A 57,671-nucleotide genomic window follows, 5' to 3' on the forward strand; every position below is an offset into this window, starting at 1 on the left:
GCGATACCGGACCGACTGGCGATACCGGACCGACTGGCGATACCGGACCGACTGGCGATACCGGACCGACTGGTGCTACTGGGCCATCTGGATTAGGACTTCCAGCAGGATTGTACGCATTTAACTCCGCTGCGAGTAGCATCAACATTGAGATTAACACGCCTGTACCATTTAATACCGTTGAGTCACAGCTCGGTACAGCGATTACTCAATTAGATAGCGATACTTTCACCATACACCAAAATGGATTATATAAAATTACTGTTATCGCATATACTGCAACATCAGGTTTACTGGGTGGCATTGAAATTCAAGTGAATGGCGTAACAGTACCAGGTGCTGGAAGAAACTTAGTTTCACTTGGAACACCTATCGTTATCCAAGCGATTACACAAATTACAACAGCTCCAGTATCAGTTGAAGTAATTGGTATAGAGGCGGTATTATCACTAGCTGTTGGTACGGGGGCATCAATTGTTATTGAAAAAATTGCGTAATTATTTCCTTAGCAGTAAAACTGGACCAGTTTTACTGCTAAGGAATTTTATAGGTAACATCCCAACCTCCCTCATTCTAAATACGGATGTACATCTTCCCTATAACTTGAATATAATTACAAAAGAGATATTCCTTCCTATTATGTATGACTTTCCATAAATAGTGGAATAAATGTATGAACAGTCTACTTGCATATTATTTTTTGCAATCACGTCATCATCACACTTACTAGGCGATAGAAAGGAATACATACCTTGAAAGATAAGAATTCTCAATATCAAATAGACTACACACTAATCTTTATTTTATTTGCCATTGGGACTGTTAGTTGCTTTGCTATTGCAAGTGCACAAGCTTCTTTACCACCATTTTTACAAAACATAAATTTTGTATTCAAACAAATCCAATGGTATGTTATTGGATTTACGGCCATTGGTGTTATTATGATTATCGATTTCGATCGATATAAACAAATTGCTTGGTATTTATATAGCTTTGCTCTCATACTTCTTATTGGTCTAGAACTTCAAGTTCCGGGTGCCGTTACGATTAAAGGTGCTACCGCATGGTATAGACTCCCAGGTATCGGAAATTTTCAACCTTCTGAAATTATGAAATTATTTTTAATTATCATCATTGGACGAATTATAGCAAATCATAATGAAAAGTACTTTTTCCGGACAACCCGTGAAGATTTTATTTTACTTGGAAAAATATTCGCAGCTAGTTTACCCCCACTACTTTTAATCGCAAAAGAACCTGATTTAGGAAACACTATGGTAATATCAGCGATGCTTGCAGCAATGATTTTAGTTTCTGGTATACGTTGGCGCCTTATCCTCGGATTAGCCTCTGTCATTTTTGTCATAGGCTCTACCTTAATATATATTTATTTCACTCATACAGAGTTCTTTAAAGAGTATATTCTAAAAGAGTATCAATTAAACCGCTTCTATGGCTGGCTATCCCCTTACGAGTATGACGCACAAGGATACCAATTAAGACAGGCATTCTTAGCTACTGGATCAGGAGAAATGCAAGGAAAAGGATGGGAAAATGGACAAGTATATTTTCCAGAGCCACATACAGATTTTATTTTTACAAATATCGCTGAACAATTCGGTTTTTTAGGAGCAAGTGTTATTATTTCACTTTTTTTCTTACTCATTTACCGAATGATCCATATCGCTTTAGAAAGTAATGAACCTTTCGGTAGTTATATTTGCGCTGGTACAATCGGAATGTTCACCTTCCAAGTATTCCAAAATATCGGGATGACAATCGGTTTACTCCCTATTACAGGAATAACATTACCTCTTATGAGCTATGGCGGGAGTTCACTACTCACATACATGATTGCTATTGGATTTATTTTAAACGTACGTTCAAGAACGCAAATCTTTATGTTTAAATGAACCATATCGGAAAACGGTATGGTTTTTTCTATATTCATTTTAGATATACTAATGAAAAAATGAACTGGAGGTTTACATATGAAATATGACATTATAGGTGATATTCACGGATGCTTCCAAGAGTTTCAAGATTTAACAACGAAACTAGGATACAACTGGGCTAGTGGTCTCCCTATACATAACGCCAAACGAAAGCTGGCATTCGTTGGTGATATTACAGACCGCGGCCCTCATTCATTACGTATGATTGAAATTGTATGGGAGCTCGTAATAAATAGAAAAGAAGCTTATTATGCGCCTGGGAATCACTGTAATAAACTGTATCGTTTTTTCCTTGGGCGTAATGTTTCAATCGCCCATGGGCTCGAAACAACTGTTGCCGAATATGAAGCATTACCTTCTAATAAACAACAAATCATAAAAGAAAAGTTCATTACGCTTTACGAGCTGTCCCCACTGTATCACATACTAGATAATAAAAAATTAATCGTATGCCATGCTGGCATTCGTCAGGATTACATAGGAAGAAATGATAAAAAAGTTCAAACATTTGTATTATATGGTGATATTACAGGAGAAAAGCATCCTGACGGCTCACCTGTACGCCGAGATTGGGCGAAAGAATATAAGGGGGAAACATGGATTATATATGGACATACCCCTGTCAACGAGCCTCGCTTTGTGAATCATACAATCAATATTGATACCGGTGCTGTATTCGGCGGCAAACTAACTGGACTTCGTTATCCTGAAATGGAGACCATTTCGGTCCCTTCTTCCCTACCTTTTGTCACTGAGAAGTTTCGCCCAATTTCATAATTACATTTACCTTTGTACAATTCATTCCCAGTACGTATAAAGGATGATTTCTAGGCGAATTCCTCTTTAAAAATCGGTAATACAGTAAAAAAAGATGCTATGAAGGGCATCTTTTTTTTACTATGCGGCATATACTGTCGCAGGAGGTGACGGAATGAAGAAAAAACGATCTAAACAAAAAAGAAATTTCTCTCCTTTATATAATCCCGTGTATGGAATTAACAACTGGTGTTGCATACGAGCTGCGGCTATTGAAGAGATAGAAGAACGAGAGGAAATAAAAACAGGCAAAACGAGAGGAACATATATTTCTTTAGAAAATGCTGTTATGAGACAAATTATAGATAAAAGAGAAATAAAGGCACTACAAAAAAAGAAACGCCTTTCTCATAACAACGAGCCTATACTTGAGTCAAAGAGTTTACAAGAGAATATAAACAAAGAAATTCCTACAGCGACTAAAGAAAAAATCCAGGCTGAAATTCCTAAAGCAATTAAAGAAAAAGTCCAAGCTGAAATTCCTAAAACAATTAAAGAAAAGGTCCAAACTGAAATTCCTAAAGCAATTAAAGAAAACATCCAAGCTGAAATTCCCTCCAATATTATACAGCAAGCAACAAAAATAAAAGAGGGATTAACTTTAACCAATGGCATAAAAAAAGAGGATTCTACTATCACTCAAACCCCTATCCTTTCACCTACTCCTGCTGAGAATGAAAGAGTAGCCAGATACGCATATAAGGAGGGCCTTCACTCTACAGCTTACGGGATAGCCTCACATGCAGAAGGATTTCTTACTCATACAGAGGGTGCCTTTTCTCATGCAGAAGGATCAAAAACAAAAGCAACTGGACATAGTTCGCATAGTGAAGGAAGTGAAACGACAGCAGGCGGCTCTTATTCTCATGCGGAAGGAAAACATACAATTGCTTTAGGTGAAGCAGCACATGCAGAAGGAACCGCAACTATCGCTAACGGATTCTCTTCTCATGCGGAAGGTATGCATACATCAACAGCTCATTTTGCAGGCAGCCATATTATGGGGCGCTTCGGTACGGCAGAAGAATCTTATTCTTGGTTTATTGCAAATGGTACAAATGAAACCGACCATAATATCGGTGCAAAATGGCTTGCTCACAATGGAGAAATGTATATCGATGGTGCTTCTTACAATGCAAGTGGAACGGATTTTGCACAAATGTTTGAGACAGCAGATCATAATTCTATTGATGTCGGTTATTTCGTTACATTTAGTAGCGAAGAAAAAATTCGAAAAGCTACTTCAAATGATTTATTCATATTAGGAATATCTAGTGCTACTCCTGCTCTCATAGGAAATAGCGGTTCTTTAAGTTGGCAAAAACGCTATAAAACAGATAGCTTTGGAAAACGTCAATATGCGCGTACGGACACGCAAGACACACAACCTCTTTTAAATACAGAATGGGATCCAGCTTGTAAATATATATCAAGAAGAGACCGTACTGAGTGGCTTCCTGTCGGACTAATTGGACAAATGTTAGTACGTGATGACGGTACTTGTGAAACACACGGATACTGTCTTCCAAATGATGACGGCATTGCTACAAAAGCTGAAAGTGGCTTTTTCGTTATTAAACGTACTGGTAAAAATCAAATTTTAATATTATTCCGCTAAAAAAAGGGAACAAAATTCTTCGTTCAGTAAGAATTTTGTTCCCTTTTAATTGTTATGTAAAGCGGATTTCATGTCATCTGGGATACATACGGTAAAAATCATTTCCTTTTCTAAAATAGGGTGATAAAACGTCAAAGACGTACTATGAAGCGCTTGGCGTTTCATCACATCTCTTCGACCGCCGTATAAATCATCCCCGAGTAGCGGATGTCCTATATGCGCCATATGTACACGAATTTGATGCGTTCTTCCTGTTTCAAGCTCAAGTGCTACATGCGTCTTATTAGAAGAACTTTCCATCACTCTAAAATGAGTAACAGCTCTTTGACCATCTTCACAGACAGTTCGCTCAATAATACTATCCGCTTTTCGTCCGATCGGTGCGTCAATCGTCCCTATCTCTTCTAGGATCATCCCATGAACGAGCGCCTCATACGTTCGTTTCACTCCTTTTTGTTGATGCTGCTTTGATAAAAGGTTGTGAACGAATCGATTTTTTGCAATTAACATAAGTCCTGAAGTATCACGATCGAGTCTCGTTACAATGTGCACTGTACTTGCAAGGTTCTGTTTATCATAATGATATAACAGAGCATTTGCAACACTTCCTGACGGATGCTCCCTAGACGGAATTGTCGACATATATGCTTCTTTATTTACAACAAGCACTGCGTCATCTTCATATACAATATTTAAAGGAATATCTTCTACTTCCATCCCTTCACTTCTTTCCTCGAATGGAAAGAAGACTTGTAACTCTTCACCGGCTTGTAACTTGTGGCGAACACTCGCATGTTGACCGTTTACTTCAATAGCTCCGCCGTGAAACTTTATATCGGTTAAAGCAGCTTTCGAAATTCCTTTCGTTTTCAAAAACTCTCTAACTAAAGTCCCCTCATCTGCAAGCTTTATATCCCATTTCAATGTAAATCTGTTCAAATATATAAACCCTCTCTATTTATCTGCAACAAACGAGTCACGGACACGTTTCCAGAACGGGAACGGACGGAAACGAACAAATCGTACTTTCTCGTTTGCAACGCGATACTGAATTGATTTCACATCTTGATGAACCATCGTCAAATGATCCACCGTAATTTGCAAGTTCATTCCTGCAGCCGGCTTCAAAACGCATGTATGATGTTTCGGCAGTACGAGCGGGGAACCTACCGTACGAAATACACGATTGTTAATTGATGCCATTTCTGCAATTTGAATCGCTTCAATAGAAGGGTGAATAATCGCTCCGCCAAGTGCCTTATTATACGCAGTACTTCCTGAAGGAGTAGAAATACAAAGACCATCTCCACGGAACGTTTCAAAATACTCTCCGCGTATTTCCACTTCTGTTACTAATGTTCCTTCTGCACTTTTTACAGTCGCTTCATTCATCGCCAAATACTGTGACTCTTTACTACCATTCACATAGCGAATAATCACCTCTAAAAGTGGGTATTCAACTACTTGGAACGGTGTTTTAGCAATCGCAATCACTAACTTCTCTACTTCCGTCGGTAACCAATCTGCATAGAAACCTAAATGCCCTGTATGTACACCAACAAATGCGGTTTCATCTAATCGATTATAGTAACGATGAAACGCATATAAAAGCGTTCCATCTCCCCCAACAGAAATTACAATATCAGGTTCCTTTTCATCCATAGTAAAACCAAAATCTAACAAGTATTCTTTCATCGTACTTGCTAATGTATCTGATGATTGATCGCCCTTTGACATAATTGTAAATTTCATCGCCCAACACCCTTTAGTTTATGATTCAGAATCTTTCGTTTCCTGCTTTCGTGAAAAGACCTTTTGCGCTTCTTGAATTTCAAGACGAATGGAAGACATTTCTTCATCTAATAAAAATGCCGCTTCCGCTGCACGTTGTAAGCGTATTTTAATATCTTCAGGAAAACGTCCACTATATTTGTAATTTAAAGAATGCTCAATCGTTGCCCAAAAATTCATCGCTAACGTGCGAATTTGAATTTCCACTAACACTTTTTTTTCTCCCTGTATCGTTTGAACAGGATAACTAATGACAACGTGGTAAGAGCGATAGCCGCTATCTTTCTTTTGCGTTACATAATCACGTTCTTCCACAATTTCAAAATCATTTCGTTTTCGAAGATATTCTACAACAGGCTTAATCTCATCAACAAATTGACACATCATTCGAAGGCCCGCGATGTCCTGCATATCTTCTCTGAGCCGGTCTAGCGGTACATTTCTCTTCTCCGCTTTATCAATAATACTTGCAACCGACTTTACCCTTCCTGTTACAAACTCAATTGGAGAATGCTCCGTTAACATTGCAAATTGAGTACGCATTCCTTTTAGTTTCACTTTCAGCTCCGCCACCGCTTGGTGATAAGGTGCTAAAAATTCTTCCCAATTACGATTCATTTCAACCACCACCAAAATCAATCCATTTGCTTATAGAAACACTTTTTCTACAGCAGTTACTAGTTCTTCTCCGTAATTTGCATTACCTTCAATATTTTCAACTAAATATTCTACTTCTTCTTTTAATCCTTCTAATTCTATTTCAACATCATTCACGTGAATAAACATCGCAGTATCTTTATTCATCGCTTCATGCATTACTTCCCAGCATGTATGCGGAATACTTACATAAATGAAAGATGATTCGTTTTCTAAGATATATAAAAATGATAAATTGTCTGAGTCTACAAGTACGTGATTACGCGCACTTAGCTCCTTTACCTCTATTTCAGTATTTTCCGCACAAAAAATAAGCGCATTCTCTCTCGTTTCTACGCTCTTAACTTGAATTTTATTTTGCATGCTCGAACTCCTCCATCTCAACTTTCCTGTCTTACTTAACAGTATTATTGTATCATAACATGGACGCAAACAAATAAAACATTGAACCAAATTTGCGAAAAAGCGATAATGTGTAAAGAATTATTTTTCAAAAGGAGCGCATACAATGACACAAGAAATTGAAATTGAATTTAAAAACATGGTTACAGAGGAAGAATTCCAAAGATTATGCACATCATTTTCTATTGAAGAATTCACAAAACAAGTAAATCATTACTTTGAAACACCTCAATTTTCTTTGAAAAATACGGGCTCTGCACTTCGTATTCGTCATAAAGATGGAACTTATACATTCACATTAAAACAACCTGCTGAAATTGGTTTATTAGAAACTCATCAATCTATAACTGAAAAAGAAGCAAAACTTATGATGGAAACAAACGTAATCATTCAAGGCATTGTAATGGATCAACTTCAGAAACTACAAATTCCAGTTTCCTCTTTAACTTATATGGGAAGTTTAACAACAGAAAGAGCTGAAACATTATTTGAAGGCGGAACACTTGTCTTTGATCATAGTTTCTATTACAATCACGATGATTATGAAATCGAATATGAAGTACAAGATGAGGAAGCTGGTAAAGCCGCATTTATGAGTTTACTAAAGCAACATAACGTACCAGTTCGTCATACAAATAACAAAGTAAAACGCTTTTTCCTTGCCAAACAAAACAAAGAGCGCTAAAGTGAAATTTCCATCAGTGGAGAAGTGATTTACTGGTGGTTATGTTTCACCTTTTTGGAAAGTAAAGATTTATTAGCAACACATAAAATAAGCAAAGAATGTTATGAAGGCTGTTTAGTTGCTCTTCATAACATTCCATTGCTACAATAGATATACATTTCATGGAAAAAGGAGTTTATAAAGGATGAGCAAGCAACCGATGACACCATTTGAAGCAATTGGCGGTGAACAATGCATTGCAACATTAGTGGATACATTTTATTCCTATGTCAGTGAACACCCTGACTTATCTCCGATCTTCCCGGATGATTTAACAGAAACCGCTAGGAAGCAGAAACAATTTTTAACACAATATTTAGGTGGTCCTAATTTATACACTGAAGAACATGGGCATCCTATGCTAAGAGCACGCCATCTTCCGTTTGAGATTACTCCAAAACGCGCAGAAGCTTGGCTATCATGTATGGAGCAAGCAATGGATGATACAGGAGTGCACGGTCATATAAGAGAGTTTGTTTTTGAACGTTTAGCATTAACTGCTCAACATATGGTCAATACTCCAAATGAAACAGGTGAAGTGTAATGGATAAGCAGGAAGCAAAGCATATGAATATGCCTTCTCCTTCCACATGCGAGCATAAGTCTGTAGAAGCATATTTATTTATTGATCCACTTTGTAAAGATTGCTGGGATATCGAGCCATTTATTATTAAACTATGGCTTGAATATGGGAAATACTTCTCTATTCGTCATATAGTAACTGGAAAAGTGGACGGGACAAACGCTTCCTCACACAAATGGAATAAACCTGCTAATATTCGATTTGTGTGGGAAAAGACAACAAGTTTACAAGGTTTTTCATGTGATGGAAAAGTACATATGCAAGAGGCATCGTCAACGCCGTATCTAGTTTCGATGGCAATTAAAGCGGCGGAGTTGCAAGGCCGAAAAGCAGGTTCGAAGTTTTTGCGAAAACTCCAGGAATACATTCTTCTTAAAAATGTATCAAACCCAGATGGTGAACTATTGCTTACATGTGCAAAAGATAGCGGCATTGATGTAGAGGAATTTAAAAAAGACCTACACTCAGTTAGCGCAAAAAAAGCTTTCCAATGCGACCTGAAATTCACAAATGAGATGCATATTACAGAAATACCTTCCCTCCTATTTTTCCATGCAAATTCAGATGAGGAAGGTATTAAAATCGCAGGAATTTATTCCTATGATGTATACGTACAATTATTAAAAGAACTTGTAAAATGCGAGATTGAGCCAGATCCATTACCTCCTTTAGAGGTATTACTAGAAGCAACACAATTTATTTCTTCAAAGGAAATCTCATTTATATATGACTGCCCGCAGCAAGAAATAGAGCGCGAACTAAAAAAATTACAACTAAAACGAAAAGTACAAATGATTGAAGTGAAGTGCGAGCGTTATTGGAAATGGATAGCAAAAGAAAAAGACCTGGTGTAAACACCAGGTCTTTTTCTTTACGGCTTATAAAAATATTAAAGGGGATGGGAGAAATTTTCACGTTCAAACAAAGGGGTATATGTTTGTATGTGAATTCGTTCACGCTTATTATATTACAAGATTCGACGTCAGATGACAACCCCTTTTGTCGAATTTCACACTTTTGTCACATTCTAAACGTTTTCATTCTTGAATAAGCTATAAAAAAAGCAATTTAGGAGGTTTCCTTATGAAAAAGTCTCATATTTTTCTTATCTTTCTATGTGTTATTGTTTCTTTTTTCTTGTATATCCTCTCTCTATTACAAGCTTTTCCTAAAATTATTGCCTTCCCTCTTTTATTCGGAGTTATCGTCATCGCTGTCTCTTATTTCAACTATAGAAAACGATTTAAAGGATTTTAATTACAAAAATAAGCCGTAAAAATTCCTTCAAATATAAAAAAAGCACCGAAAATCACCTTAATCATTCGACAAATATCGACATAATTTACTTTTGAGCAAATGTTCCAAACAAAAAAGACGAGGATAAAATCCCTCGTCTTTTCTCATTACTTCTCTTCAAACAATAGCGCTTCTAATTCATTTAATTTCTCTTCAAACACTTGTAATGCTTCTTTTACAGGTTCTGGTGATGCCATATCTACCCCTGCTTTTTTCAACACTTCAATTGGGTAATCAGAACTTCCTGCTTTTAAGAATTCGTTAATGTAACGTTCTACTGCTGGTTGTCCCTCTTCTAAAATTTGTTTTGATAGAGCTGTCGCTGCACTAAATCCTGTTGCGTATTGATATACGTAATAGTTGTAATAGAAGTGCGGAATACGAGACCACTCTAAACCGATTTCTTCATCGATCACTAACGCGTCACCGAAATATTTCTTATTTAAATCATAGTAGATTTCCGTTAACATGTCCGGCGTAACAGCATGCCCTTCTTGTACTTTCTTATGAATAATATGCTCGAACTCTGCAAACATCGTTTGACGGAATACAGTACCACGGAATCCTTCTAAATAGTGATTTAATAAATATAGACGCTCTTTCTTATCTTCTGTCGTCTTCAATAAGTAATCATTTAGAAGTGCTTCATTACAAGTTGATGCTACTTCTGCAACGAAGATTGAATAATCACCATATACGTGCGGTTGTGTCTTCCTTGTATAGTAACTATGCACGGAATGACCAAACTCATGAGCAAGTGTAAATAAATTATTTACATTATCATGCCAGTTCATTAAAATATACGGATTTGTTCCGTATGCACCAGATGAATATGCTCCGCTTCGTTTTCCTTTATTCTCATATACATCTACCCAGCGATTCTCATATGCTTCTTTTAAAATTTCAACATATTCATCACCAAGTACATTTAAAGATTTCAATAACATTTCTTGTGCTTCTTCATACTTCACATTCATTTTCACTTCTGGTACAAGCGGTGTATATAAATCATACATATGAAGCTCATCAAGACCTAGGGCACGCTTACGAATATCAATGTAGCGATGTAGTAAGTGTAAATTATCATTTACCGATTCAACAAGTTGATCATACACCGCTTCAGGAATATTATTATTACTTAATGCAGCTTGACGTGCAGAATCGTATTTACGAACGCGTGCATTGAAATTATTACGTTTCACAGCCCCACTTAACGTACTTGCAAATGTGTTCTTATATTTTCCGTACGTTTCATATACAGCTTTGAATGCATCTTCGCGCACACGACGATCATCACTTTCTAAAAATTGAATATAACGACCATGTGTTATTTCTACTTCTTCTCCATCTTCACCTTTAATAGATGGGAATTTTAAATCTGCATTATTCAACATACCAAATGTATTACTTGATGCACTCATCACTTCAGATGCTTCTGCTAATAACGCTTCTTCAGCTTCCGATAATACATGCGGGCGTTGACGTGTAATTTCTTCTAATGCATGCTCATATACACTTAGTTCTCGATTTTGTTGTAAGAATGTTTGCAATGTATCTTCTGAAATAGCTAAAATTTCAGGCACGATATAAGCTGTGCTACTAGATACTTGTGAGTATAAATTTGTTGCGCGATCATTTAATGCTTGATACACAGAGTTTGTTGTATCTTGATCGTAACGCATATGTGCATATGTATATAGCTTACCTAATCGCATTGAAATTTCATCTTCATATTGCAATGCCTCAAGCAAATTGTCTGCAGAGTCACCAAGCTTACCTTTAAATTCAGTTAACTTTGGCAATAGCTCTTTAATAGCTTGGAATTCTTTTTCCCATTCTGCATCAGTTTGGAAAATATCTTCTAATCGCCATGTGTTTGCTTCTTCAATCTCATTGCGATCTGGTAATGATTTTACTGTGTTTTGTTCAGCCATTCTTTAAGCCCTCCTTTAAATATCTCTACTTAAGTACAATTCGATTTTTCTTATGTAATTCCTTCACGATCAGTCTTTATTATATCCTCTTTTCCCTCTCTCATGTTGTACTTTGTCTCAAATAGAGATAGTGCATGCGCTAAGCAAATGTCATCATATTTCATAATTTCCTCCTCTGTTTTTACCAAAACAACATCTCTTATTTTTCGATACTTATTCGTACCTACTTTATTTAACACACCTATATAACATAAAAATGTCATATACTCTGCAACTGCTATCTTCCATATATGTTGTGCAAAATACGGAAGTAGACGCCTCTTTGTATATTTTGCTACATAATTACATGCGTACTGAAGGGAAATATACTCCCCTACCTTAAGCATACCTATACACTTCATATAAAGGAAAGCTTGCCATATAAATGGATTTGTTTGAAAAGCAAATGAGGACGGAAGCGGAACACCGATTTCAGAAGGAAAACTCGCTGGGGTACATTTATATTGATATAAGAGGCGTAGTAGTGACTTATGATTATAATTCCAGATAGGTAAAGCGTTTTGCCGAAAATAGTTCTTTTTTCTCTTCCATTCTTGTCCTAATACCTCTTTCCGGAAAGGAACGGGGGAAAAGAGCATTTCAACAGTAGTCGTATCGGTTGGTAAATAAATAATATGTGAGAAAGAGACATTTGTAGAAAACGGAGTGATAAACGCACATTTCATAAACGATTTTTGTTTCGGGCAAAAGAAAATAAGAAATGGCTGAGGATAAGGTTGTAAGGCGAAAGCCATAAAAGAGGAAAATGTCATCCAATGGGCGGATTGCTTTTTCAACTGATTTCCACCGATTATCCAGATGACTTGTATACTAGCTTGCCAATACGAATATGTTCGCTTATAAAGCTGCTCTATGGAGAGATTTGCACATTGATATTCAATCGCAATTTTTCTATCCGCTCTCTCTACGTAAATATCTGGTCGTTGCTGGATTACCGGCAGATAATGCTCTATATCTACATGGAAATCTTGACGTTTTAACCATCTATATAACAATTCTTTACCTTGCATATGATACATAGATTCTGCCTCATAAAACGCAAGACATGAATCTACTTTCTTATGAGCAAAATGCCAACTCTTTTGTGTCCCTAACTTCATTTGCACTTCCTTTCCGCAAGCTGTGCAAAAGAATTTTTCTCGTTTACGCATATCGCGTAAACACTCTTCATCCCGGTTATATAATAGATGAATTTTCTCTCCCTGCAATAAACATCACAATCACACCCTTTCAACTCCTTGTATTCTACAATTTACTACAAATTCCTCTCAAAAAAAGAGATGCCCTAAATTAGGACATCTCTTTTTATAATAAAGGTGATAATAACCGATACGTCGATTCAACAATCCGCCTATGAAGACGTCTCTTATGAAATCGATCAACATGAATTTCACTGGATTCTTCTAAATCGTCTTTAAAATCTTGAACGAGCTTTCGAATGCTATCTGTATCATACAAAAAGGCATTTACTTCAAAGTTTAAATGAAAACTTCTCATATCCATATTAGCTGTCCCAATTGAAGCGAGATCCGAATCAACGATAACAACTTTACTATGAAGAAAACCTTTTTCATATTCATATATTTTTACTCCTGCATCTAATAACTCCGGAAAGTACGATCTTGATGCATAAAAGACAGTGCGCTTATCTGGCTTACTTGGCATTAACAAACGAACATCGATACCAGCAAGTGCAGCTACTTTTAATGCAGATAAAATATCATCGTCTGGAATAAAGTATGGTGTTGCAATCCAAATCGATTTCCTTGCTGAAGCAATCATTGCAAAATATAAATGTTTAATTGTTTCCCATTTATTATCTGGTCCACCTCCAACAAGTTGGACTCCGCCCCAATGATCACCCTCAACTGCTTTCGCTTGTAAATATTCAGGTGCTAATACTGCCTCACCAGTCATATAAAACCAATCTTGAAGGAAAATTAGCTGTAAACTTTGAACTGCTTCACCGCGCAAATATAAATGCGTATCTCGCCAAAAACCGAAGTATTTATCTTTCCCTAAATATTCATCTCCAATATTTAATCCGCCTACAAACCCTTCATTTCCATCTATAATAACGATTTTGCGGTGGTTTCGATAATTAATTTTATCGTTTAAAATCGGAAAGCGCACAGGGAAAAATGGAATCATTTCTACTCCTGCATCATTCAATTCTTCAATATATGAATTTGATAATTTAAAACTTCCAACCGCATCATATAAAAAACGGACGACAACGCCTTCTTTTGCTTTTTTCATTAAAATATCTTTAATTTCTGTACCGAGCTTGTCATCACGCACAATGTAATACTCCATATGAATGTGGTGTTTCGCTCGATTTAATCCATCTAAAATTGCCTGAAACGTTTCATCTCCATTTGTTAATGTCCTCGTTTCAGTTTGAAATGAAATATTTAAAGCACCCAATCGATCAGCTAAACGAAATAACAATTCTTGATGCTTATGGTCTCGTAAAATTCGTTCTTCGTAATCTTCGTGCCCCTTATATTGTAAAAACGCCTGTTCATCGAGTAACGCCTTCTTTTGGAACATTCTTTTTCTGCGAAAGTTTTGTCCAAATAATAAATAAGCAAAGAAACCGAACACTGGAAAAATTCCTAGTACGATTAACCATGTAAGCGTTTTCGAAGGATGTCTGTTTTCTAAGAAAATAACACATCCAATTAAAAATGCGGAAACCGTAAATAAAATACTAATAATACCTAAAATTGAAACGTCTTTTATACCAATGACATCCGAATAAAATGCTACATCAATAAACATGCGTAATGAAACAAATAATGCGAACAATAGTAGAAAAAAGAAAAGTAATTTTAACGTGTTTTTCATCTCTTACCTCCTTACTAAGAAAACTTTCCTATTCTTCATAAAAAAAGCCGATTTCATACTATAGAAATCGGCCTACGTTTTAGAAGGAAAATGGTTACGAATTGTCTCAAGCGCATGCTCTTTCACAACTTGTTTTCCATACTCACTTACACGATGAATCGTTAAAGTAGATTCTTCCCCATATTCTAAAACAATACTTAAAATACGATCAATCTCTTCCTCATCATGTAGCACTTCATCGAATTCCACATATACATAATAGCGGTCCTCAAATGAATACAGTTCATCTTTTATATCTTCAAAAATTAGACGATGACTTAATGAAATTACATCTTCAAAATCATTAAACTTAATTAAAAAGCCAAACGTACCATCTTCATTAAAGTTTGTACCTGTCGGTTCTATTTCCTCTTCCTCTAATTCTTGCTGGAATAATGATTCGATTCCTTCATCTAAAGGAATATCTATAATTTTGTCTACACCTATTGGTAGTTCTAATTTTTGTCCATCCTTTGAAAGTTCTGCTTTCGTTACAAGTACTTCAATCCCTTTGTCGACTGCTTGCACTTGAATCCATAACGGTCCATCAATAAAGAAGTCATCATGATCGCGAGCTTCATCCATCATTTCCCAAAAGAGTTCTTCACTCCGTTCGCGGTCATACCAAATCTCTTCACGGTTAAACCCTCTGTCCTCTATATCAACGTACGTAATAAAAAATTTCATCGTATGATCGTTAATTCTTTCAATTTCCAAAATACAACTCTCCCTTCCTGTTTAGAATTGTTATGAAGGGATTCCCCACTCATATGACAAGTCAATAGATTCTCGTACTCTCATTTTATGATAAGATTCTCCAGAATGGAAATAAAATCGATTTATTTTACAAAAATAGTTATATACCTATCTGCATTCGGCTACTTACATAAACTGAAACTTTAATTAATGGGGTCTTTGCTCATCCACGTTGATTATTAGCCACACTAATCGGGCATTTACGGACAGGAAAGCTCAAAACTAACTCCTTTGCTTTATAGCCGGATTTTGTGACGGAGTCTTACTACCCGCAGATAGTCGGCTAAATATCATTATTCCAATTCTCTGTTCACAAAAAATTTGGACATACATTTACGTATTGCCCCGTACACTGTAATAAAGTGAAACTTCTATAAGAGAAGATTATTTAATCCCAAGGGCGCGGGATAAAAGCTAAACAAACTTTCTTCATCACATACATATCGCTTATTAAAACATCATAAACGGAGGCAGACGAATGGACTTAGAGTTTTTAACATCTGTACTAATGATCGTCGGTATCGATGTTGTACTAGGTGGTGATAACGCAATTGTTATCGCATTAGCTAGCCGAAATTTACCTGAATCAAAACGAAATAAAGCAATTTTGATTGGTACTATTTTAGCAATTGTGCTGCGAATTCTCCTCACAATACTAGCTGTCTATTTACTCGACATCCCATTTTTACAACTCATCGGCGGAGTTTTACTCACATTAATTGCAGTAAATTTACTAACTGATACTAACAACGATCTTTCTTCGATTCAAGGAAAAACGACTTTATTCCAAGCGGTGCGTACGATTGTATTCGCAGATCTCGTTATGGGGTTTGATAATGTTATTGCCATTGCGGGTGCAGCTCACGGAAGATTATTACTCGTAATAATCGGTCTACTCATTTCTATTCCGATTATCATTTGGGGCAGCAAACTTATTTTAATACTCATGGAACGTTTTCCGTTCCTCATTTTTTGCGGGGCAGCAGTTCTCGCCTATACAGCAGGAAAAATGATTACACATGAAGACAGACTTGCAACTTTTTTTCATAACAACCCAAGTTTCACGACAAGTATTCCTTACTTATTCATTTTCACCGTTTTATGCATCGGTATTATCGTTCAACGAGTTCGATTACGAAATGTGAAACATTAAAAGAAAACCTTCTACTATATAATAGGTAGAAGGTTTTCATATTATTATAATTAATTTACAAGACGCTGTGCTTCACGTAATTGGAACGTTCTTACTGTACGTGGTAAGAAACGGCGGATTTCGTCTTCGTTGTAACCTACTTGAAGACGCTTCTCGTCAATCATAATTGGACGACGTAAAATCCCTGGATAGTCACGAATCATCTTATATAAATCTTGAAGTGGTAAAGACTCTAAGTTTACATTTAATTCTTGGAAAACTTTTGAACGAGTAGAAATAATCTCATCCGTTCCGCTTTCTGTCATACGTAAAATCTCTTTAATTTCCTCAATCGTTAATGGATCTGAGAAAATATTACGTTCTGTATAAGGAATATGATTTTCCTCTAGCCATAATTTCGCCTTTCTACAAGACGTACAGCTTGGAGAACTATATAATGTTACCATACAAAGCTCACTCTCCTTAAAGAGTACAAATTCTGTACTAATTACAGTTTAAATTTCTAACTTCCGCAATTTTTCGCGATAACTTGTCTTATAGCAAAGTAAAAAATCGCAATTCATGTAAGCAACAACAATTACTTTTAATAAGTAACTTCTATAATCATTATACAATAGTTTTTGCAAGAAATATACAGTAAATTTACTGCTAGTTGAGAAAACTTCTCCGTGTATTCCACTGCTATGTAACATGATTACACTCACTTTAACTGTCATCTAACAACAATCTTCAATCCTTTTGACGCCTGCTTTTTACAATATACTTCATGTTATATACGATTGTTTTTTCATAACATGAATCGCCTAAAAGAGAACGTTTTCTTACCTTTTCCCAATAATTCAATTGAGAAATGTAAGACCCAAAGCTAAAACAAATATAAGAACACCTGTTCTTATATTAACAAATCTCATCACTCATGTCTATACAATTTCTAAAATTAATCAAACATTTTTCTGACATTTCTTTCTTTTTTACCTTTTATCTCATACAATAAAAATACAGACAGGCAAAGGGGGAATTTGCATATGATTGCTTTTTTTACTGATTTTATCATTGTTGCTACCCTCATCATCGGAATAACAGCATTGATTGGTGTCATTACAAATAGCATCGGTGAAAAACTCTTTGGTAGGAAAGAAAAGATGAAGTTTGTTAACAAAAGTTTAGATGTACAATCTGGCTGGAATCAAGTTGGCGGAAAAGGCATTTATAAAAAGCGTACGTACTAAAAAAAGCAGGTAATCACCTGCTTTTTTTGTTATTTCTCTACTGATGCCCATTTGAAGCTTACTTCGCCACCATATTTGTGGTTGTACATATCTTTAATTGTTTCTCTTTGTAAATATGCTCTACCACGTTGATATACTGGAACAATCGCAGCATCATCAAGTAACATTTTTTCTGCTTCTAATAAGTTTTTCCAGCGAGCGTTTACGTCGCTTCCATCTTTCTTCGCTTTCATAATAATCTCATCGTACTTTGGATTAGAATACTTCATTTTATTTTGTGCCCCGTCAGTTACGAACATATCAAGATATGTAACTGGATCTGGGAAGTCTGCACTCCATCCAGAGAATGACATTACAAAGTCGCCCGCATCTTCTAATTTTAGTTTTTGCGCGAATGGCTGTTGTTTAATTTTCACTGTTAAGCCTGGTAAATTCTTTTCTAATTCACCTTTTAAATATTCACCAGTTTTCTTCGATAATTCAACATCTTCATTTAATAGCTCTAATTCAATTTCGTTTTTGCCAAGCTCTTTTTTACCAGCTTCCCAATACTTTTTCGCTTCTTTTACATTTGGTTTTATAATATCTCCATTTTCAGCACGGAAATCTTTTTTATCCGGTCCTTTAATGAAATTGTCAGGAATTAATCCCGTCGCTGGCTTAGAACCGTTATTTAATAATGTATCAACGAATGGTTTACGGTCAAAACCAAGAGAAATTGCTTTACGAATATTTTTATTTGCTAAAGCTGGATCTTTTTGATTTAAGCGAAGGAAGAATACAGAAGTATCTTCTACCGTTTTGAAATCTGGTTTTCCTTTATATTTATCGATGAACTCTGCTAATAACGTCGCTCGATCGACTGCGTTTGTTTCATATAAATTAATTGGCGTAGACGTATCTTTTACAATATTAAAGTTTACTTCCTCAAGCTTCACTTCTTTATTGTCCCAATATGATGGGCTCTTTGTCATTTTGAAGCTACGTTCATGTTGCCAATCACTTAATGTAAATGGTCCGTTATAAAGTGTTGTATTTGCTTCTAAACCAAACTGTGCACCTTGCTCTTTCACATACTTTTCATTCACAGGATAGAAGATCGGGTAGACCATTAAATCAACAAGATATGGAATAGAATTATCCAATTCTACTTCTAATGTATGATCATCAATCGCTTTCACGCCCAATTGATCTGGACTCATCTCTTTTTTATTAATTTTCTCAGCATTTTTTATATCGTACATAATATACGCTGATTTCGCAGCTGTATCTGGATTAATCGCTCTTTGCCATGCATACACGAAATCTTTCGCAGTTACAGGGTCACCATTTGACCATTTTGCATCTTCACGTAATTTGAATGTATATTTTTTACCGTCTTCTGACTTCTGGAATTCCTTCGCTACACCTGGCACTAATTTATCATCTTTACCAAGGCGGTATAGACCTTCCATCGTATTATTCATTACTTTTGAAGAAACTGCATCAGCTGATAACGCTGGGTCCATCGTTGGAATTTCTTGTGTTTCAATTAAATTAATAACTTGCTTCGCACCGCTTTTCCCGCTATCCCCTTTTGCGTTCGCTTGCGGTTCATCTTTTTGATAGCCACATGCCCCTAAAATCATGCTCATCGCTACTGTTGATGCTACAAAAACTGGTATCTTTTTTTTCATACTTCCACCCCTCCAAAAAATGTTAGCCCTTTCATTTTCAAACAGAAAGAAATATATATATGTTCTAATAATTCATATTATACACACAAATATAATTTTTGTATATTTCTATTTCTATTTCATTAAAATTTTCTGTTAAAAATAACCCCTTGAAAACGTTTCACATTGCTATTTTCCCTGACCAAAACGCCAAAAAACATTATTTTTATATTTTTCTAAATTATCAGAGAAAAATAAATTTTATATTCTATAATATTTTACGTATAATTATCCTTCTCTTGTTAACATAAAATGCAGGTCTCTTCATATTAAAAGTATGTAGGTTAAAATGAGTGCAATGGCTATGAAAGTATGTTACGATACACTTTGCTAAAAATAGATATCGGTAAAGAGGGGACAGATATGACAGCAATTCACTCAAAAAGTGGGCCAACTGAGAAACTAAGTTTATTCCTATTAACATGGCCTATTTTTCTAGAAGTTTTTCTTTTTATGTTGATGGGGATCGCTGATACTTTTATGTTAAGTGCACTATCAGACGATGCTGTATCTGGGGTTGGTGCAGCGAATCAATATCTCCATATCGCTATTTTGGTACTAGAAGTAATCGGGAACGGCGCTGCAATCGTCGTATCTCAATACCTCGGTTCCAAACGTTTTATGGAAGCATCTAAAATATCAGCATTAGCCGTCACATTAAATTTAGTGGTCGGACTCGTTATAAGCGCCTCTTTTCTTTTATTTTCAAAACATATGATGATGGCAATGAATTTACAAGGTGATGTACTAACGTATGCACAAAGCTATTTATCCATCGTCGGAGGAGCTATTTTCCTTCAAGCTATTATTAACTCATTAGCCGCAATTATCCGTGTTCACGGCTTTACAAAGCAGGCAATGTTCGTTTCGCTTGGAATGAATATTATTCATATCGCTGGAAACTACGTACTTATTTTCGGGAAATTCGGTTTCCCTGAACTTGGTGTACAAGGGGCCGCGATTTCTTCCGCTGTCAGTCGACTACTGGCACTTATTGTGTTCTTCTGGTTACTATACCGCGTTATGGAATACCGTGTGAAATTACAATATTACTTCACTTTATCAAAAGAATACGTTGGCAAAATATTAAAGATCGGCATTCCATCTGCATTCGAACAAGTCATGTATCAAGCTTGTCAAATTGTCTTCTTATATTACGCAACATACTTAGGTACAGAATCATTAGCAGCAAGGCAATACGCTACTAACATTTCTATGTTCACTTATTTATTCGCTATTGCAATCGGTATGGGAACAGCAATTATTATCGGGCGCCTCGTTGGCGGTGGTGAAAAAGACGAAGCGTATGAACGCGTATGGAAAAGTGTAAAGTGGGCGATTGGTGTCACTTTATGTATGGTCGCTCTCGTTATTACATTCCGCACACAATTAATGGGACTATTTACAGATAATCCGCACATTATTACATTAGGTGCGTCAGTTCTTTTACTTAGTATACTACTTGAAACGGGACGTACGATGAACATCGTCATTATCAATTCACTTCGTGCAGCTGGTGATGCAAAATACCCAGTTTTAATCGGTGCATTCTCTATGGTGTTAATGAGTTTACCACTCGGTTACTTTTTCGCCTTCCATTTAGATATGGGGCTCGTTGGTATTTGGCTAGCGATTGCTATTGATGAATGGACGCGTGCCATTATTATGTTCTTCCGCTGGAGAAGTAGAGCGTGGGAACGTTATGCACTTGTTAAACCAAATGAGCAAGATGAGAACGTTTCTGTTCAGGCGCAGTAAAATAAAGTGTTTCTAAATGAAGAAAAAGGTGGCTGGATTTCAGTCGCCTTTTTCTTCATTCTCGGAAACTCTTACTTTGCTGTCTTTAAACAAAAAAAGAACTTGGATAAAATCTTTTTATACTATATTAAGTTTAACTAGTATAAAAAAGTAGAGCCATCCTTCTGTAATAGAAGAATGACTCTACTTTTTTATTGATAGATTTCTTTATATTTCTTATACTCCGCTTCAGAACATAATACGAAATGTCCTGGGCGAATTTCACGCATCGTTGGTACTTCGCTACCATAATCATGCTGAGTTGGATCGTATACGATACGTTTACGATTGCGCTCATAATCTGGGTCTGGAAGTGGAATTGCTGATAGTAGTGATTTTGTATATGGATGCATTGGATTCTCATATAACTCTTCACTTGTTGTCAGCTCAACGATTTGACCACGGTACATTACACCGATGCGATCACTAATGTATTTTACCATCGATAAATCATGGGCGATGAATAAGTATGTTAAACCTTTTTCTCTTTGTAACTGTTTTAGTAAGTTTACAACCTGCGCCTGAATCGATACGTCAAGTGCTGAGATTGGTTCATCCGCAATGATAAATTCAGGTTCTACAGCTAGCGCACGAGCGATACCGATACGTTGACGTTGTCCGCCTGAGAATTCATGCGGGAAACGGTTCGCGTGTTCTTTATTTAAACCAACTGTATTTAACAGCTCGTGAACACGGTCCATACGCTCTTTTTTGCCTTTTGCCAGTCCGTGAATATCAATACCTTCTGCAATAATATCCCCTACTGTCATACGAGGATTTAATGATGCATATGGATCTTGGAAAATCATTTGCATTTTACGGTTGAACTTCTTAAGTTCTGCGCGTGATTTTTTACCATGTACATTTTCACCATCGAACAACACTTCACCGGCAGTTGCATCGTATAAACGAATAATCGTTCTTCCAGTTGTTGACTTACCACAACCAGATTCTCCTACAAGTCCAAATGTTTCACCGCGGTAAATATCAAATGAAATATCATTAACTGCTTTAACAACACCACCACTCACATCAAAGTGTTGTTTCACATTTTTTACTTCAATTAATTTCTCACGTTGTTTAGTCATGTTGTTCACCTGCTTTCATTTGAAGAATACGTTTTTCAACAACTGCTGGTGGTTTTACTTCTGGCGCTTGCTCGTGAAGTAACCAAGTTGCCGCATAATGTGTATCACTTACTTTAAATAAAGGTGGTTCCATTTCAAAATCAATTTTCAGCGCCTGCGGGTTACGTGGTGCAAAGGCATCACCCTTTGGCGGTTTCAATAAGTCAGGAGGCGTTCCTGGAATCGCATATAGTTCGTCCTCTGAACCATCTAAGCTTGGCATAGATGCGATTAAGCCCCATGTGTATGGATGTTTTGGATTGTAGAAAATTTCATCAACAGTTCCAATTTCAACAACTTTACCAGCATACATAACCGCAACTCGGTCTGCAACGTTTGCCACTACACCTAAATCATGCGTAATGAAAATGATTGCTGCTTCTGTTTTTTGCTGAATGTCCTTCATAAGTTCTAAAATTTGCGCCTGAATTGTAACGTCTAGCGCTGTTGTCGGCTCATCGGCAATTAATAATTTCGGATTACAAGCTAACGCCATCGCAATAACTACACGTTGTCTCATACCACCTGAGAATTGGTGAGGATATTGTTTTAAGCGCGCTTCTGGATTTGGAATACCTACAAGGTCGATTAATTCTAAAGCAACTTTACGTGCATCTGCTTTACTCATCCCTTGGTGTTTAATAAGACCTTCCATAATCTGATTACCAATTGTCATCGTTGGATTTAATGATGTCATTGGATCTTGGAAAATCATCGCAATATCTTTACCGCGTACTTGCTGCATTTCTTTTTCTGTTAGTTTCGTTAAGTCACGACCTTCAAATACGATTTCACCGTTTTTAATACGTCCTGGAGGATTCGGAATTAATCCCATTAACGCTTTAGAAGTAACTGATTTACCAGAACCAGATTCTCCTACAATCGCCAATGTTTCTCCTTTTTTTAAATCAAAAGTAACGCCGCGTACAGCTTGTACTTCACCTGCATGTGTATCAAAGGAGACTTGCAAATCTTTTACCTCTAGCAATGTTTTCATTTTTACTTCTCCCCTCTTTTACTTACGCATTTTTGGATCTAACGCGTCGCGTAATCCGTCTGCCATTAAGTTGAATGCTAAGATTAACATACTGATGACAACCGCTGGGATGAACATCATATGTGGATACGTTTGAATTGATTTATAACCATCGTTTACAAGAGAACCAAGTGATGCGAATGGTGGCTGAATGCCTAGTCCGATGAAGCTTAAGAATGCTTCACCAAATACCGCTGTTGGAATTGTAAACATTGTCATTACGATAATTGGTCCCATTACGTTCGGAATTAAGTGCTTCACAATTAACTGTGTATTTGTTGCCCCTAATGTACGAGATGCTAATACATATTCTTGGTTTTTTAATTTTAGGATTTGTCCACGAACGATACGCGACATCCCTATCCAACCTGTAATTGCCATCGCGAGTGTAATCGACCATATACCTGATCCCATAATGATTACCATTAAAATAACGATGATTAAGTATGGAATACCGTTAATAATCTCCATAATACGTTGCATAATATTATCTACCCTGCCGCCATAGAACGCTGAAATACCTCCGTATGCAACCCCGATTACTAGATCAATCGCTGCTGCTAAAAGAGCGATATATAATGATACACGTGTACCTTCCCATGTTCTTGTCCATAAATCACGGCCAAGATCATCTGTACCAAACCAGAAGTACTCTTTAATATCACGTTTTTCATATTGGTCAACACCATATTGATCTGTACCGTCAAATGGTAGCCAATGAATATTTTCAATCACTGGAATTTTCGGTGGCATTTTCGCACGACCTAAATCCTGCTCTTTATAAGAATGCTTACTTACCATCGGTCCTATAATTGCTAGTAGTACAATAAGCATTAATAATATGAAACCAAACATTGCACCTTTATGTTGGAACAAACGTCTTCTTACATCTTGCCAAAACGTTAAGCTTGGACGGGCAATGACTTCATTATCAACATTACTTTGATTGGCTGGTTGAAATAAATCTGGAGATAATTTTTGTACATCTTTCATCATTTTTTCCCTCCCGCTAAACGAATACGAGGATCAATAATTCCGTATAAAATATCGACAATGAAAATAACTAAGATGAAGATCGCACTATAGAAAATTGTAGTTCCCATAATAACTGTATAGTCATTTACTGTAATCGATTTAACGAATTGTTCCCCAAGTCCAGGTACAGCGTAAATTTGCTCGATAACTAGTGTCCCTGTAATTAATCCTGCAACCATTGGTCCTAAAATTGTTACAACTGGAATTAATGCGTTACGAAGTGCGTGCTTGATAATGATAACGCCTTGGCTAATTCCTTTCGCTTTCGCTGTTAAAATGTAGTCAGCTTGCATAACCTCAATTAACTCTGCACGAGCGAAACGTGCGATTGTTGCGATAACTGCCATCGATAAGGCAATTGTAGGCATTACTGTAAACTCAGGTCCTTTCCAGAATGCTACTGGGAACCAACCAAGTTTTACCCCTACGAAATATTGTAGTAATGCGGCGAATACGAATGATGGTACCGACATCCCGAGTACGGAAATTATTGTCGCCCCATAATCGACCCACGTATTGTTACGAAGTGCCGCAACGATTCCTAAAATTAATCCGATAAATGTTCCTAATATAATCGCTTGTAAACCAAGTTGTGCTGATGGTCCAATACGATCCACAATCATATCTGTTACTGGGCGGTTATCATATTGGAATGATACCCCTAAATCACCTTTTGCTAAGTTACCTAAGTAACGTGCATATTGAACTGGTACCGGATCATTTAAACCATATTTTTCAAGAATGATTTCTTTTTGTGCCGGTGATAGTTTCTCCTGGTTTTTAAGCGGAGAACCCGGAAGTAATTTCATCAAAAAGAAAGTCAGTGTAGTAATTAAAAATAATGTCAAAGCCATGTACACGAAACGTTTTAATACATAACGTCCCATAGTCAAGCACCTCCCCGTTTTTCTCAAAAGCAATAAGATAGTTTGAAATATTCTTACTTTTATTTTTTTAAAATAAGAGCACATGCCCATCATAGGCATATACCCTTGTAAACGATGGAAAAAAGATTATTTTTGTTCAACAGATGCCCATTTGTAAGTTAATTTACCACCATAGTTAATTGGGATAATATCTTTTACGGCACCTTTTACCACATATGCTGAACCTTTTTGGAAGATCGGAGTAATAACTGCATCCTCTTTAATTAATATTTTCTCTACTTCTAAAAGGTTGTTCCAGCGAGCTTGTAAATCTTTTGTATCTGTTTTTGCTTTTAGAATTAGCTCATCATATTTCGGATTAGAATATCCTGTTTTATTTTGTGAACCATTCGTAACAAACATATCTAAATATGAGACTGGATCTGGGAAGTCTGGACCCCAAATACCAAACGCCATATCATATTCTTGAGAGTCTTCTAACTTATTTTTTTGTGCGAATGGCTGCTGTTTAATTTTGATCGTTAAACCAGGTAAGTTCTTTTCCATCTCACCTTTTAAGAATTCGCCAATTTTTTTCGCATCTTCATTATCGAAGCTTAAGAATTCTAGTTCAATTTTATCAGTGCCAAGCTCTTTCTTTGCTGTTTCCCAAAGTTTTTTCGCTTCTTTTGAATCCGTTTCAACTAGATTTCCATTTTCAGCACGGAAGTCTTTTTTATTCGGACCTTCAGCGAAATCTTTTCCAACAAATCCGTAAGCACCGATTGCGCCGTTGTTTAAAATAACTTTTGCAATGTTATCACGGTCAAAGGACATTGAAATTGCTTTTCTTAAGTTTTTATTACTCAAATACTTATTATTTTGATTAAATCTTAAGTAGGCAACTCCAGCTTCTTTTCGTGTTTGGAACTCTGGAGTTTGTCTAAATTTATCAACAAATTCTGAAGATAGAGCCGCACGATCAATCGAATTTGTCTCATATAAATTTACATCAGTCGATGTATTTTTCACAATATTGAAATTTATTTCTTCGATTTTAACCGTCTTGTTATCCCAATATGATGGGTTCTTCTTAAATTGGAAGCTTTGTTCATGTTTCCAATCACTCATAACGAATGGCCCGTTATATAATGTTGTATTTGCCTCTAAACCAAACTTATCACCTTGTGATTTCACAAAGTTCTCATTTAGTGGGTAGAACACCGGATAAACCGTTAAATCAATAAAGTAAGGAACGGGATTGTCTAATTCCACTTCTAATGTATAATCATCAATCGCCTTTACACCTAATTGGTCAGCAGGTAATTCTTTTTTATGAATTTTTTCTGCATTTTTAATATCGAACATAATGTATGAATACGTCGCTTTTGTATCTGGATTTACTGCTCTTTTCCATGAATACACAAAGTCTTTCGCTGTTACAGGTTCCCCATTCGACCATTTCGCATCTTTTCTTAACTTAAATATGTATTTCTTTCCATCATCTAGCTTTTGGACATCTTCAGCAATCCCAGGCATTCTCTTTTGATCTTTGCCAGTACGATATAAACCTTCCATCGTATTATTTAATGCTGTTGAAGATGCAGAATCTGATGCTAACGATGCATCCATTGATGGAATTTCAGATAACTCTGTTAAATTAAGAATCTGTTTTCCGTTACTACTACTAGTAGTGTTTTCTTTTCCTTTTGCTTTAGCGTCCTCTTTCTGGTAGCTACACGCGCCAAGCAACATACTTGCAGTTAAAGTTGATGCAAGTAATAACGGTATCTTTTTCTTCATGTTGTGTTGCCTCCCCTAATTGCACTTACTGTACCCTCACTTGTAGAAAAACAGAATTGAAAGAATAATCTCCAAGTTTCTACAATTTTCATTATACATATAATATGACGATTGTGAATATAGTTTTTTGTTTTTTTGTTAAAATTTTTAATAAATTATTTATTTTTTTATTTTTTTGTAAAGAAATACGTTAACATTGCTACCATCATCTTGAAATTAGGGCTTCAATTGCGTATAATTTTCAAAAAATTATTTATATTACTTATTATAACTTTTATAGTATAATAATTCTAGTAATATTTTGACGGAGGGGAATATTTTGAATAAAGTTTTTTTTCATACTTGTATACTATTTTTTGTAGCGATAATCGCTTCTAGTGTTGGCGCATTCCTCGTTTCATCTCAGTTTTTGTTGAATTTTGTCAACATCTCATTCTATATCTCATTGTTTTTTATTCTTATAGGTGGTTTTTTATACATATTTCAAAATGGATTTTTTAACGTAACAATTTACGCATTCCAAAGAGTATTTGGTACGAACAAAAAAATTGACTCTTTAATTGAAGAAGCAGAGGAACCTACCGATAAGAAAGAGCGTATTTATAAAACATATTCATTCAAATGGACGTATCCGATTTGTATTACTGGTATCGTACTTGGTATGTTCTCGACTCTCATTAGCTTTACTATTTTGATGTAGTTTGCAAACGCTATTCCATATGATATAATAATCAGCAAAACATTTTGTTATAAAACTTTAGTTCTTTCATATTAAAAGGGCTCAGTTAACAATAAATAATTTTATATGTATGCGATGATAAAGAAGAGTACATATTGAGGCAATTTCAGAGAGCTTGTGGCTGGTGTGAACAAGTAATTGTGCAATATGGAATGGGCTTTTGAGCACCAAACCGAACCGTAAGTAGTAGGCTTTGGCGTTATATCCAGACGTTATTATGGATCTGAGAGATTTCACAACAGTGAAATAATTAGGGTGGTACCGCGGTCCATTCGTCCCTATGTAATTTGGGATGAATGGGCTTTTTTGTATGCCTTCTCTTCCCTATCACACATTCAAATTTAGGAGGAATTACTTATGTCAGTTATCTTTTCTGGTATTCAGCCAAGTGGAACAATTACACTTGGAAACTATTTAGGAGCTATGAAGCAATTTACAGAGCTTCAAAACGAACACGACTGTTATTTCTGCATTGTAAACCAACATGCAATTACAGTACCTCAAGATCCAGTACAACTTCGTAAAAACATCCGCAGTCTTGCTGCACTATATGTTGCATGCGGCATCGATCCTGAAAAAGCTACTTTATTTGTACAGTCAGAAGTACCAGCACACGCTCAACTAGGGTGGATTATGCAATCAGTTGCTTACGTTGGAGAATTGGAGCGCATGACACAATATAAAGATAAAGCTTCTGGTAGAGATTCAGTTCCGGCTGGATTACTTACGTATCCACCATTAATGGCTGCTGATATTTTACTTTACAACACTGAAATCGTGCCGGTTGGTGATGACCAAAAGCAACATATGGAATTAACACGTGATCTAGCAGAGCGTTTCAACAAACGCTTCCGTGAAGTGTTCACAGTTCCTGAAATTCGCATTCCAAAAGTAGGAGCTCGTGTTATGTCATTAACAGAACCTACGAAAAAAATGAGTAAATCTGATCCAAATCCAAAATCAATGATTAGTATGCTTGATGAGCCAAAAACAATTGAAAAGAAAATTAAAAGTGCTGTAACTGACTCTGAAGGTATCGTGAAATTCGATAAAGAAAATAAACCTGGTATCTCTAACTTATTAACAATCTATTCTTCATTCTCTGGAAAAACAGTTGAAGAAATAGAAGCAATGTATGAAGGAAAAGGATATGGCGACTTCAAAGGCGACCTAGCACAAGTAGTCGTAGAAGCAATTCGCCCAATCCAAGACAAATATAACGAACTAATCAGCTCCCCAGAACTAGACGAAATTCTAGACAAAGGTGCAGAAAAAGCAAACCGCGTTGCATTCAAACAACTACGCAAAGTAGAAAACGCAATGGGATTGAGTAGAAAACGTAGGTAACTTATAAAGCGGAAGCGGCTCGCTTAGAATGTGAGGGGGATGGAGCTCCTGACGTAGAGGCGCTTTTTGCCTCGCAGGAAGGCGCGAAGCCACCGAACATTCTTGCCAACTCCATAAAAAAAACCGCCAATTGGCGGTTTTTTTAATTTACCTTCTGCTCATTTTCCATTTCCCATAGCTTTTCAAAAAACGGCTGTCCTTTTACAAGGCGCTCGCATAATTGTTCGTGCTTCTCAGACCATCCAGTTTTCGCTTCATCATAAAGTTTAGCCCAAATATCTTCAAATTCCATATGTTGAACCATTCCGTATGCTGATGGATCCCACTCTGTGAACCAATAGCGAATTTCAGCTGGATTTTTCGTTGTATGTAATTGATCTAACGCCATAAATAATAATTGTTTTAGCTGTCTTTCTTTACGAGTCAAGCCATTCATAATGAAAGGCGATGGTGATAAAATATGATGTTCTTTTTCAATTTCTTCTACCTGGAACTCATACTTTTCCGCTTGCACGTTTTCTACCATCTCATATACCATCTGCTCTTGACGAGGTATAAGCCTACTTTTTCTAATTGGCACATTATAGCCGATTGAATCAATCGCGATAATTCCTTTTCCATCTGTAACTACAAAACAATATTCTTGTTGCAAACGTTCGTGATTTTTACGAATATAAGCCTTATGATGTACGTCTTCCAATAACTTTTGCGGAAGCTCTAACAATTCGTTCTCGATGTAATGATATAATGTGGAATCTACTTTTAATAATGGCACTTGATCTAATAGCTCAATCGTATCATCTTTCCGCCATTCGTAAAAATGACAAACGTTATACCCATTCTCTTCACCTTCAAACCAATTTACCCATACATCATGTAGATATAACATTCACTACCCCTCACTTCACTACTGTTTGTATCAATCATTATGTTCATTTTTGCTTAACTTTATTCCACCTAAGGAAATATATTCTAATTATTATTTTTTCTTCTATAATATAAAAAAACAAGAGATAGCTCTCCTGTTTTTTTATGAAACATGAAATGTATTTGCTTTATTCAATATTTCTTTCGCATCTATAGATAATAAAGAAAGTGTATCTTCTCCTTCAAAAGCTACACAATCTTTTACAATATGGAATCCAAGTGCATAGCCAAGCATTTTCGGATACGGGTGCAGTCCATTTAATACAACATCGTGCTCCCTCGTACCTCTCTTTACATCTATTCGTTTTTGTATTGAATTTTTCCAATAATAAATAGCATCTTCTTTTGAAATGTAAGTAGTCCACGGTGCGCATCTTTTTTCTGTATACCTTTCATATACAGCTTGCTCAGCTAATCCTTCCATAATCATCGTATCAAGTAATGTATACTCTGTTTCTTTCGTCTCAATTTGATGCAATCTACATATATGGTGATATTCATGCGTTAATAGAGCTTTTAATTCCTCTACTGAATTACGCCCACATACGAATAAGAAAATAACGTGACGCATAGATAAACCAGCCTTCCCGTTATACTCTTCTTGTACAGTTCGATTATATGAATCTGATAATAAAATAAAGATAGGAACATCCGGACCTTTTAGCCAACTTTTTAATTTTTCATACTCCATGCTAAGTTCTTTCCAAATTTCTTTTTTCTCTAATTCTTTAATTTCCTGCTCTCCCCGCATTACCGGGCGATACATACCTCTAGAGATTAAAAATCGATACAACCTCTCTTTTGGCAATGGTATATACTTTGTAAATTTCTCACAAAGTTTTTCTGGGCGTCCATAATACAGGTGTAGCCATTTTGCCGTATCAACAACCCCCATCTTCATCCCTCCTTTTTTTATGTATATGCGAAAAAAGGAAAGAGCGTAAAAATAAATAAGGTGTTTTTTCGTAATTTTTTACGAAAAAACACCTTATTTCATCTATTATTTATACGATTTGAATACTAATACTGCGTTATGACCACCGAATCCTAATGAATTACTCAATACCGCGTTTACTTCTTGATGTCTCGCTTCATTTGGTACGTAATCTAAATCACAATCTGGATCTGGCGTTTCATAGTTAATTGTCGGAGGAATCACTCCGTCTGTAATTGTTTTAATAGAGAAGATCGCCTCAACAGCACCCGCTGCTCCTAATAAGTGACCTGTCATTGATTTCGTTGAGCTGATCGCTACTTTATATGCATGCTCGCCGAAAGTTTCTTTAATTGCCATCGTTTCATACTTTTCATTCGCATCTGTACTTGTACCATGCGCATTAATGTAATCAATATCTTCTGGCTTTAGACCTGCATCAGCTAAAGCTTGACGCATTGCACGCACTCCGCCTTCACCGCCAGGAGCAGGCATTGTAATATGGAACGCATCACCCGTTGCACCATAACCAGCAATTTCCGCATAAATATGGGCTCCACGTGCTAATGCGTGCTCTAATTCTTCAAGAATAAGAATTCCTGATCCTTCACCCATTACGAAACCGCTACGGTTTTTATCGAACGGACGGCAAGCCGTCGCTGGATCTTCATTAAATGTTAATGCTTTCGCTGAACTAAATCCAGCAAATGCCATACTTGTTAACGGCGCTTCTGCTCCGCCCGTTATCATCGCATCAGCATCACCACGCTGAATTGCTTTAAATGCATCACCAATTGAGTTTGCACCAGATGCACAAGCCGTTACAGAACAAGTGTTAATTCCTTTTGCTCCTGTAGCGATTGATACTTGACCTGCTGCCATATCTGGAATCATCATTGGTACGAAGAATGGACTCACGCGGCGCGGACCTTTTTCAGTAAAAATCTTAAATTGTTCTTCGTATGTTTCCATACCGCCAATACCAGAACCAATCCATACACCAATTCGAGGTCCGTTTTCTTCTGTAATTTCAAGCTTCGCATCCGCAACTGCCATTTTCGCTGCTGCTACTGCATATTGTGTAAAGCGATCCATACGGCGCGCTTCTTTTTTATCAATATATTTCTCGACTTCAAAGTCGTTAATTTCTGCTGCTACTTTTGCTGGAAACAGTTCTGGATCAATTCTTGTAAGTCGTCCGATTCCAGAGACACCCTTTTTAATGTTTTCCCACGCTGTTTCAACATCTGTTCCGATCGGTGTAACAGCTCCTAATCCTGTAATTACGACCCTCTTTTTTTCCATACAAAATACACTCCTTTTTTTCTCTCAGTCCTTATTTACCCCAACGAAGAGCGACTGCTCCCCATGTTAATCCGCCGCCAAAACCAACTAGTATAATTAAATCACCGTCTTGAATACGTCCATTTTGCAATTCCTCTACCATCGCAATTGGAATTGAAGAGGCCGATGTATTACCGAACTTTTCAATTGTCATACTCATTTTTTCTTTCGGTAAATTTAATCTCTCTCTTGCAGATTCCATAATACGAATATTCGCTTGATGTGGTACTAAGAAGTCCACATCCTCTTTCGTAAGTCCCGCTTTTTCTAACACGCGAAGACAGGAATCACCAAGTTGGCGAACAGCAAATTTAAAGACTTCTCTGCCGTTCATCATAACATACTCGTCTTGATAAAGATGCTTACCGCCACTTCCGTCCGCTCCTAATTCGAATGAAAGTACACCTTTTCCTTCCGAAACAGCTCCCATTACGATAGCACCTGCTCCGTCCCCAAATAGTACTGCTGTATTTCGGTCGTTCCAATCTACAATTTTAGATAGTTTGTCACTACCAACTACTAATACATTTTTATAAGTTCCCGTTTGAATAAATTGCTGCGCTGTAATCATTCCGTACATAAAGCCAGCACACGCTGCACTTAAATCCATTGCAGCTGCATGTTTTGCGCCAATTGCTTCTTGGATTACACAAGCTACTGCTGGGAATGCGCGATCCGGCGTTACTGTTGCAACTAAAATAAGATCGATATCCTCTCCGCTAATCCCTGCATCTTCAAGTGCTTTTTTAGAAGCCTCTACCGCCATATATGAAGTATCTATTGTATCATCGGCAATGCGTCTTTCTGCAATTCCCGTTCTCGTACGAATCCATTCATCAGATGTATCTACGATTTTCTCTAAATCGTGATTTGTGACTACTTTTTCTGGCACATATCTTCCGATCCCTAAAATGCCCACGTTCACATCGCAGCCCTCCGTTTTATATCAATTATTATGACTTGGTACTAATTTTAAAACATAAATGTACTTTTGTCTAGAATATATTTCAGCTAAAAAATAAAGACAGCGTATTACCAACTTTATTTTTCATTAAAAGAAACAAAAAAATCCCTGCCATTTCGAAATACAAATTATTCCATCACCATATCCTTACTTCACTCAAAACAAAAAAGGCCCTTACCGCTTCTACTCACAGCTTGGGCCTCCTCCCCTTCAAAAGACAGGTTAATTCTTTATCAGCTTCCCTTCAAAACTAAGACCTTCTTCTCATCATCGCTCTGGCCTTACCTCGCTCGAAACAAAAAAAGGCCCTTACCGCTTCTACATACGGCTCGAGCCTCTCTCCTTCTCAAAAAAGAAGGTTTCTTTATTCTTTATCAGCTTTCCCAAGCTCATATGCTTCGCCCATTACTTTCATCAATAGCTCTAACACCGGCTGTGCTTTCTCCATATCAAGTGCAATTCCATTATCATCTAAAATTGCCTTAGCTTCTGGTAAATGCTTCATTGCGATTTGTAAAAATTGCATGCTTTTTTCGTTCATATATGCTCTTCCTCTCCAATAAAACTTTCAATTTATAGTCCATACAATAGTGTAACACGTACACTACCCTTCGTATAACTCTTTATACTTTTTCATATGTGCCAATTGTTTATTTAAACCAAATTCTAACGGCGTATTTTTTTTAAGAGAAACAACCTCTACCGCTTCATTTCTTATATCCTCATCTTTTTTGTTTACCTTACCATCTGCATGTAAAAGGCTCATACCTTTTTCCCATAATGCTTCTTTTCCACTAAGTAAATTATATATACCGAGGTGCTTTACATTCATTCCATTTTCCCATAAGTATTCACATACATCTTCAACGTAAAGTAAATCACTTCCTTTTTCTCCACTTATACAACGGCACTCTTTTTCATCAAGTTCTGATAAAATGAGCTGATGATACATCATAAACGACGGTTGCCATGGCCCATATAATGTAGGAACTCGATATGCACTATATTGCAATTCTCCTTTTTTCAACCCTTCTTCCACTTTCGAAAACAGACGTTTGTTTTCGGATTCTTCAGTGCTTCCTATTTCAATAGAAGAAATTAGATTTAACTTTACTTTATTTTTTTCGCACATTCTTACGATTCGTTTTAAATATTGTAATATGACTCTTTCATTCCGAAAGCCACTTTGCTGATTCGGCTCATACAAACAAAAATAAACTGTATCGAAACTCTCTTCCTCTACCGATCGCCATCCGTCTTCATCCCTTATAGAATAGTACGTAAATAACGCATTTCGCCCAATCAACAATAATTTCTCTTCATTAATTTTTGTCATACTATCAAATTCATCAAAATCAAGACCATATACTTCTACTTCTTCTGCAATCATTTTATTCACAAGGTGATAACCTACAAACGTAAGTGCACCTATAATCAGCACGCGTTCCATACCACCAACCCTTTCCCCTTGAAACAAATAGCTCCTCATTTATGTATATGGGAGCTTCACAATTCTTCTTCATATTTTTTAAAGAAATCAGTCGTTTGTCTAACCATTTTATATTTCACATCTTGGAGATGGAATAAGACAGAAGTATCACATTGATTGAATTGCCTCATTTTCTCGTATTTACGTAACAATTGTTTTCTTCCTCTTTTTTCTTGTGTTGATACGAAAATTTTAACCGGTACACACGACGGAAGAAGCGCAAATGATTTCTTATTTATTTTTGATTCTAATTCTTCTTCTTTGGAATCATACGCCAAACTTAATTCTTTCACTAATCTTTTGTAAAAAAACTTATGCTCTTTCTCAAACTCCACATATTCTGGTAAATCTAAACACGGATTTAACATAACGACAGAACGTATACATTCAGGGTATTTATTCATCATCTCAAGTGCTACAAGTGCTCCCATACCATCTGCCATAATGTGCATTTTCGCATTTAACGTCTCTTTTCTTAGTACGACATCATACAAACGTTTCGCTAAACGCACAGCTCGATCGTTTCCCCAATGTCTTCCGTATAAGTTAGATGAAAAGACTGTATAGCCTTTTTCAATAAGGCCCTGTAAAAAATAAGCTCTCCCTGCATGCTGTGTCCATAAACTTGTACCATTCTCAATAAAATAGTTATAATCTCCTAGGAGCATAACAGAAAATCCATTTGGCTTTTCCGGTAAATAAATTACACATGGTTCTTTTTCTAAGTAAAAAAAACGTTCCGTAATACTCATTTTTCCCCCGCCTTATTTTCTAAACGTATAAAAGTACTCTTTTATAATGTATGAACAGAATGCAAATTTGCGTTGAAAAATCTACAAATATTTTTCTATATTCTTTTTTCAATTGTGTTACAATAAGGACAGATTGAACGAATAGAGGTGTAAAATATGCGTTTCATTTGGGCATTAATTTGGTCGTTCGCGCTTGTGCATATGATGAGCTATGTAATCGGCTCTATGACTGGCGGTACATACGATTTTAACCAAGCGTCTATTTTCTCAGTTGTTCTTGCGGTTTTAGTATTAGCGATTTCAGCTGCGATTCCAAACGAGCCAGTAGAACAACACTAAAAAAAGAGTCCGGATTTTATCCGAACTCTTTTTTTATTTCACATGAACGACTAATTCGTTATTTTCTACATCAACTACTACATGACTATTGTCAGTAATCGTTCCTGCAATTAATTCTCTCGCTAATTTCGTCTCAACTTGACGCTGTACATATCGTTTTAACGGACGAGCTCCGTACATTGGATCAAATCCAGCTTCTACAACGAATTCTTTCGCTGCATCTGTTAATTCTACTGTAATGTGACGGTCAGCTAAACGGCCTTGTAGTTCTTTCACAATCTTATCAACAATACCTTTAATTTCATTCGTTGTAAGAGGTTTGAATAAAATAATTTCATCGACACGATTTAAAAATTCTGGTCGGAAATGTCCTCTTAATTGTCCCATTACAAGTTCTCTTGACTCTTCTTTAATAGATCCATCTTCTTTTAGCCCTTCTAATAAGTGAGCAGATCCAATATTTGAAGTCATAATAATAACCGTATTTTTAAAGTCTACTGTACGACCTTGTGAATCTGTAATGCGTCCGTCATCTAACATTTGTAATAAAATGTTAAATACTTCCGGATGTGCTTTTTCGATTTCGTCTAACAAAATAACAGAATATGGTTTACGTCTTACTGCTTCTGTTAATTGTCCGCCTTCCTCATATCCAACATATCCAGGAGGCGCACCAATTAAGCGTGACACCGCGTGTTTCTCCATGTACTCAGACATATCGATACGAATCATTTGCTCTTCACTGTCAAATAACGTTTGTGCCAATGTTTTTGCAAGCTCAGTTTTACCAACACCTGTAGGTCCTAAGAAAATAAATGAACCAATTGGACGATTCGGATCTTTAATACCAGCGCGCGCACGAAGAACTGCGTCTGATACAAGGCTTACCGCTTCTTCTTGACCGATAACACGCTCTGATAAAATTTGTTCTAGACTCAATAATTTCTCACGTTCACCTTCAACGAGTTTTGCGACAGGAATACCAGTCCAGCGTGAAACAATATCTGCAATTTCTTCTTCACTTACTTCCTCACGTAATAAGCGATTCTCTTGTTTATTATGTGCACCCATTTCTTCCGCTTCTTTTAACTCTTTTTCGATAGCTGGAATTTTCCCGTGACGAAGCTCAGCTGCTTTATTTAAATCGTAATTTCCTTCTGCTTCTTCTAACTCACGGCGCAAGCGTTCTAAATGTTCACGTAAGTCACGAACTTTGTGAATATCTTCTTTTTCTTTCTCCCATTTCGCTCTCATACCACTTGCAACTTCTTTTAAATCCGATAATTCACGTTGCAGTACTTTTAGACGTTCTTGACTACCTAAGTCCTTTTCTTTCCCAAGAGCAGCTTCTTCAATTTCTAATTGCATAATACGACGCGTTACTTCATCTAATTCTGTTGGCATGGAATCAATTTCTGTTCGAATTGTTGCGCAAGCTTCATCGACAAGGTCAATTGCTTTATCTGGTAAAAAACGATCTGAAATATATCGATCTGATAAAACGGATGCTGCTACAATTGCACGGTCATGAATATTTACACCGTGATAAATTTCAAAACGCTCTTTTAAACCACGTAAAATTGAAATTGTATCTTCAACAGTTGGCTCTTCTGCTAGTACTTGTTGGAAACGTCTTTCTAACGCTGGATCTTTCTCGATATATTTACGATATTCATCTAACGTTGTCGCCCCGATACAATGTAGTTCACCACGAGCTAGCATCGGTTTTAACATATTCCCTGCATCCATCGCTCCTTCTGTTTTACCAGCGCCGACGATTGTATGAAGTTCATCAATGAATAATAAAATACGCCCTTCACTCTTTTTAATTTCATTTAATACAGCTTGCAGACGCTCTTCAAACTCACCGCGGAATTTTGCTCCGGCCACAAGTGCACTCATATCTAAAGCGAAGATTGTTCTATCTTTTAATCCTTCCGGGACATCTTTTTTCACAATACGCTGTGCTAATCCTTCAACGATTGCCGTTTTACCAACACCTGGTTCTCCGATTAAAACCGGGTTATTTTTCGTTTTACGTGAAAGAATGCGGATTACGCGGCGAATTTCACTATCTCGGCCAATAACAGGATCAATTTTCCCTGCTCTCACTTCAGCCACTAAATCACGGCCATATTTTTCTAACGCTTCATAAGTTGCTTCTGGATTTTGACTAGTCACTCTCTGATTCCCCCGAACTGTCATTAAAGACTGTAATAAGTTATCTTTCGTAATATGAAATCTTGTAAATAATTGATTTATATCGCCTTTTTCTTCAGAAAAAGCAAGCAATACATGTTCGATTGAAATGTAGTCATCCTGCAATTTCTCTGCTTCTTTCCCTGCTCTTACAAGCAGTTGTTGCAAAGCACCTGTTACATATAATTTTCCCGCCTCTGCCCCGCTTCCAGTTACAGAAGGCTTTTTCTTAATTAAACTTTCAGCGCCTTGCTTTAACGCTTCTATATCGACATTCATTTTTTGAAAAATACGTACTGCTAATCCGTCTTGCTGCTCTAATAACGTAAGCAATAGATGAACAGTATCTACTTCTTGATGGTGATGAGATACCGCTAAAGACTGAGCACTCATAATCGCTTCCTGTGTTTTCGTTGTCATTTGATTTAAGTCCATCTTTACCGTCCTCCAAATGTTTGACTTTCTTTGACCTTTGATTTGATTATACGCCAACTTACTTTTTTATACAATAATTTTGCTTATGTATTTCAAACTTATTATTGGAAAATGCAAAAAGTAACATTCATTTTCCTAATCAAAAAAGCCGCAATAACGATTGCGGCTTCTGTTACGGTTTTCTTTTATATGTCCACTGACGGTTATGATTCGTGTTATCTGGAAACTTTTCACCGGCAGTTAATTGTACCATTTGCGGATTTTTCACCATACTTCCCGTTTCACCAATTTCTACGTAAATGCCATCATTTGGCGCTTTTTGCCCTGAACGAAACCTGCGATTTTGTCCCATTTCCATTCTCCTTCCATGACGTCTTGCCTCATTAGTATATCCATTTTAAAAGAAAGCTTTTCTGTCATGTTTAGGAAACAAGTACTACGGTTTACCCATGTACATATATATAATTACACAAGCTTAAGCAGGAATTATTGGCATATTTGTTGAAAAAAAGAAACCAACCTACTTTAGGCCAGTTTCAAAGGAGAGTCAAACATATACGAGAAGATTACATGTTCATTATAAGTCGCATTGTTCAAACAATGTAACCCTTTTCACAAATTGTACATAATGAAAGAAACATTGTTTGAACTTTCTAAAAAGATGTTGACTTTTCCTAATTTCCAACGAGAAATAGTAGACACCACAGCGCTTCGCGACGTAAGATGGATATATAGTGAAACTTTCATCTACAGTAGTTTCACCCAGTCTAACCTCTTATTTCTGCATATTAAAAACGGAAATACAGATAGAAACAAAAAAATTATTATAAGAGGTGAAATTATGAACAAACAACATTTAATCGCATTAGACTTAGACGGAACATTATTAACAGACAACAAAATAATTTCTCCAAGAACTAAAAACACAATTGCAAAAGCAAAAGAACAAGGACATATTGTCGTTATTTCAACAGGGCGTCCATTCCGCGCTAGTTACGATTATTATAAAGAACTTAGCCTTAACACACCAATCGTAAATTTTAATGGTGCTTACGTGCATCACCCACTTGATTCAAGTTGGGGAACACATCACTCTCCTCTTGAACTTTCAACAGCGCAGGAAATCGTCCGAGCTTGCTTTGATTTCGGCGTGAAAAATGTCTATGCTGAAGTCATGGATGATGTGTATGTCCGTGAAATTGATGAAGATAAAAAACATATTTTTGAATTCGGTTCTCCAAAGATTTTCACAGGAGATTTATTAAATATTTTAAACGACCACCCAACTTGCTTATTAATCGATGCACATGACGAGCATTCTACTGCAATTCGCCAGCATTTAACAGATATGCATGCTGAAGTCATCGACCATAGAAAATGGGGTGCCCCATGGCCAATTATTGAAATTGTAAAAAGCGGATTAAATAAAGCTGTCGGATTACAAAAAATTTCAGGCCATTACAATATTCCTAAAGAGCGAATTATCGCTTTTGGTGATGAAGATAACGACTTTGAAATGATCGAATTTGCTGGTCATGGAATCGCAATGGGTAATGCAATTCCTGAATTAAAATCACTCGCAAATCATACGACATTAACGAATGAAGAAGATGGGATCGCTCTATATTTAGAAGAAGTTCTTGGGTTGTAATCTAAAAATTCCCTGCTTATAGTTTCTCGCCAAACGCTCATACTATTATTAGACGCACAGAAGCGCGTCAATTGTTTTCAGCTAAATAAGGGGGTTTTTCGAATGGGTAAAAAGAACAAATCAAAACGTTTTATCCAGCAAGGAGCCGATTCTATTATGAAGCATGATGCAAGATTCCCGTACAGAGGTACATTAGCTGAGGCAGAAAAAGCAAGAAGTAACTCTTCATTTGGAGGGGTTTAAATGGGGAACTTACTATTCCAACAAGCTAGAGACGCTGTTGCAAGTGCCGTTTCTTGTTCAAGTGGCGCTGAACAACAGGAACTCGTTTATAGAGCAAAAAACTCTTTGCACTCCGCTTATGCAAACTCTTCAACCGCTGAAAAAGTTCAGCTACGTGAAATGCAGGAGCAATTGCAAAACATTACGAATTCGCATTAAAAAAGGAGGACCAGCTTTGGTCCTCTTTAATCTTTTCTAAACAATCCAAACACCCCGACCGTTTGCAGTATATTTGTAAATGCACCTGGGTCCACCTGTTTAATAACCCTCTCTAATTCGTACAACTCGTAACGAGTAATAACAATCATTAACATTTCTTTATTTTCATTTGTATAAGCACCTGTTGCTGGTATAGTTGTAATCCCTCTCACTAAACGAGAGTGAATCGCTTTTCTCACATCTCCCCCATTCTTTGTAACAATTAGTGCCGTAATTTTCACGTGACGGGTATGAATCGCATCAATAATTCTCGTTGATACATACAAAGTGACTAAAGTATATAATGCCTTTTCCCATCCATATACGTAGCCAGCAGCGATAATGATAAGTGCATTAAAGAAGAAAAAATACGTACCGACAGGCTTATCTTTTATTTTAGATAAAATCATGGCGATAATATCTAGGCCCCCTGTAGAAGCACCCCACTTTAAAGCAATCCCTACCCCAATCGCTGAAATAATACCACCAAAAATCGCATTCAATATGATATCGTTCGAAACCGCTCTAACTGGGATAATTTCTAAAAACAAAGTCATAAATACAACGCAAAGAAAACTAAAAAATGTAAAAGCCTTCCCAACCTTTTTCCACGCTAAAATAACGACAGGAATATTAAATAAACTAAACAATACACCCGTAGATATGTGAATAGATAAAAAGTCACCTAATATTTGTGATAATAATTGAGATAGTCCAGCAAAGCCACTCGCATATACTTTCGCTGGCGTTAAAAATAAATTCATCCCAATCGCATTTAATAAACCTGCAATAATTACAACGACTAACTTCTTAATAAGTTCGGTATAATTCAGCTTCAAATCCATTTTCTAATCCACCTTTATTATTCATGAATGCACCGCTATACATAGTCTTTACGAAAAAGGAAATGATAAACGTACAACGTTTAGAAATGGAGTTGATACATATGCCACATACGAGCGATAACGACAAAAAAGCACGCGATAATAATGCAAAGCGTACTCAAAAAAATGAACAAGAGCAAAAAAATATTCAGCAAGGAAAACGTGCATATTCTAAGAAAACCGATCACCTTTGATTACATCGTACATCAACATTAATGTTGATGTACTTTTTTTACATTTCACAGGAAAAAAACATTAAAAATTCACTTCATGTTCACTTCTATATTCTACAATAGCGATAACATATTCGGATGAGGTGTTAGCATGAAAGGAAAAAATATATTCATTATCACTGCACTAATAAGTATAATAATGCTATCTGCTTGCGGACAAAAAAATAACTCGGCCACAATCGCCACAACAACCAACTCAACCATTACGAAGAGCGATTTCGAAAAGCAATTAAAAGATCGCTATGGAAAAGACATGCTATATGAAATGGTAGCACAAGATGTTATCACTAAAAAATATAAAGTATCTGATGATGCAGTAGATAAAGAAGTAGAAAAAGCAAAAAATCAATATGGAGACCAATTCAAAGCAGCACTAGAAAATAATCGTTTAAAAGATGAAAAAGATTTCCAAGATCAAATTAGATTCAAACTCGCATTGAATGAAGCGATTAAACAAAGCGTTACAGAAAAAGATGTAAAAGACCACTATAAACCAGAAATTAAAGCTAGTCACATTTTAGTAAGTGACGAAAACGAAGCAAAAGAAATAAAGAAAAAATTAGATACCGGCACTTCATTTGAAGAATTAGCAAAACAAGAATCTCAAGATTCATTATCAAAAGATAATGGCGGAGACCTCGGATACTTCAGAGCAGGAAAAATGACACCTGAATTCGAAAAAGCTGCCTATAAGTTAAAACCCGGCCAAATTAGCAATCCCGTTAAATCACCAAACGGCTATCACATTATTAAACTAACTGATAAAAAAGATTTAGAGCCTTACGATGAAGTGAAAGACTCTATACGTAAAGACTTAGAAGAAGAACGTATTGCCGACCCTTCCTTCGGTCAAAAATTATTACAAGATGAGTTGAAAAAGGCGGATATTAAAATAAACGACAGTGACTTAAAAGATACATTTTCTCATCTTTTTGGGAAAGAGAACTAAAATAAAGCACGATCTTATTTTTCTAAATAAGGTCGTGCTTTTTAATCTTCAATCCATATTTTCAATTTTCACTGAACGCAAAAAGAACTATCTCTTCCCTAATAATTTTAGAGAAAAGATAGTTCTTTTTAGTCCACTTTATTTCTTAAAGTAAGTCCAACCTTCTTCTTGGTAAACCTTCTCTTCTTTCATCAACTTACCAAGTGCACGCTTAAATGCAGCCTTACTCATATTGAAACGTTCTTTAATGTCTTCCGGGTGGCTCTTATCCCAAAACGGCATTGCTCCGCCTCGTTCTTCCATATATGCATAAACTACTGCAGCATCATCTTCCATTCCTTCTTCTTTACGAGGAAGAAGTGAAATGTTAATTGTACCGTCATCTTTCACGTCAATGATACGGCCTGTTACGCGCTCACCGATGCGGACTTGTTCTTTTCTTTCTGTATGGTGTAAGAAAGCACGGAAATGCTCGTCAGTTAGTATGAATGAACCAACTTGAAGTGAGCGATACACACGTCCATTTACGTTTTTATTACGCATAGATGGCGTTGCATCTACGATAATTTCTTGCATATCACTGTCTCTTGCCGGAAGAGCAATTAAACGATCACGATTCGTTAATTTTAACGTACAATATAACTCGTCGCCTTCTTGAGGCCATACTGGCATATAAATCGGAAACTCATCAAGTGGAATTAGTATATCTTTTGATACACCAATATCAACAAACACACCTAAACTAGGAATAACTTCTACAACCTTTACCCAATTCCAATCATGTGTTGTAATAATTGGTTCCTTCATTGTTGCTGAAATACGATTTTGGTGATCAAGGTATAAGAATACATCAATCGTATCGCCTTCTGCAATTTCTCCAGCTAATTCGTTTTTATGTAGGAAGATTTCTTCCTCTTCGTTTCCAACCATATATCCGATTTCCGTTTCGCGTAAAACAGTTACCTGTTCAATCGATCCTAATTGCAAATACATATTTTTTAATTCCCTTCTATATATATAAAGTTATCTTTTTTATCATTCCAAACAAAAGTTAATTATAACACGATTTTTCCTTTATTTGTCCAACTGCCCAAAATTCACTATAATTAAATAAAGACTTTATCTATAGGACTATATTACCCTACGGATGATCCGTCAAAACACTTAATTTGCAACACTCTATCTAATCGATGTATTTTCCGCTATACTTTAATATGTATATTACATAGCCTATTTAGGTGCATGAAAAGATAGAAATTTATTTGGAGGTGCTAACTATGGCAAAAGAGAGTTCTTTTGACATCGTTTCGAAAGTAGAATTACCTGAAGTAACTAACGCAATTAACATCGCATTAAAGGAAATCCAAAACCGATATGACTTTAAAGGTAGTAAAAGTGATATTAAATTAGAAAAAGAAGTACTTGTTTTAACTTCTGATGACGAGTTCAAATTAGACCAAGTAAAAGACGTTCTAATTGCTAAACTTGTAAAACGTAACGTTCCAATCAAAAACTTGGACTACGGAAAAGTTGAAGCTGCATCTGGTAACACTGTTCGCCAACGTGCAACTCTGCAACAAGGTATCGATAAAGATAACGCGAAAAAAATCAACAACATCATTAAAGAAATGAAATTAAAAGTGAAAACACAAGTGCAAGATGACCAAGTACGCGTAACAGCGAAAAGCCGTGATGACTTACAAGCAGTAATCGCAGCCGTTCGCAGCGTTGACTTACCAATCGACGTACAGTTCATTAACTATCGCTAAAAAGAAACCTCCTCTATTCAGAGGAGGTTTTATACTTATTACGAGCAACAAAATATTGCTTTATCCAATGATTTTTCTGGAATGTACACTTTATCATTTTCAATTTTGTATTTAATATTATTTCTCTTAAGAACCGCTGTATCGGCAGAATGAACACTATCGCCCCACTGAACAAATTCCACATCGTCACCGTTGTCCCAAAAATACAAACTTACGAATACGATAAGAAGGCTCAAACATAAAGCGAACAACTTCTTTCTCCTCAAACATCTCACCTCATCTTGAACTGTAAACGGACTACCAAAAGGAAGCGTTATTCATTTCCGTTTCTTTTTAACCGCAATTAAAAAAGTAATAAATAATACGTTCACACCAACTATTAAGGAGATAAATAACCAATTCACACCTGTTTCTTCACTAACTTTATACACGTTCGATTCCTCACGCTTTAAAACGAGATAAAAATCCCCGTTTTCTTCTCTTATAATTTCGTCTTCTAACAAGCCTCTTAACTCTTGTTTTTCACCAATTGCACTTACAGGCAAGGAAACCTTTTGTGTTTCTTTCGTATTATTAATCGCTACTAGTGTTACTTCGTCTTTATACTTCCGTTTTAATATACTCATTCCATCTTTATCATATAGAAGTTCAAACGTACCACGTCGTAAAGATGGTCTCGTTTGTCTAAGTTCACCTAGCTTCGTTATGTGCTGCATAAACTTTTCATCCGATTTAAAATCCATTAATCGTCTATTATCTGGAGCATCCCCTCCATCTAATGCGATTTCAGTTCCGTAATAAAAATTCGGTATCCCCGGGGATGTATATAAGTATGTGAGCGCTAGTTTTAAACGGGACGGCGGGTAATACATATTTTCTTTTGCAATACGTGCAAATCGCTTTGTTTCTTGATTATCTAAAAACGTAGCGAATTCCCCTTCTTTTCCGCTCACATCATATAAAGGTTTCACAGACATATCTGCTTTTGAAAATGACTCTACTATTTTTTTATAGTACTTATTATCTTCCTTTGTCATAATATGAAAATCTTTCTTTATCTTCTGCAAATCCTTTTGCACTTCATCCCAAAAAGCACGTGGCTTTTTTTCACTATATATCACATAACTTCCGTCTAAATCAACTTCCTTTATCCACCATTTCATCGAGTCTATTAATTGTTGTTCATTTTCTTCACATGGAAATTGAAAGACAACTTTCATTCCTTTTTGATGAGCCACTTTTACAAGTTCTTTCACATCATTTTCTGTTCCGAAATGTTCATTTACTTTTTGAAAGTTTCGAACGCCTAATCCATCATACTTTTCACTTTCAAAAAGCGGCGAAAGCATAATAGTAGTAAAACCCATTTCTTTTATGTAATCCAGTCTTTTTATAATCCCTCGTATATCTCCGCCTTGATAGCCTTCTAAATTCCCAACGTCTAACTGTTTGTCATTTTTCGGTTCTCCATTATTGAAACGATCAATCATAATGGAATATATAACTTCATCTCGCCATTCTCTTTTTTCTTCCGCAAAAGTATGTACTGGTACAAACAAAATAACAGCTAAACAAAAACAAATGAATAGTTCCTTAGTCCATATTTTTTTCACACGCATCCCCCAAACTTCTAATTGTAAGAATATTATACCAATTATTAGAACAAATCGCATACGTTGATTTTATCCCTCCAAAATACCTAATGTAAGGTTTTCTAACATCACACAAAAAAGTTTTCTGAATTTTTAGTTGATTTTTCTTTTTATTTCGAATATGATATGAAACATAACAAGACGATGTTATTTTTTCTAACATCATAGGAGGAGAGAGAATGAATACGGGAGATACAGTTTTTATGTTTGTAACGACAGTAATGGTCATGTTGATGACGCCAGGATTGGCACTTTTTTACGGGGGCATGGTTCGCAGTAAAAACGTACTCAGCACGACAATGCACAGTTATAGCGCAATGGCTATCGTTTCGATTCAATGGATTGTTATCGGTTATTCTTTATCATTCGGACCAGATTGGCACGGACTTATTGGCAATCTCGATTGGTTCGGTCTAAACGGAGTTACCTACGCACCAAATCCAGACTACTCATCTACTATTCCTCACAATTTATTTATGATGTTCCAACTCATGTTCGCCATTTTAACTCCCGCTTTAATTTCAGGTGCATTCGCCGAAAGAATGCGATTTTCTGCCTTTCTTATTTTTATCCTTATTTGGACAACAATCGTTTACAATCCTGTCGCTCATTGGGTGTGGGGCGTTGGCGGGTGGCTAAGAGAACTTGGTGCGTTAGACTTCGCTGGCGGTAATGTCGTTCATATCACATCCGGAGTTGCTGGTCTTGTATTAGCTATTTTCCTTGGAAAACGAAAAAACATAAGCGGCACCTCTCCTCATCATTTACCATTTACAATGTTAGGCGCAGGCTTACTCTGGTTCGGCTGGTTCGGTTTTAACGTCGGTAGTGCATTATCTTTAAATGACGTAGCTTTAACTGCATTTATTAATACAAATATAGCCGCTGCCGCTTCAGCTCTAACTTGGATGCTTTCCGAATGGTTCTTCCAATCAAAGCCGACTGCGATGGGAGCTGCATGCGGAGTTGTTTCTGGTTTAGTCGCAATTACGCCAGCTTGCGGATTCGTTACACCTTTCTCCGCTCTTCTTATCGGAGCAATTGGCGGTATATTATGTTTCGGTGCTGTCTTCTTCTTAAAAAACAAATTCGGGTACGACGATACACTTGATGCATTTGGATGCCACGGCATCGGAGGAACTTGGGGCGGTATTGCAACTGGACTTTTCGCAACAACTTCTATAAATAGTGATGGTGCTAACGGATTATTTTACGGAAACGCAGCTCTCCTTTTCAAACAACTTATAGCAATCGGAGCAACATATGCATTCACGATCATAATGACGTACGCCATTATTAAGGCTATTAACTTCTTCCTTCCTGTTCGCGTCGATGAGCACGAAGAACAAATGGGGCTTGATATTTCGATGCATGGGGAGAAAGCTTATGAGTATACTGAGCGAGTAAATTAAAAAAAGAGATGCAATCTATTCGTAGTAGATTGCATCTCTTTTATCGCACCGATTAGCATACCCCGCCCTGTATTTCCATAAATATATCGATCGTTTCTTTCAATATATCGATTTAACGACGAATTCCGACATAGCTAAAACGAAAAATACCCTGCATGATTTTACAAAAAAAGACGACCGTTTAACAGTCGTCTTTTCCTATTTACTTCGGAGCATTCCCTACATATTGCGTAATATCAACATTTAAAGCTTGTGCTAAGCGCATTCCATACTCTTGATCTGCACGGAAGAAGTTACAAACAGCTAGTAATTTTGTGCGCTCATTTACGTCCTTTAAGTCATTTGTTAAGTTTGCAATTAAGTTGTCTTGCTCTTCTTTAGAGAATGAACGGTAACGCTCACCCGCTTGTTTAAAGTCATTTGGTTTGTCAATTTTTTCACGAGATACGTAGCCTTCTACTTTCATAGTTGAATCGCGGTAAGCTTTGTCTTCAACTGGATTTTCAGCATGACGGCTCGGTTCGTAGTTGATTGTAGATGGGTTTTGATTAATTTGCATCGCACCATCACGTTGTTGGTTATGAACAGCTGCATATGGGCAGTTTACAGGAATTTGTAAGTAATTTGCACCAAGACGATAACGCTGTGTATCTGGGTAAGAGAATAAACGACCTTGTAATAATTTATCTTCAGATGGTTCAATACCATTTACAGTTGCACTTGGAGAGAACGCCACTTGTTCTACTTCCGCAAAGAAGTTTTTCGGGTTACGATTTAACGTCATCGTCCCTACTTCCATTAATGGGAAACGATCTTCTGGCCATACTTTCGTTGGGTCTAGTGGATCAAAGTCTAAAGAATCCGTTTCATCTAATTGCATCACTTGTACGTGTAAATCCCACTTCGGGTGATTTCCTTTTTCAATTGCATCGAATAAATCACGAGTTGCATGGTTGAAGTCTTTTCCTTGTACTTCTTGCACTTCTTTCGCATTTAAATTACGTACACCTTGTTGTGGTTTCCAATGATATTTAATGTAAACAATTTTTCCTTCTGCATTAATCCATTTAAATGAATGGACACCGAAACCTTCCATTTCACGGTAGCTTGCTGGTGTACCATAATCAGAAAACACCCATGTCATCATATGTGTAGATTCCGGACTTAACGTCATGAAATCCCAGTAACGATCTGGCGTTTGAATATTTGTATCAGGTGCTGGTTTTAAAGAATGCACCATATCAGGGAATTTAATTGCATCACGAATGAAGAAGACCGGTAAATGATTACCTACGATATCGTAATTTCCTTCTTCTGTATAAAATTTAACAGCGAACCCACGTGGGTCACGAGCTGTTTCCGGAGAACCTTGACCATGAATAACCGTTGAGAAACGAACAAATACAGGCGTTTCAGTGCCTTCATTTTGTAAAAATGCTGCTTTCGTATATTGCTTCATGCTGTTTTTCGTTACGAATACACCGTGAGCACCTGCACCACGTGCATGCACAACACGCTCTGGAATACGTTCACGATCAAAGTGCGCAAGTTTTTCTACTAAATGATAGTCTTCTAATAATACCGGTCCACGGCGACCAGCTGTACGAGAATTTTGGTTGTCTCCAACTGGAGCACCTTGGTTTGTTGTTAAGCGATTATTTGGATTCATCTAGGGGGATCCTCCTCTTTCTTTCATGGTAATTATTATTTATTTAAAATTATTATAAACTAATTATTATTCAAAACTAAATTCTTGTCAACCATTTCCTTCATTTTTTTGGAAACAACTTCAGCTAAGCAATCGATAAATACAGATTGTGAATTTGGCATATTCGGTCTAAAATATGCGGCATTTAATTCATCAGTTACAACTTTACATTCATAATCGTTGTCATATAAAACTTCTAAATGCTCTGCCACAAAGCCAACTGGACAATATACGAAAGACTCATAACCATGCTCTTCATATAAATCTCTCGTTAAATCTTGCACATCTGGCCCAATCCATGGATCTGGTGTATTTCCAGCGCTTTGCCAACCCGTCGTATAGTTTGGAATATTGGCAGCCTCTGCAATTAAATCTGCTGTATGCTGCAATTGCTCCACATAAGGGTCCCCTGCCGCAATAATTTTTTCTGGCAAACTATGCGCTGAAAAAATTACAACTGCTTTCTCTTTATCTTCAATCTTTGTAAATGTTTCTTTTATTTGATCTGCCCAATAGGAAATAAATTTCGGTTCATCGTACCATTGTTCAATAGGTTCAATAACAGGGCCACCGATTTCTTTTGAAAGACGAATAGCACGATCATTATACGCTTTAATGCTAAATGTAGAATAATGCGGCGCTAATACGATACTAATCGCCTGCTCAATTCCATCTTTCTTCATCTCTTCTACTGCATCTTCAATAAACGGAGTAATATGTTTTAAACCTAAGTAACAAACAAATTCATACTCTGTATACATCTTATTCAATGAATCTGTTAATTTATGTGCCTGCTCTTTCGTTATTTTTGCAAGTGGTGAAATTCCGCCAATCGCTCTATAGCGCCCGATTAAATCTTGAAGCGCTTCTTCAGACGGCTTACGCCCATGACGGATATGTGTATAATACGCTTCTACATCATCTAATGACTCTGGCGTTCCATACGCCATTACAAGCAAACCTATTTTCTTCTTCGTCATCTATATAACACCTCAATTTTGTCCCGCGTTAACGGGCAGTAAGACTCCCACCTCAAAATTCGGCGAGTGCAAAAAATTTAGCTGGGAGATCAACTGCCCGTAAACGCCCGATTAGTTCAACTAATAATCAGCGGGGAATGTCCCCTCACTAATTAAAGTTTCACCTTATAAATGAGAATCTTTTTCAAGAACATTTGTTTCCAATTATAACAAGCAATAATAAGTACGTCAAAATAATTATTCTAAATAAGTATTATTTCTAATATGATTTTGAATTTTATATGACAATTTTTTTAATAAAATAGCGGCTCACATAAATGTAAGCCGCTTTTCTTCTATTCCTTAATATTTACCCCATATTCTTTAAACCAAACATGAATTTGGGCTAAATGGGCTAAAAGCTGAGGTCCAGTCATTAATTGACCAAACCAAGGTTTTTGAAATGCACTGCCACCAGACTCAATTAATCCACTCAGCTGCTCTTTATCGAATAGTTCGTGTAAAATTGATCCTTTATCCGTTAATAAATCTTGTAGCCATACTGTTACTGCTTTCGTATAGTATGGATTATGCGTTTTCGGATACGGACTTTTCTTTCTATACAATATATCATTTGGAAGTAATCCTTCTAATGCCTTACGCAATAGACCTTTTTCGCGGTTTTTATACATTTTCATTTCCCAAGGAATATTCCACGCATATTCGACAAGTCGGTGGTCTGCAAATGGAACGCGTACTTCTAAGCTTGCCCCCATACTCATACGGTCTTTTCTGTCTAATAATGTTGTCATAAACCAAACCATGTTCAAATAAAATAATTGTCGTCTCTTTGCTTCTAACGGGCTTTCTCCCTCTAAAATTGGAACTTCTTGAATGGATTCTTCATAGCGTTGTTGCACATATTGTTGTAAATTTAATTTATTTCTCCATTCTTTCTTTAGAAGTTGTTCGCGCGCCTCTGTAGAGCGCATCCACGGAAATGCACTTGATTGTAAATCATCTTCTCTATAAAACCACGGATAGCCACCAAATATTTCATCTGCACATTCTCCAGATAAACCGACGACAAAATCTTGTTTTATTTCACGGCAAAACCATAATAATGAAGAATCAATATCTGCCATACCTGGCAAATCACGAACGAGCACTGCTTCTGTTAAATACTGTGCTAGTTGTTCATTTGAAATGACACAACGGTGGTGGATTGTTTGAAATGTCTCAGTCATTAAGTTAATAAATGGAGCATCTGAATTAGGTTGAAATGCATTCGCTTTAAAGTATTTTTCGTTATCTTCATAGTCAATAGAATACGTGTGCAATTGACCCTTCCCTGATCTTTCATATTCTTTTGCGGCAATTGCTGTTATTGCACTTGAATCTACACCGCCCGATAGAAATGTGCATAACGGTACGTCAGAAACGAGTTGCCTTGTAATTGCATCTTGTAATAAAAAGCGTGTTTTCTCTACTGTTTCTTCAAAGGAATCTTCATGTTTTTTACTTTCTACATTCCAATATCTCCATATACATAAACCGTTCTTTGAAAATGTCATCGCATGGCCTGGGCGCAATTCTTTAATACCAGCATAAATACCATGACCAGGCGTTCTAGATGGTCCAAGACCGAATATTTCTGATAATCCTTCTAACGTTACTTCCGCCTTCACCTCTGGATGCGCCAGTATCGCTTTTAACTCTGAACCAAATAATAATCGTCCACTATCATATTTATAAAAAAGCGGTTTTACACCTAATCGATCTCTTGCAATAAACACTTGTTCTTTCTGTTCATCCCATACTGCAAACGCATATATACCGTTTAAATGATCGACACATTCTTCTTTCCATTCGATATAAGAAGCTAATAATACTTCCGTATCAGAATGACCTTTGAATGTGTACCCTCTTCTTAACAACTCCTTCCGAATGTCTTCCGTGTTATACAGTTCACCGTTATAGCAAATGGCATAATTCGTTTCATCCTTTAAACAGGTCATAGGCTGTTTACCACCTTCAGGATCTACAACGATTAACCGTTTATGCCCAAATGCGACGTTTCCTTTTATCCAAACTTTGTTATCATCTGGACCACGTTTCGCTAGCGTTTCCGCCATTTTCGTCACGACGTCCCTTTCCCCTTCTAATGAGCGCTTATAATCCACCCATCCTGTAATCCCGCACATAAGAATCATCCTTCCTAATCTAATATCTGTTTCTGAACGTGCAGTAATCCCCACCCTATGAGTGCGGATACATAAAAACAACAAACTTGACGATAACTAACTATTCATATACGGAATAGCAGTTTCACAGTGTAAAGCGTGTTTTATTGTATGCCCACCTCTCTTTAGGTGTGTCTAGTTATAAAGAACGTACGAACTGTCCATAACAAGAATAACTATTTCTATAAAAGGAGAAATGAACTATGGTACAACGCAAACATATTTTGTATAATCAGCCACGCGCTCATACAGTCGGTAATGTAGAATATATAAACAATGAATGGGTATTCTTTGATGATGAAAATGATGAAGCATTTTTATTAGAAGATATTATCCAAGATGGCTTTGAACTTTTGTATAACAACAATTGGCTACCAGCCCGTTTCTATGAACAAGATGTATTACAAATCGCCAACGAACAGCATCATTTGCAAAACGGGGAAATGATACGAATTCGAAAAAAATTACTTCTTAGCTATAATGAATGGCTTGAGGAGTTACCTGACTCTGTCTTTACATTATTAACTGAGGCATTACAATCACTTCATTACTCTTTATATGATTGCATGTATTGTCATAATTATTTATCCTTCTTGCCGAAAGAGGAAGCATGCGAGGGAGTAAATATTCTTTTATTTGATAATGAAGAGATGATTTGTACACTGCAACACCATTTCGTTCGTCACGCTACGTCAAATAAAAACATGTTCCGTTTTACGAAAGTAAACGGAGAAGAGTTACATATCGATGCCACATAAAGTGAAACTTTAATCAGTGGGGCATCCCCCACTGATTATCAGCCCTCACCAATCGGGTGTTTACGGGATAAAGTAAAAAACCACCTTATAATCTCCCAAACATGTGAGATTATAAGGTGGTTTTATTTTTATTTGAATACGTACCAGCCAAGCGGTAATTTTAGTCCTAAGTATAATACCGCTACTAGCGCGACAATAAATAAGCCCCAAACCGCCCCTGTTGGTTTGTTTTTGCTCATTTTCACAAGAACCATTTCCATTCCACCGATAACTAAAATACCAGCTAGCATTTTCATGCCGTACCACATGTGCATGCTACCTGTCGCCGTCTTCACAATACTCATGTACAACATGAAACCTGTCACAATAATGATAATGTACATAAGGCGAAGCCCCATATGTACACCTTTACCTTTTCTTCCTGCTGAATAAAGTGAATACGCAACGAAGAATAAAATTAATCCTAACGCCCATGCTGTAATATGCATATGTACCATCGTATCCCTGCCTCCTCTTTTTCACACTTTTTCACTCTATATGATAACATGTTCATTTATTTTCAGGAAATGTTTCGCTTTTTTACATTTAAATGCTATAATATTTAGAGTATTTACAAACTTCTTGTAATAACAAAAGGGGGAACAATCATGATTCAAACTAAGGATATTATCGAACTTACAGACACATACGGAGCAAATAACTACCATCCACTTCCAATCGTTATTTCTAAAGCAGAAGGCGTTTGGGTAGAAGATCCTGAAGGAAACCGCTATATGGACTTATTAAGTGCATATTCTGCAGTAAACCAAGGTCATCGTCATCCAAAAATCATTAACGCTTTAATTGACCAAGCTAATCGAGTTACGTTAACTTCTCGTGCTTTCCATAGCGATCAATTAGGTCCTTGGTACGAAAAAGTTGCGAAACTAACAAATAAAAATATGGTACTTCCTATGAATACAGGCGCAGAGGCTGTTGAAACTGCAATTAAAACAGCTCGTCGCTGGGCTTATGATGTGAAAAAGGTAGAAGCAAACCGTGCAGAAATCATCGTTTGTGAAGATAACTTCCACGGACGTACAATGGGTGCTGTTTCTATGTCATCAAACGAAGAGTACAAGCGCGGCTTCGGTCCAATGCTTCCTGGCATTATTGTAATTCCTTATGGTGATTTAGAAGCGTTAAAAGCTGCGATTACACCAAATACAGCTGCATTCATTTTAGAGCCAATCCAAGGTGAAGCAGGAATTAACATTCCACCAGCTGGTTTCTTACAAGAAGCTTTTGAAGTATGTAAAAAAGAAAACGTTTTATTCGTAGCAGATGAAATCCAAACAGGCTTAGGCCGTACGGGTAAAGTATTTGCTTGCGACTGGGACAATGTAACTCCTGACATGTACATACTTGGTAAAGCACTTGGCGGCGGCGTATTCCCAATCTCTTGTGTTGCAGCAAACAGCGACATTTTAGGTGTATTCGAGCCAGGTTCTCACGGTTCTACATTCGGTGGTAACCCACTTGCATGTGCTGTTTCTATTGCAGCTCTTGAAGTATTAGAAGAAGAAAAATTAACAGAGCGTTCTCTTCAATTAGGAGAAAAACTAGTTGGGCAATTAAAAGAAATTGATAACCCAATGATTACTGACATTCGCGGTAAAGGTTTATTCATCGGTATCGAATTAAACGAGCCAGCTCGTCCTTACTGTGAACAACTAAAAGCAGCTGGGCTATTATGTAAAGAAACACACGAAAACGTAATTCGTATTGCACCACCTCTAGTAATCTCTGAAGAAGATTTAGAGTGGGCGTTCCAAAAAATTAAAGCTGTACTATCTTAATCATAGTGAGGTTGTCCTAAATATAGGACAACCTCTTTCTTTTTTTAGTAGTTTATCGTAAAATAAAATTGAATATTCTGTTTTTGTTAAAAAGGGGGTAACTGTATGCTATTGAAATACGGTAAACACATTAACAATTTAGCTACAATTTTTATTTCTATGACATTCATCGGCTTCATATTATCTACAACTTTACTCAGTCATTATTCAACTCCTAATACATTCACACTACTCAAAACATCATTTTGGGCTGCTGTTTTCCTTACAATTATCGGTTTTGGCCGTGAGAGAAGCGCACTTGCAGTTATGCTAATTGGAATTTGTACTTTAGCATTAATCGGATTGTATATTTTCGCCATCATAGATTACTCCGTTAATCCACGCCCATAGAAAAGAGCTATCTTTTCACAAGATAGCTCTTTTTTCATTTCACTATATTTCTAAGCGTACCAATTCCCTCTACTGTAATAACAACTTCATCACCAGCATGTAAAAACTTCGGTGGTGTAAAACCTTTACCAACACCAGCTGGTGTCCCTGTTGCAATGATATCTCCTGGTTCTAATGTCATGCCTTTACTTATAGTTGAAATAATTTCTTCTACTGAAAAAATCATTTCTCTCGTATTTGAAGTTTGCCTTACTTCTCCATTTACCATCGTTTCAATGTGTAATTCATTCGGCGTTCTAACCATCGATTTATGAATTAAATACGGTCCCATCGGACAAAATGTATCGAAACTTTTCCCTAGGAAAAATTGTTTATGTTTCCTTTGAATATCCCGAGCAGTTACATCGTTTATAACTGTATATCCAAAAACATGATCAAGAGCTTTTTCTATTTTTATTTGTTTCCCTCGCTTACCAATAATGATTGCTAGTTCCCCTTCATAGTCCAGTTCATTCGTTGCATGAGGGTGACCATTAATTTGCTCATCAATTCCGATCACTGTTGTTGGCGCTTTTGTAAAGATCATTATATTTTCAGGGATAGACTCTACTCCGCCCATTTCCACCGCATGTTCACGATAGTTCTTTCCAACACAAAGAATATTTTTTCTCGGCCTTGGAATCGGTGCTAATATTTTCACTTCTGCTAACGGATAATACGCCGCTTCCGCATTTTCCTTCGCCCAATTTACAATATCGTACACCTTCTCAAGGCATTCACTTCCTCTTTCAATACACTCTAACATAGTAATCGGGATCGTAACCTTTTCCCCTTTTTGTCTTTGCGCTTCTCTTAAATGTAAGACTCTATCTTCCTCTTCAACCACAATACCTACAAATACCTTTTCTTCTTTCTTAGCCGTTACAAAACGCAATATTTCCACTCTCCATCCTAAAACTCATACCCTTTAATTGTATTCGCAGCCTTAAGAAAAAAACCTTCTTATACACGTCAATTTTTACAATATTCAACCATAATTATATTTGTTCCTCATCCGTTATTTGACATAAAATGTAGAAATTATACTTTTTTTAGCGAAGACGTTTCTTTTTTATGGGATTTTTGTATAATATGTACTACATATATACATAAAATTTATGGAGAGATGGAGCCGATTTCAATGTTTGAGCAAGCTATCGAAAAAAAACGCGAAAAAATGATCTATTTTGCTGAACGCTACGGAATGACTTCTCAAAAAACAGTGGATTGTAGCCAAGAACTGGACAGGCTCTTAAATGTTGTTTGGCATATACACACAGATTGCGCACACACTCAAATGTTCGAAACACATACGCAATAACGTATGTGTTTCTTTTATTTCAAAAAAATACACATTTTATTGAAAACGCCCATACAATAGTAGAAAAGAAAATTTTAAAAACGAAAGGTGTTTTGTATGCCAGCTATGGTCGGACATATTCGTATCGTTAATATTGGATCAAGTGGTATTTTTCATATTGGAGATGTATTTGCGATTAGGCCTATTAGTTATTCACGCGCTTTTGCTGGGGCCGGCTCCTTCAACGTTGGGGATAACGTCTCTGTCTACAATTATCAAAGTTCAACGACCGTCAATGATTCAGATGTAATTGATCAAGCAATAATTGGTTCGAACTAAAGGGGGCGATTGCATTGAATTTTTATGTGAACCAAAGTATCATCATTAACAGCATTAAAATCGATAGCATTACGACCTCTTCCGTTTTTCAAATTGGAACTGCAGGTAGTATTAAGGCTCTTTCTAAATTCTCAAATTCTGGCGGATTTACAGAACCGCTTCGCCCTTTACATGCGAAAGGACAAATTATTTCCATCAAACCATCAACTAGTTCTTCTTAAGGTATCCTTGTCATAAATATATAGCAGGAATATATTTCCCCTCCCTATTGAAAAGGAGGTTTCACAAATGAATCAAGATATATATACTTACCTACACCAACTTCAACAAGCTCTCCAAATACAGCAGCAAACTAT

61 protein-coding genes and 1 other annotated feature (1 of these 62 running past the window's edge) are annotated in these 57,671 nt (G+C 36.6%); of the genes, 28 read left to right on the forward strand and 33 right to left on the reverse strand.

All coding sequences use genetic code 11. The features are described from left to right. The 4 genes from MRBLBA3_RS17080 to MRBLBA3_RS17095 form a co-directional block, all read left to right on the forward strand. Positions 1–497, forward strand: a 497-nt coding sequence (locus MRBLBA3_RS17080; protein WP_414646013.1) for a BclA C-terminal domain-containing protein, incomplete at its 5' end; no start/stop codon positions are given. Between the two features lie 255 nt (positions 498–752). After that, on the forward strand, positions 753–1,913 hold the full coding sequence (locus MRBLBA3_RS17085; protein WP_212089629.1) for an FtsW/RodA/SpoVE family cell cycle protein: 1,161 nt from the start codon (positions 753–755) through the stop codon (positions 1,911–1,913). 78 nt (positions 1,914–1,991) lie between these two features. Next, positions 1,992–2,732 (forward strand): bis(5'-nucleosyl)-tetraphosphatase PrpE, encoded by a 741-nt coding sequence (gene prpE, locus MRBLBA3_RS17090; RefSeq protein WP_212089628.1) that lies wholly within the window; start codon positions 1,992–1,994, stop codon positions 2,730–2,732. 154 nt (positions 2,733–2,886) lie between these two features. Then, a complete protein-coding gene (locus MRBLBA3_RS17095; protein ID WP_363382523.1) occupies positions 2,887–4,389 on the forward strand; it encodes a peptidase G2 autoproteolytic cleavage domain-containing protein in 1,503 nt (500 codons plus the stop codon). A 45-nt stretch (positions 4,390–4,434) separates the two neighbouring features. Here MRBLBA3_RS17095 and MRBLBA3_RS17100 read toward each other — a convergent pair whose 3' ends face one another. Genes MRBLBA3_RS17100 through MRBLBA3_RS17115 form a run of 4 tightly spaced genes read right to left on the reverse strand, consistent with a single transcriptional unit; the run spans position 4,435 to position 7,200 of the window. Continuing rightward, positions 4,435–5,328 carry an RluA family pseudouridine synthase gene (locus MRBLBA3_RS17100; protein ID WP_363382526.1) on the reverse strand — a complete coding sequence of 298 codons (894 nt, stop codon included), beginning with the start codon at positions 5,326–5,328 and terminating at the stop codon, positions 4,435–4,437. Positions 5,329–5,343: 15 nt separating this feature from the next. Then, a complete protein-coding gene (locus MRBLBA3_RS17105; RefSeq protein ID WP_000673196.1) occupies positions 5,344–6,141 on the reverse strand; it encodes an NAD kinase in 798 nt (265 codons plus the stop codon). Between the two features lie 18 nt (positions 6,142–6,159). Beyond that, complete coding sequence (locus MRBLBA3_RS17110; RefSeq protein WP_001081481.1) at positions 6,160–6,798, reverse strand: GTP pyrophosphokinase; 639 nt, start codon at positions 6,796–6,798, stop codon at positions 6,160–6,162. Between the two features lie 30 nt (positions 6,799–6,828). Continuing rightward, the gene (locus tag MRBLBA3_RS17115; RefSeq protein WP_044741201.1) at positions 6,829–7,200 is read right to left on the reverse strand and encodes a hypothetical protein; all 372 of its coding nucleotides are present in this window, start codon (positions 7,198–7,200) and stop codon (positions 6,829–6,831) included. A 145-nt stretch (positions 7,201–7,345) separates the two neighbouring features. Between MRBLBA3_RS17115 and MRBLBA3_RS17120 the strand changes: the two genes are divergently transcribed. The 4 genes from MRBLBA3_RS17120 (at position 7,346) to MRBLBA3_RS17135 (ending at position 9,803) form a co-directional block, all read left to right on the forward strand. Then, a complete protein-coding gene (locus MRBLBA3_RS17120) occupies positions 7,346–7,924 on the forward strand; it encodes a CYTH domain-containing protein (protein WP_000191128.1) in 579 nt (192 codons plus the stop codon). A 184-nt stretch (positions 7,925–8,108) separates the two neighbouring features. Continuing rightward, the gene (locus MRBLBA3_RS17125) at positions 8,109–8,507 is read left to right on the forward strand and encodes a hypothetical protein (RefSeq protein ID WP_000043388.1); all 399 of its coding nucleotides are present in this window, start codon (positions 8,109–8,111) and stop codon (positions 8,505–8,507) included. Further along, on the forward strand, positions 8,507–9,400 hold the full coding sequence (locus MRBLBA3_RS17130) for a ClpXP adapter SpxH family protein (RefSeq protein WP_000360668.1): 894 nt from the start codon (positions 8,507–8,509) through the stop codon (positions 9,398–9,400). The genes MRBLBA3_RS17125 and MRBLBA3_RS17130 overlap by 1 nt, the downstream gene beginning before the upstream one ends. A gap of 229 nt (positions 9,401–9,629) precedes the next feature. After that, positions 9,630–9,803, forward strand: a complete 174-nt coding sequence (locus tag MRBLBA3_RS17135) for a hypothetical protein (protein ID WP_000748141.1) — start codon at positions 9,630–9,632, stop codon at positions 9,801–9,803. Positions 9,804–9,949: 146 nt separating this feature from the next. Here the strand turns inward: MRBLBA3_RS17135 and pepF are convergent, their stop codons facing one another. The 4 genes from pepF to mecA all read right to left on the reverse strand — a co-directional run bounded on the left by pepF (position 9,950) and on the right by mecA (position 15,442). Further along, the gene (gene pepF, locus MRBLBA3_RS17140) at positions 9,950–11,776 is read right to left on the reverse strand and encodes an oligoendopeptidase F (protein WP_000840533.1); all 1,827 of its coding nucleotides are present in this window, start codon (positions 11,774–11,776) and stop codon (positions 9,950–9,952) included. 50 nt (positions 11,777–11,826) lie between these two features. Further along, positions 11,827–13,044, reverse strand: coding sequence for a competence protein CoiA (locus tag MRBLBA3_RS17145; protein WP_363382532.1), 1,218 nt, complete (start codon positions 13,042–13,044; stop codon positions 11,827–11,829). Positions 13,045–13,141: 97 nt separating this feature from the next. After that, positions 13,142–14,686, reverse strand: a complete 1,545-nt coding sequence (locus MRBLBA3_RS17150; protein WP_000799215.1) for a cardiolipin synthase — start codon at positions 14,684–14,686, stop codon at positions 13,142–13,144. A gap of 72 nt (positions 14,687–14,758) precedes the next feature. Beyond that, positions 14,759–15,442 (reverse strand): adaptor protein MecA, encoded by a 684-nt coding sequence (gene mecA / locus MRBLBA3_RS17155; protein WP_000402127.1) that lies wholly within the window; start codon positions 15,440–15,442, stop codon positions 14,759–14,761. A 517-nt stretch (positions 15,443–15,959) separates the two neighbouring features. Here mecA and MRBLBA3_RS17160 point away from each other — a divergent pair. Next, complete coding sequence (locus MRBLBA3_RS17160; protein WP_000362599.1) at positions 15,960–16,634, forward strand: TerC family protein; 675 nt, start codon at positions 15,960–15,962, stop codon at positions 16,632–16,634. A 50-nt stretch (positions 16,635–16,684) separates the two neighbouring features. On the opposite strand, the gene spx is transcribed toward MRBLBA3_RS17160, so the two are convergent. After that, positions 16,685–17,080 (reverse strand): transcriptional regulator Spx, encoded by a 396-nt coding sequence (gene spx / locus MRBLBA3_RS17165; RefSeq protein ID WP_000258267.1) that lies wholly within the window; start codon positions 17,078–17,080, stop codon positions 16,685–16,687. 579 nt (positions 17,081–17,659) lie between these two features. On the opposite strand from spx, the gene MRBLBA3_RS17170 reads away from it, so the two are divergent. Next, positions 17,660–17,863 carry a hypothetical protein gene (locus MRBLBA3_RS17170; RefSeq protein ID WP_000559982.1) on the forward strand — a complete coding sequence of 68 codons (204 nt, stop codon included), beginning with the start codon at positions 17,660–17,662 and terminating at the stop codon, positions 17,861–17,863. A gap of 29 nt (positions 17,864–17,892) precedes the next feature. Here the strand turns inward: MRBLBA3_RS17170 and MRBLBA3_RS17175 are convergent, their stop codons facing one another. After that, positions 17,893–19,539 carry a peptide ABC transporter substrate-binding protein gene (locus MRBLBA3_RS17175; RefSeq protein ID WP_000727241.1) on the reverse strand — a complete coding sequence of 549 codons (1,647 nt, stop codon included), beginning with the start codon at positions 19,537–19,539 and terminating at the stop codon, positions 17,893–17,895. A gap of 351 nt (positions 19,540–19,890) precedes the next feature. On the opposite strand from MRBLBA3_RS17175, the gene MRBLBA3_RS17180 reads away from it, so the two are divergent. Next, complete coding sequence (locus tag MRBLBA3_RS17180) at positions 19,891–21,336, forward strand: MATE family efflux transporter (RefSeq protein ID WP_363382537.1); 1,446 nt, start codon at positions 19,891–19,893, stop codon at positions 21,334–21,336. Between the two features lie 191 nt (positions 21,337–21,527). On the opposite strand, the gene MRBLBA3_RS17185 is transcribed toward MRBLBA3_RS17180, so the two are convergent. The 5 genes from MRBLBA3_RS17185 to MRBLBA3_RS17205 all read right to left on the reverse strand — a co-directional run bounded on the left by MRBLBA3_RS17185 (position 21,528) and on the right by MRBLBA3_RS17205 (position 27,242). Next, a complete protein-coding gene (locus MRBLBA3_RS17185; RefSeq protein WP_000166341.1) occupies positions 21,528–22,463 on the reverse strand; it encodes an ABC transporter ATP-binding protein in 936 nt (311 codons plus the stop codon). Then, positions 22,456–23,499: an ABC transporter ATP-binding protein gene (locus tag MRBLBA3_RS17190; protein WP_000854345.1), complete on the reverse strand. Its 1,044-nt coding sequence runs from the start codon at positions 23,497–23,499 to the stop codon at positions 22,456–22,458. The genes MRBLBA3_RS17185 and MRBLBA3_RS17190 overlap by 8 nt, the downstream gene beginning before the upstream one ends. Before the next feature lie 18 nt (positions 23,500–23,517). Then, positions 23,518–24,534, reverse strand: coding sequence for an oligopeptide ABC transporter permease (gene opp3C, locus MRBLBA3_RS17195; RefSeq protein ID WP_044741198.1), 1,017 nt, complete (start codon positions 24,532–24,534; stop codon positions 23,518–23,520). Next, positions 24,531–25,460 carry an oligopeptide ABC transporter permease gene (gene opp3b / locus MRBLBA3_RS17200; RefSeq protein ID WP_000534165.1) on the reverse strand — a complete coding sequence of 310 codons (930 nt, stop codon included), beginning with the start codon at positions 25,458–25,460 and terminating at the stop codon, positions 24,531–24,533. Before opp3b ends, opp3C begins: the two co-directional genes overlap by 4 nt. Before the next feature lie 126 nt (positions 25,461–25,586). Beyond that, on the reverse strand, positions 25,587–27,242 hold the full coding sequence (locus MRBLBA3_RS17205; protein ID WP_044741197.1) for a peptide ABC transporter substrate-binding protein: 1,656 nt from the start codon (positions 27,240–27,242) through the stop codon (positions 25,587–25,589). Between the two features lie 319 nt (positions 27,243–27,561). Between MRBLBA3_RS17205 and MRBLBA3_RS17210 the strand changes: the two genes are divergently transcribed. Then, complete coding sequence (locus tag MRBLBA3_RS17210; RefSeq protein WP_001044983.1) at positions 27,562–27,942, forward strand: DUF3899 domain-containing protein; 381 nt, start codon at positions 27,562–27,564, stop codon at positions 27,940–27,942. A gap of 105 nt (positions 27,943–28,047) precedes the next feature. Continuing rightward, positions 28,048–28,264 (forward strand) — a binding site (T-box leader). A 74-nt stretch (positions 28,265–28,338) separates the two neighbouring features. Further along, positions 28,339–29,328 (forward strand): tryptophan--tRNA ligase, encoded by a 990-nt coding sequence (gene trpS, locus MRBLBA3_RS17215; protein WP_000110997.1) that lies wholly within the window; start codon positions 28,339–28,341, stop codon positions 29,326–29,328. 142 nt (positions 29,329–29,470) lie between these two features. Here trpS and MRBLBA3_RS17220 read toward each other — a convergent pair whose 3' ends face one another. The 7 genes from MRBLBA3_RS17220 to MRBLBA3_RS17250 form a co-directional block, all read right to left on the reverse strand. Further along, a complete protein-coding gene (locus MRBLBA3_RS17220) occupies positions 29,471–30,217 on the reverse strand; it encodes a YjbA family protein (RefSeq protein ID WP_000966130.1) in 747 nt (248 codons plus the stop codon). A gap of 141 nt (positions 30,218–30,358) precedes the next feature. Then, positions 30,359–31,150, reverse strand: a complete 792-nt coding sequence (locus MRBLBA3_RS17225; RefSeq protein WP_000539312.1) for a DUF2268 domain-containing protein — start codon at positions 31,148–31,150, stop codon at positions 30,359–30,361. A 105-nt stretch (positions 31,151–31,255) separates the two neighbouring features. Beyond that, the gene (fabF, locus tag MRBLBA3_RS17230) at positions 31,256–32,494 is read right to left on the reverse strand and encodes a beta-ketoacyl-ACP synthase II (RefSeq protein WP_000412642.1); all 1,239 of its coding nucleotides are present in this window, start codon (positions 32,492–32,494) and stop codon (positions 31,256–31,258) included. Positions 32,495–32,525: 31 nt separating this feature from the next. Next, positions 32,526–33,458, reverse strand: a complete 933-nt coding sequence (gene fabH / locus MRBLBA3_RS17235; RefSeq protein WP_001100550.1) for a beta-ketoacyl-ACP synthase III — start codon at positions 33,456–33,458, stop codon at positions 32,526–32,528. A 403-nt stretch (positions 33,459–33,861) separates the two neighbouring features. After that, positions 33,862–34,038: a ComZ family protein gene (locus tag MRBLBA3_RS17240; protein WP_001003333.1), complete on the reverse strand. Its 177-nt coding sequence runs from the start codon at positions 34,036–34,038 to the stop codon at positions 33,862–33,864. A 63-nt stretch (positions 34,039–34,101) separates the two neighbouring features. Next, entirely contained in the window at positions 34,102–34,974 is an 873-nt protein-coding gene (locus tag MRBLBA3_RS17245) for an NAD-dependent epimerase/dehydratase family protein (RefSeq protein WP_142953924.1), read from the reverse strand. 29 nt (positions 34,975–35,003) lie between these two features. Then, positions 35,004–35,738 carry a hydrolase gene (locus tag MRBLBA3_RS17250; protein WP_000028694.1) on the reverse strand — a complete coding sequence of 245 codons (735 nt, stop codon included), beginning with the start codon at positions 35,736–35,738 and terminating at the stop codon, positions 35,004–35,006. A 156-nt stretch (positions 35,739–35,894) separates the two neighbouring features. Between MRBLBA3_RS17250 and MRBLBA3_RS17255 the strand changes: the two genes are divergently transcribed. Continuing rightward, positions 35,895–36,077: a YjzD family protein gene (locus MRBLBA3_RS17255; protein ID WP_001211112.1), complete on the forward strand. Its 183-nt coding sequence runs from the start codon at positions 35,895–35,897 to the stop codon at positions 36,075–36,077. A 33-nt stretch (positions 36,078–36,110) separates the two neighbouring features. Here MRBLBA3_RS17255 and clpB read toward each other — a convergent pair whose 3' ends face one another. Beyond that, positions 36,111–38,711: an ATP-dependent chaperone ClpB gene (clpB, locus tag MRBLBA3_RS17260; protein WP_363382544.1), complete on the reverse strand. Its 2,601-nt coding sequence runs from the start codon at positions 38,709–38,711 to the stop codon at positions 36,111–36,113. Between the two features lie 172 nt (positions 38,712–38,883). Then, positions 38,884–39,063 carry a YjzC family protein gene (locus MRBLBA3_RS17265; RefSeq protein ID WP_000531422.1) on the reverse strand — a complete coding sequence of 60 codons (180 nt, stop codon included), beginning with the start codon at positions 39,061–39,063 and terminating at the stop codon, positions 38,884–38,886. A 489-nt stretch (positions 39,064–39,552) separates the two neighbouring features. Here MRBLBA3_RS17265 and MRBLBA3_RS17270 point away from each other — a divergent pair, with 489 nt between their 5' ends. From MRBLBA3_RS17270 to MRBLBA3_RS17280, 3 genes are all read left to right on the forward strand, one after another. Next, complete coding sequence (locus MRBLBA3_RS17270) at positions 39,553–40,362, forward strand: Cof-type HAD-IIB family hydrolase (protein WP_001041223.1); 810 nt, start codon at positions 39,553–39,555, stop codon at positions 40,360–40,362. 102 nt (positions 40,363–40,464) lie between these two features. Next, positions 40,465–40,605: a hypothetical protein gene (locus MRBLBA3_RS17275; RefSeq protein ID WP_000516818.1), complete on the forward strand. Its 141-nt coding sequence runs from the start codon at positions 40,465–40,467 to the stop codon at positions 40,603–40,605. Then, complete coding sequence (locus tag MRBLBA3_RS17280; RefSeq protein ID WP_000527405.1) at positions 40,606–40,803, forward strand: DUF3813 domain-containing protein; 198 nt, start codon at positions 40,606–40,608, stop codon at positions 40,801–40,803. Positions 40,804–40,829: 26 nt separating this feature from the next. On the opposite strand, the gene MRBLBA3_RS17285 is transcribed toward MRBLBA3_RS17280, so the two are convergent. Further along, a complete protein-coding gene (locus MRBLBA3_RS17285) occupies positions 40,830–41,687 on the reverse strand; it encodes a YitT family protein (protein WP_000364457.1) in 858 nt (285 codons plus the stop codon). A 101-nt stretch (positions 41,688–41,788) separates the two neighbouring features. Between MRBLBA3_RS17285 and MRBLBA3_RS17290 the strand changes: the two genes are divergently transcribed. Together MRBLBA3_RS17290 and prsA are read left to right on the forward strand one after the other, a co-directional pair. Next, complete coding sequence (locus MRBLBA3_RS17290; protein WP_001120851.1) at positions 41,789–41,920, forward strand: DUF3941 domain-containing protein; 132 nt, start codon at positions 41,789–41,791, stop codon at positions 41,918–41,920. A 130-nt stretch (positions 41,921–42,050) separates the two neighbouring features. Then, entirely contained in the window at positions 42,051–42,908 is an 858-nt protein-coding gene (gene prsA, locus MRBLBA3_RS17295; RefSeq protein WP_097811519.1) for a peptidylprolyl isomerase PrsA, read from the forward strand. A 138-nt stretch (positions 42,909–43,046) separates the two neighbouring features. Here prsA and MRBLBA3_RS17300 read toward each other — a convergent pair whose 3' ends face one another. After that, on the reverse strand, positions 43,047–43,901 hold the full coding sequence (locus MRBLBA3_RS17300) for a CvfB family protein (RefSeq protein ID WP_000281277.1): 855 nt from the start codon (positions 43,899–43,901) through the stop codon (positions 43,047–43,049). A gap of 284 nt (positions 43,902–44,185) precedes the next feature. Here MRBLBA3_RS17300 and MRBLBA3_RS17305 point away from each other — a divergent pair, with 284 nt between their 5' ends. Further along, positions 44,186–44,677, forward strand: coding sequence for a YajQ family cyclic di-GMP-binding protein (locus tag MRBLBA3_RS17305; protein WP_001051113.1), 492 nt, complete (start codon positions 44,186–44,188; stop codon positions 44,675–44,677). 38 nt (positions 44,678–44,715) lie between these two features. Here MRBLBA3_RS17305 and MRBLBA3_RS17310 read toward each other — a convergent pair whose 3' ends face one another. After that, positions 44,716–44,943 (reverse strand): hypothetical protein, encoded by a 228-nt coding sequence (locus tag MRBLBA3_RS17310; RefSeq protein ID WP_033658172.1) that lies wholly within the window; start codon positions 44,941–44,943, stop codon positions 44,716–44,718. 51 nt (positions 44,944–44,994) lie between these two features. Beyond that, positions 44,995–46,350, reverse strand: a complete 1,356-nt coding sequence (locus MRBLBA3_RS17315; RefSeq protein WP_001213050.1) for an alpha-amylase family glycosyl hydrolase — start codon at positions 46,348–46,350, stop codon at positions 44,995–44,997. A 158-nt stretch (positions 46,351–46,508) separates the two neighbouring features. On the opposite strand from MRBLBA3_RS17315, the gene MRBLBA3_RS17320 reads away from it, so the two are divergent. Further along, complete coding sequence (locus MRBLBA3_RS17320) at positions 46,509–47,741, forward strand: ammonium transporter (protein ID WP_001091655.1); 1,233 nt, start codon at positions 46,509–46,511, stop codon at positions 47,739–47,741. A 202-nt stretch (positions 47,742–47,943) separates the two neighbouring features. Here the strand turns inward: MRBLBA3_RS17320 and katB are convergent, their stop codons facing one another. The 3 genes from katB to asnB form a co-directional block, all read right to left on the reverse strand. Next, complete coding sequence (gene katB / locus MRBLBA3_RS17325; RefSeq protein ID WP_098318815.1) at positions 47,944–49,410, reverse strand: catalase KatB; 1,467 nt, start codon at positions 49,408–49,410, stop codon at positions 47,944–47,946. 59 nt (positions 49,411–49,469) lie between these two features. Beyond that, entirely contained in the window at positions 49,470–50,429 is a 960-nt protein-coding gene (hemH, locus tag MRBLBA3_RS17330) for a ferrochelatase (protein WP_000162625.1), read from the reverse strand. Between the two features lie 335 nt (positions 50,430–50,764). Then, positions 50,765–52,612 carry an asparagine synthase (glutamine-hydrolyzing) gene (gene asnB / locus MRBLBA3_RS17335; RefSeq protein ID WP_097811523.1) on the reverse strand — a complete coding sequence of 616 codons (1,848 nt, stop codon included), beginning with the start codon at positions 52,610–52,612 and terminating at the stop codon, positions 50,765–50,767. 242 nt (positions 52,613–52,854) lie between these two features. Here asnB and MRBLBA3_RS17340 point away from each other — a divergent pair, with 242 nt between their 5' ends. Next, complete coding sequence (locus MRBLBA3_RS17340; RefSeq protein ID WP_000250680.1) at positions 52,855–53,409, forward strand: DUF2777 domain-containing protein; 555 nt, start codon at positions 52,855–52,857, stop codon at positions 53,407–53,409. 128 nt (positions 53,410–53,537) lie between these two features. Here MRBLBA3_RS17340 and MRBLBA3_RS17345 read toward each other — a convergent pair whose 3' ends face one another. After that, on the reverse strand, positions 53,538–53,906 hold the full coding sequence (locus MRBLBA3_RS17345) for a YisL family protein (RefSeq protein WP_000233500.1): 369 nt from the start codon (positions 53,904–53,906) through the stop codon (positions 53,538–53,540). A 150-nt stretch (positions 53,907–54,056) separates the two neighbouring features. On the opposite strand from MRBLBA3_RS17345, the gene rocD reads away from it, so the two are divergent. Beyond that, positions 54,057–55,247 carry an ornithine aminotransferase gene (rocD, locus tag MRBLBA3_RS17350; RefSeq protein ID WP_000616665.1) on the forward strand — a complete coding sequence of 397 codons (1,191 nt, stop codon included), beginning with the start codon at positions 54,057–54,059 and terminating at the stop codon, positions 55,245–55,247. Between the two features lie 105 nt (positions 55,248–55,352). Next, on the forward strand, positions 55,353–55,637 hold the full coding sequence (locus MRBLBA3_RS17355) for a hypothetical protein (RefSeq protein WP_000925332.1): 285 nt from the start codon (positions 55,353–55,355) through the stop codon (positions 55,635–55,637). Between the two features lie 34 nt (positions 55,638–55,671). On the opposite strand, the gene MRBLBA3_RS17360 is transcribed toward MRBLBA3_RS17355, so the two are convergent. Continuing rightward, a complete protein-coding gene (locus MRBLBA3_RS17360) occupies positions 55,672–56,571 on the reverse strand; it encodes a fumarylacetoacetate hydrolase family protein (protein WP_001213087.1) in 900 nt (299 codons plus the stop codon). Between the two features lie 246 nt (positions 56,572–56,817). Between MRBLBA3_RS17360 and MRBLBA3_RS17365 the strand changes: the two genes are divergently transcribed. The 4 genes from MRBLBA3_RS17365 to gerPC all read left to right on the forward strand — a co-directional run. Beyond that, on the forward strand, positions 56,818–56,997 hold the full coding sequence (locus tag MRBLBA3_RS17365; protein WP_000462853.1) for an aspartyl-phosphate phosphatase Spo0E family protein: 180 nt from the start codon (positions 56,818–56,820) through the stop codon (positions 56,995–56,997). 96 nt (positions 56,998–57,093) lie between these two features. Next, positions 57,094–57,315 (forward strand): spore germination protein GerPA, encoded by a 222-nt coding sequence (gene gerPA, locus MRBLBA3_RS17370; protein WP_001111190.1) that lies wholly within the window; start codon positions 57,094–57,096, stop codon positions 57,313–57,315. A 14-nt stretch (positions 57,316–57,329) separates the two neighbouring features. Further along, complete coding sequence (gene gerPB / locus MRBLBA3_RS17375) at positions 57,330–57,536, forward strand: spore germination protein GerPB (RefSeq protein ID WP_001012505.1); 207 nt, start codon at positions 57,330–57,332, stop codon at positions 57,534–57,536. 67 nt (positions 57,537–57,603) lie between these two features. After that, on the forward strand, positions 57,604–57,671 hold the beginning of the coding sequence (gerPC, locus tag MRBLBA3_RS17380; RefSeq protein ID WP_001070757.1) for a spore germination protein GerPC. Its footprint extends 547 nt past the window's final position; the window shows 68 of its 615 coding nt (coding positions 1–68); it begins with the start codon at positions 57,604–57,606; the stop codon falls past the right edge of the window.

Origin of the sequence: Bacillus sp. LBA3-1-1.1, from assembly GCF_040676495.1 — a bacterium.
Lineage (GTDB): Bacteria > Bacillota > Bacilli > Bacillales > Bacillaceae_G > Bacillus_A > Bacillus_A nitratireducens.

Bases quoted from the DNA above. Each gene is read 5' to 3' on its own strand.
- prpE (WP_212089628.1), top strand. From the start codon at position 1,992: ATGAAATATGACATTATAGGTGATATTCACGGATGCTTCCAAGAGTTT.
- MRBLBA3_RS17095 (WP_363382523.1), top strand. From the start codon at position 2,887: ATGAAGAAAAAACGATCTAAACAAAAAAGAAATTTCTCTCCTTTATAT.
- MRBLBA3_RS17105 (WP_000673196.1), bottom strand. From the start codon at position 6,141: ATGAAATTTACAATTATGTCAAAGGGCGATCAATCATCAGATACATTA.
- MRBLBA3_RS17110 (WP_001081481.1), bottom strand. From the start codon at position 6,798: ATGAATCGTAATTGGGAAGAATTTTTAGCACCTTATCACCAAGCGGTG.
- MRBLBA3_RS17115 (WP_044741201.1), bottom strand. From the start codon at position 7,200: ATGCAAAATAAAATTCAAGTTAAGAGCGTAGAAACGAGAGAGAATGCG.
- MRBLBA3_RS17120 (WP_000191128.1), top strand. From the start codon at position 7,346: ATGACACAAGAAATTGAAATTGAATTTAAAAACATGGTTACAGAGGAA.
- MRBLBA3_RS17125 (WP_000043388.1), top strand. From the start codon at position 8,109: ATGAGCAAGCAACCGATGACACCATTTGAAGCAATTGGCGGTGAACAA.
- MRBLBA3_RS17130 (WP_000360668.1), top strand. From the start codon at position 8,507: ATGGATAAGCAGGAAGCAAAGCATATGAATATGCCTTCTCCTTCCACA.
- MRBLBA3_RS17135 (WP_000748141.1), top strand. From the start codon at position 9,630: ATGAAAAAGTCTCATATTTTTCTTATCTTTCTATGTGTTATTGTTTCT.
- pepF (WP_000840533.1), bottom strand. From the start codon at position 11,776: ATGGCTGAACAAAACACAGTAAAATCATTACCAGATCGCAATGAGATT.
- MRBLBA3_RS17150 (WP_000799215.1), bottom strand. From the start codon at position 14,686: ATGAAAAACACGTTAAAATTACTTTTCTTTTTTCTACTATTGTTCGCA.
- MRBLBA3_RS17160 (WP_000362599.1), top strand. From the start codon at position 15,960: ATGGACTTAGAGTTTTTAACATCTGTACTAATGATCGTCGGTATCGAT.
- spx (WP_000258267.1), bottom strand. From the start codon at position 17,080: ATGGTAACATTATATAGTTCTCCAAGCTGTACGTCTTGTAGAAAGGCG.
- MRBLBA3_RS17170 (WP_000559982.1), top strand. From the start codon at position 17,660: ATGATTGCTTTTTTTACTGATTTTATCATTGTTGCTACCCTCATCATC.
- MRBLBA3_RS17175 (WP_000727241.1), bottom strand. From the start codon at position 19,539: ATGAAAAAAAAGATACCAGTTTTTGTAGCATCAACAGTAGCGATGAGC.
- MRBLBA3_RS17180 (WP_363382537.1), top strand. From the start codon at position 19,891: ATGTTACGATACACTTTGCTAAAAATAGATATCGGTAAAGAGGGGACA.
- MRBLBA3_RS17185 (WP_000166341.1), bottom strand. From the start codon at position 22,463: ATGACTAAACAACGTGAGAAATTAATTGAAGTAAAAAATGTGAAACAA.
- MRBLBA3_RS17190 (WP_000854345.1), bottom strand. From the start codon at position 23,499: ATGAAAACATTGCTAGAGGTAAAAGATTTGCAAGTCTCCTTTGATACA.
- opp3C (WP_044741198.1), bottom strand. From the start codon at position 24,534: ATGATGAAAGATGTACAAAAATTATCTCCAGATTTATTTCAACCAGCC.
- opp3b (WP_000534165.1), bottom strand. From the start codon at position 25,460: ATGGGACGTTATGTATTAAAACGTTTCGTGTACATGGCTTTGACATTA.
- MRBLBA3_RS17205 (WP_044741197.1), bottom strand. From the start codon at position 27,242: ATGAAGAAAAAGATACCGTTATTACTTGCATCAACTTTAACTGCAAGT.
- trpS (WP_000110997.1), top strand. From the start codon at position 28,339: ATGTCAGTTATCTTTTCTGGTATTCAGCCAAGTGGAACAATTACACTT.
- MRBLBA3_RS17220 (WP_000966130.1), bottom strand. From the start codon at position 30,217: ATGTTATATCTACATGATGTATGGGTAAATTGGTTTGAAGGTGAAGAG.
- MRBLBA3_RS17225 (WP_000539312.1), bottom strand. From the start codon at position 31,150: ATGGGGGTTGTTGATACGGCAAAATGGCTACACCTGTATTATGGACGC.
- fabF (WP_000412642.1), bottom strand. From the start codon at position 32,494: ATGGAAAAAAAGAGGGTCGTAATTACAGGATTAGGAGCTGTTACACCG.
- MRBLBA3_RS17240 (WP_001003333.1), bottom strand. From the start codon at position 34,038: ATGAACGAAAAAAGCATGCAATTTTTACAAATCGCAATGAAGCATTTA.
- MRBLBA3_RS17250 (WP_000028694.1), bottom strand. From the start codon at position 35,738: ATGAGTATTACGGAACGTTTTTTTTACTTAGAAAAAGAACCATGTGTA.
- MRBLBA3_RS17255 (WP_001211112.1), top strand. From the start codon at position 35,895: ATGCGTTTCATTTGGGCATTAATTTGGTCGTTCGCGCTTGTGCATATG.
- clpB (WP_363382544.1), bottom strand. From the start codon at position 38,711: ATGGACTTAAATCAAATGACAACGAAAACACAGGAAGCGATTATGAGT.
- MRBLBA3_RS17265 (WP_000531422.1), bottom strand. From the start codon at position 39,063: ATGGGACAAAATCGCAGGTTTCGTTCAGGGCAAAAAGCGCCAAATGAT.
- MRBLBA3_RS17270 (WP_001041223.1), top strand. From the start codon at position 39,553: ATGAACAAACAACATTTAATCGCATTAGACTTAGACGGAACATTATTA.
- MRBLBA3_RS17275 (WP_000516818.1), top strand. From the start codon at position 40,465: ATGGGTAAAAAGAACAAATCAAAACGTTTTATCCAGCAAGGAGCCGAT.
- MRBLBA3_RS17280 (WP_000527405.1), top strand. From the start codon at position 40,606: ATGGGGAACTTACTATTCCAACAAGCTAGAGACGCTGTTGCAAGTGCC.
- MRBLBA3_RS17285 (WP_000364457.1), bottom strand. From the start codon at position 41,687: ATGGATTTGAAGCTGAATTATACCGAACTTATTAAGAAGTTAGTCGTT.
- MRBLBA3_RS17290 (WP_001120851.1), top strand. From the start codon at position 41,789: ATGCCACATACGAGCGATAACGACAAAAAAGCACGCGATAATAATGCA.
- prsA (WP_097811519.1), top strand. From the start codon at position 42,051: ATGAAAGGAAAAAATATATTCATTATCACTGCACTAATAAGTATAATA.
- MRBLBA3_RS17300 (WP_000281277.1), bottom strand. From the start codon at position 43,901: ATGTATTTGCAATTAGGATCGATTGAACAGGTAACTGTTTTACGCGAA.
- MRBLBA3_RS17305 (WP_001051113.1), top strand. From the start codon at position 44,186: ATGGCAAAAGAGAGTTCTTTTGACATCGTTTCGAAAGTAGAATTACCT.
- MRBLBA3_RS17315 (WP_001213050.1), bottom strand. From the start codon at position 46,350: ATGCGATTTGTTCTAATAATTGGTATAATATTCTTACAATTAGAAGTT.
- MRBLBA3_RS17320 (WP_001091655.1), top strand. From the start codon at position 46,509: ATGAATACGGGAGATACAGTTTTTATGTTTGTAACGACAGTAATGGTC.
- katB (WP_098318815.1), bottom strand. From the start codon at position 49,410: ATGAATCCAAATAATCGCTTAACAACAAACCAAGGTGCTCCAGTTGGA.
- hemH (WP_000162625.1), bottom strand. From the start codon at position 50,429: ATGACGAAGAAGAAAATAGGTTTGCTTGTAATGGCGTATGGAACGCCA.
- asnB (WP_097811523.1), bottom strand. From the start codon at position 52,612: ATGTGCGGGATTACAGGATGGGTGGATTATAAGCGCTCATTAGAAGGG.
- MRBLBA3_RS17340 (WP_000250680.1), top strand. From the start codon at position 52,855: ATGGTACAACGCAAACATATTTTGTATAATCAGCCACGCGCTCATACA.
- MRBLBA3_RS17345 (WP_000233500.1), bottom strand. From the start codon at position 53,906: ATGGTACATATGCATATTACAGCATGGGCGTTAGGATTAATTTTATTC.
- rocD (WP_000616665.1), top strand. From the start codon at position 54,057: ATGATTCAAACTAAGGATATTATCGAACTTACAGACACATACGGAGCA.
- MRBLBA3_RS17355 (WP_000925332.1), top strand. From the start codon at position 55,353: ATGCTATTGAAATACGGTAAACACATTAACAATTTAGCTACAATTTTT.
- MRBLBA3_RS17365 (WP_000462853.1), top strand. From the start codon at position 56,818: ATGTTTGAGCAAGCTATCGAAAAAAAACGCGAAAAAATGATCTATTTT.
- gerPA (WP_001111190.1), top strand. From the start codon at position 57,094: ATGCCAGCTATGGTCGGACATATTCGTATCGTTAATATTGGATCAAGT.